Source organism: Pararhizobium sp. LjRoot238, from assembly GCF_964252955.1.
GTDB lineage: Bacteria > Pseudomonadota > Alphaproteobacteria > Rhizobiales > Rhizobiaceae > Pararhizobium.
Map to the genome: position 1 here is coordinate 1,170,926 of NZ_CAXUPP020000001.1, position 49,075 is coordinate 1,220,000.

Genomic DNA, 49,075 nt, shown 5'->3' on the forward strand with positions numbered 1-49,075 from the left:
ATATCCTTCAGGTGCACGACGCCCATCAGACGGCTGTCGCGGACAACGGCGAGCGGCGTGCCGCCGGACTTGGCGATCTCGTCGGCGATGGCCTGGATTTCGCGCACGGTTTCCGGACGCGCCGAGGCGCCGAGCCCGCCGACGTAACTCAGCACGGCGTCCACCGCACCCTTGCGGATCGACGAGCCCTCAATATCGACGCCGCTCATGCGGCTCTGCGCCGTAAAGGGTACGAAGTGGGCGTGCAACTGCGCCATGTCGCGCGCACGGATGCCGTATTTCTCCTTGGCGAGGACGACGATGGAGCGGCCTTCGGGGGTTTCGTCGGCCAGCGATGCCAGCTGCGCGGCATCGGCCAGTTCCCGCTCCGATACGCCTGCGACCGGGCGCAGCTCGGTTGCCTGGCGGTTGCCGAGCGTGATCGTGCCGGTCTTGTCGAGAAGCAGCGTATCAATGTCGCCGGCTGCTTCGACCGCGCGGCCCGACATGGCGAGCACGTTGAAGCGCACCAGGCGGTCCATGCCGGCAATGCCGATGGCCGAGAGAAGCGCGCCGATCGTCGTCGGGATCAGCGTCACGAACAGGGCAACGAGAACGATGACCGGGATGGCGCCGCCGGCATAGGTGGCAAAGCTCGGAATCGTCGCAACGGCAAGCACGAAGATCAGCGTCATGCCGGCGAGAAGGATGTTCAGCGCGATCTCGTTCGGGGTCTTCTGGCGCTCTGCCCCTTCGACCAACGCGATCATCCGGTCGATGAAGGTCGAGCCGGCGGCGGCGCTGATGCGCACCCGGATCCAGTCCGACAGGACCTGCGTGCCGCCGGTGACGGCCGAGCGGTCGCCGCCGGATTCGCGGATGACAGGAGCCGATTCGCCGGTGATCGCAGCTTCGTTGACGGAGGCGACGCCTTCGATAACTTCGCCATCCGACGGGATGATGTCGCCGGCCTCAACGAGAACGATATCGCCAACCTTGAGGCTGGTGCCGGAAACCATCTTGTAGCTCTTGAGATCGCTGCCCGTCAGCAGCTTCGCCTGTGTTTCGGTGCGCGTCTTGCGCAGCGAATCCGCCTGCGCCTTGCCGCGTCCTTCAGCGACGGCTTCGGCGAAATTGGCGAAAAGCACCGTGAACCAGAGCCAGATATTCAGCTGCAGTGAGAAGCCGAGGCCTTCGCCACCGGTGACGAGATCGCGCAGGAACAGGATGGTCGTCAGCGTCGAGACGACGGCGACGACGAACATCACCGGGTTTTTCGCGAGCGTGCGCGGGTTGAGCTTGGCAAAGGCCGAGCCAATCGCGGGAATGAGGATGCGAGAGTCCATGAGGCTCGCAGATTTGGACTGGCTCATGAGAGAACTCCAGTTTCTTTTGTTTGTGACATCACGGCGACGGCGGTCAACCGCGGAACAATTCGGTGAAGGCAAGGGCGAGACCGGTCGCCACCAAGAGGACCAGCATCATCGCTAGGACAATATCGGTAGCCGGCGTTCCGGGAGCCCCTCGCGGCGGGTCGCCGTCGCGAGGGTGAAGGAGCTTTCCGAACGTCATCAAGGGGCGATCCATGATCATCGGCCTAGAATGTCTGCCCGGCGATCATTGCCAGGTGCTCGACGATCGGGCCGAGCGCAAGCGCCGGGAAGAAGGTGAGACCACCGACAATCAGGATGACGCCGCAGAGCAGGCCGACGAACAGCGAACCGTCGGTCGGGAAGGTGCCGGCCGAGGCAGGAACCGTCTTCTTCGTCACCAGAGAGCCTGCGATGGCAAGCGCCGGGATGATCACCAGGAAGCGGCCCATCAGCATGGCGATACCGATCGTGATGTTGTACCAGGGCGTGTTACCGGTGAGCCCGCCGAAGGCCGAGCCGTTGTTGGCGGCCGCCGACGTATAGGCATAAAGGATCTCCGAGAAGCCGTGCGGGCCGGGGTTGCCGATCGAAGCGACGCCCGTTGGCAGGAGGACGGCGATCGCGGTAAAGATCAACATGGCCGTCGGCAGGATGAGGATGGCGAGAACGGCCATCTTGACCTCCTTGGCCTCGATCTTCTTGCCGAGATATTCCGGCGTCCGTCCGACCATCAGGCCGGCGACGAAGACAGCAAGAACGACGAACAGCAGGATGCCGTAGAAGCCCGCGCCGACACCGCCGACGATGACTTCGCCAAGCTCCATATTGATCAGCGGAATAAGGCCGCCGAGCGCTGTAAAGCTGCCATGCATGGCATTGACCGCACCGCAGGAGGCGGCTGTCGTGATAACCGCAAACAGCGACGAGAGCGCGATGCCGAAGCGCACTTCCTTGCCTTCCATATTGCCGCCTTCGAGGCCCATGGCATGGACCAACGGATTGCCCGCCGCTTCAGCCCAATAGGTCACAACGACGCCGACGACGAAGAGCACGCCCATCGTCGCGAAGATCGCCCATCCCTGGCGCTGGTTTCCGACCATGCGGCCGAAAACGTTGGTGAGGCCCCCGCCGATAGCAAAGATCGTCACCATCTGGATGAGGTTGGAGATCGCATCCGGATTTTCGAAGGGATGCGCCGAGTTGGCATTGAAGAAGCCGCCGCCGTTCGTGCCAAGCATCTTGATGGCAAGCTGCGAGGCGACCGGACCAAGTGCGATCGTCTGCGGCGCACCCTCGATCGTCGTTGCCGTCACATAGGCACCCAACGTCTGCGGCACGCCGAGATAGACGTAGACAAGGGTCAGAACGATGCAGGCGGGGAGCAGGATGTAGAGCGTCGTTCTGGTCATATCGACCCAAAAATTACCGATCGACTTGCCCGACGCCCGCGCAAAACCGCGAATGAGCGCGACGGCGATGGCAATACCAGTCGCGGCCGAGGCAAAATTCTGCACGGTCAAACCGGCCATCTGCACGAGATAGGACATCGTGCCTTCGCCGCCGTAGTTCTGCCAGTTGGTGTTGGTCATGAAGCTGGCGGCAGTGTTGAACGAAAGCTCGGGGCCGACCGCCGTCATGCCGGCGGGATTGAACGGCAGGGAACCTTGAAAGCGCTGCAGCAGATAGAGAATGAAGAAACCGGCGAGATTGAACAGCAGGAGCGCGAAGGCATAGCTCGTCCAATGCTGCTCTTCCTTTTCGCTGGTTCCGGAGAGCCGGTAAAGGGCGCGTTCGATCGGGACGAAGAGCGGCGACAAAAGCGTGCGCTCGCCGTTGAAAACGCGCGTCATATAGGCGCCGAGCGGCTTGACGAGCAAAATGACGATCCCGCAGAAGATGAGGATCTGGATCCATCCGTTGAGTGTCATAAGAATAACTTTCAAAACCCGGGCGTTTAAAATCGCTCAGGGCGAATGAGGGCGTAGGTCAGATAGGCGAGGAGAAACACGGTCACGCCGGCTCCGAGCACATAATCGACAAGCATTTCTCTGATCCTTCGAATTAAAGACGGTCGCAGGCGTTGGTGTAGGTAAACGACAGCGCGAAAAACAAAACGCCGATCCCGATCAAGACAATATCCATCATCGATCCAGGCTCCTTTTGTTGAGGTTCAACTATCCCTCTTCTTCAAAGGGGGAGGTGACGCGAAAGAGGCCCCGTCCGATCTTGCTCAGCACAAGATCCGGGGCCCGAAGTCCACGCTCACCATGCTGCCGAACCGCATAAGGGTTCGAGACGGGCCGCCAAGGAGAGAAATAAAAATTTCATAGGGATTTTGCGAGTTTGATCAGGCGGCAGAACCGGACGGTGGAGACCATGGTCCAGGCGGCGATTTTCACCTGGTGGCAGAACGACGCCCTGCTCTTTGATTGTCGTTTGAATAGAGCGCGGCTCTTGAACGTCTTGCAAAAGCTGCAACCGATCTTTCCGCATGTATCGTCAAGGACACTCGCCAGCGTTGTATTGTGTTTCTCTATTCCGACACTCCTCCTGCAAAGCAACGCGAACGCGCCCGTCCGGCTTGACTTTTGGGGCGGTCAAATCCAGTGATCATCTGTGCATTGTTTGGGGAAACTGCATGAAATACGCATCCGCGGGGGTTGCCTTGGGGGCGCTCTGTCTCGCCCTGCCGGCGCAGGCGGACCCTTTGCCTCGCCCGCTTCCCGCCGCCGGATCGGTGATCGCCCGCAAATCCGGCGAGGAAGTGCGTTTCGTCGATGTCTCCAACTGGCGTTATGTCGACCTGCAGCAGGATCTGCTGACCGGCGACGTGCTGCGCACCAACGCCACTGGCCAACTCGCCGTCCTGTTTTCCGACCGGACTCAGGTCCGCCTCGGTCGCAATACGTCGCTTCTCGTCAAGCAGATGGGTGGCAGCGGCGACACCGGGCTCGAACTGCAGTCCGGCACGATCTGGGCCCGTGCCGAGCGCGGCGGCCAGGGTGTAGTCATCGATACGCCGGCCGCAGCAGCCGCTATTCGCGGCACCGACTGGACGATGACTGTCGGCGCCGACGGCAAGACCTCGCTGATCGTGCTGGAAGGGCTGGTGGAGCTCAGCAACGCCTATGGCAGCGTCCAGGTGGCGCAAGGGGAAGGCGCCGTTGCCGCGATCGGCAAGGCACCCTCGAAGATCATCATCGTCAAGCCGAAGGACAGGGAACAGATGCTGTTCAACCTGTCACTGCGGAGTGCCTTCCAGTGGATGCCGGCAACGCCGCTGATCGTACCGCAGATGCGCTCCGAGCGAAGCCGTATCGAAATGGAGGAAGCCAGCACACGCTCGGCGGCGGATTGGCTGAGCCTGTCGGAAATCTATCTCGCGCTCGATGGAAAGCAGAAGGCAAAGGCTGCGCTCGATGAGGCGCGCCTTCGAGGTCTGCGCGGCGCCCAGGTCGCGCGTGCGGATCTGCTCGAGGCGCTGATCGCCGGCTCCGAGAACCGTTATAAGGATGCGGCTACGCTGTTTGAAAAGGCCAGGCCAGGGCTTGATGCCAAGCGCCGCGCCATCGCTGCCTATGGCGGTTATTTTGCCCGGTCTCTTGCGGACCCCAACCACGTCGAAGAACCGCCGACCGTGGCCAACAGCAGTTATGCGGTCATGGCGAAGGCCTGGAGCGCCGGCTTTCGCAAGGACATTCCAGCAGCGCTTGCAACCATTAAGGAGGGTGAGCGTGCCGCGCGAAATGACCCGACGCTGCCGGGCGCCCGAGCGCTGGTCGGTCTCCTGCTTGCCGATGAAGAGGAGATTGTCAGCGGTTTTGAACAAGCATTGGCAATCGACCCCGAAGATCCGACGGGGCTGGAAGCACGGGCGAACTACAAGCTCCATATTTTGAACGACAGACAAGGTGCGCTCGATGATTTGAACCGTGCGTTGAAAACGGCGCCCGGCTCCAGCGCCATCTGGGACGCTATCGGCTTTGTTCAAAGTGACCTCGATGCCAACAGGGAAGCTGAAGCCGCCTACAAAAAAGCGATCGAGCTCGACCCACTCGACCCGGTCAGTCACGCCAATCTCGCCTCTCTCTATCTCATCGAAATGCGCATGGCCGAGGCTAAGCGCGAGATAGACGAAGCATTGGAGATCGACCCGTCCTTCGATATCGCGCTGGTGGCACGCGGCCGCTACTATCTACAATCCGGCGAGATGGACAAGGCGGTGGAGGACCTGCTGGCGGGCTCGACCGCCAATCCGGGCTATTCCCAGGCGCAACTGCTGCTGGCCGCTGCCTACTACGAAAAGGGCGATCGGGTGCCCGCCGCGCAGGCGCTGGACAATGCCGAGCGGCTCGATCCCAACGATCCGGTCATCCCAGTCGTCCGCACGGCGATCGCCATCGATGAATATGATTCCGATGCTGCAATCCGTTACGCGCAGGAGATCATGCGCCGCACGCGCGCGCAGGGTGGCGATTTCGCACCGCTTGGCGCCAATCAGGAGGCTGGCTCGACGCTCAACGACGCCTTCCGCCTGCAGGGGCTCGATGCATGGGGGCAGTATTACGGTGACGCAGTGTTCGATGCCTTTACCGGATCGAGCTATGTCGACCAGGCGGTCCGCGGCAGCGTCAATCCGTTCGTGAATACATACAGTTACGACAATACGTCCATCGTCAATAGCTCGAACGAGGCGTCGTTTTCGGCGTTCTTTCAGGGGCTGTTGCTCGAACCGCATATGCTGGCCAGCCGCGAGCGGACCGCAAATCTTGCCCAGATGCCGTTTTTCGAGGCCGTGCTCGGCGGCGGCGTCACTGTCGATAGCGAAAACACCGGATGGAACGCGGAGGCCGAGATACGGGCGTTGACGCTTTCACCTTACCCAATCAGTTTCTACGGCAATCTCCAGTGGAGCGAGCCGAAGGATTCGCTCGATGTCGGCAGCGGGCTGACGCTTGAAAGAGAAATCGATATTATCGGGGGCAACGGGTATTTTTCGCAATCTCCCACTCCTGACGATCGCATAGTCGCCTATCTTAACTACGCTTCCTCTGATGAGCTTCAAAACATCGCCGGACTGCCGCCCTTGTTCGCACGCAGCGATGGCTTCGACGTTTCACAGCTGACCACAGGTCTCGGATGGAGCCACACGTTTGGCTATCGCAATGTCGCGAATGCCGCCCTGTTCTACACCGATCAGAAAACCACATCCCGCAACGATGCAACGTATGTGGATATCCTTGTCACGCCCTTGGGCGACGTATCTGTTCCACGCAGGACCATTCTCGTCGATGATCGCAGTCAAAAAAGCTACATGGCCACACTCAGCCATACGTATGGCGATGGCGATCTAACGTGGCGGTACGGCGTTGAAGGCGGCTTGGTGAAAGCACCCTCAGAGACAACGGTTTACGACTACTTTCCATATTTTCCCGGCGTCCCGGCGACTTCAATATCTGCACCCGCATCGGAGACTTCAACGCTGGTTCGCGCCTATATCGATGCGCTTTATGAGATAACGCCTGACCTCAAGGCCGAAGGCGCGCTTTTCGGCCGGTACGTCAACGGGGATAGCGAAAACATCGCGCGGCTGGAACCACGTCTTGGCCTCGCCTGGGCTCCCGCCGATGGGCACTGGCTGCGCGCTGCCTTCCTAAGGCAGGGTGATGATTTTGAGACCGCGACACTCTCGCCAATCGGTATCGTTGGTCTTCAAACGAACCAAACTGACGTGGCATCGACGGGGTATATGGATACCTTCGCCTTGCGATGGGACGCGGAATGGTCAGATCGTGTATTCACCGCGATCGACTATCAGCATCAGGAATTGAAAGATCTATCGGTCACGTTGCCTCTCTCCAACTCGGCGCTGATCGTAGCGGATGGCCGCATTGACCGCGTTGCCATGACCGCAAACATCGCACTCGGCCACGGTTTCGGGCTCTCGGCGACAGCAGCCTATACCGATTCTGAAAATCGCGACCCGACCGCAGGACCGGTCGGGGGTCCGATACCTTTCATTCCGGACAAGACGGGACAGGTCGCCCTGACCTGGGTCAATACTGCCAACATCAAGGCGACACTGGCCGCGAACTATGTCGGCGAGCGCGTCGTACCCGGAGTTGGCCTGCCGGTGGACAACTACTGGACCCTGGATGCCGCGTTGATATGGGAGCCTTTTGACAAGCATGTGGAAGTGGAGCTTGCCGCCTTCAATCTTCTCGATGAGGATTTCAACCTAGCACCTGGCATTCCCGGCTGGGGACCGACCTTCAAGGGAACGGTGAAAGTGCGTTTCTGATGGCGGTACTCAAAGCGCTTAGCCGGCATACAGGCGCCCCTTCGACCGAAACAGCCGCCGGGCGCGTTCGGCGGCGGCGCAACCGGCTCGGCCTGCTCGCAGCCCTCACCGTCGCCGTTCTCTCCTTCGCCTCGCTAACCTCCCCCTTCTCGCTCGTCGAACTGCGCAGCTTCGACTATCTCTCCACCTTCGCGCCACCGCCGCTGCCGAAGGACGGGCCGGTGGTCGTGGCGATCGACGAGCCGTCCATGGCAGAGATCGGCAGCCAGTGGCCCTGGCCGCGCGCGCTGCACGCGCGGCTGATCGAAGCGCTGCGCGGAGCCGGTGCGAAAGCCATCGGCGTCGATATCATCTTTGCCGAACCTTCAGCCGCGCCGGAAAACGATGCCGCCCTTGCGGCGGCGGCCGGCCCCGACGTCGTGCTCGCGGGCGACGAGACGCTGATTAAGACGCCGCAGGCCGATCAATTCGTGCGGACGGAACCGCTGGCTCAGTTTGTCGAACGCGGCGCAAAGACCGGGATCGCATCGGTGCAATTGAGCGGCGACGGCACGTTGCGGCAGGTTCCGGCCTATGCGGACGGCTTTGCAGCGCAACTTGCACAGACCGCCGGACGGCAGGAAAAGGCGCGGTCTGGACCAGCACTGCTCCAGATGTTTGGGCCGGCACGAACCTATCCGACTGTATCCTATTATCAGGCGCTCGACCCCGGCCAGTTCCTGCCGGACGGTTTCTTTCGCGACCGCGTCGTCATCGTCGGCCTCAGCCTGCAGAATGCACCAACCCTCCAGGCCGGTGGCGCGGACGCGTTTGCGACATCGTTTACGGTGCATACCGGCCAACTGATCGCCGGGGCCGAGATCCAGGCGACGATCTTCGACAACATCACCGAAGGTCTGTTCATCGAAAGGGCCGGGCGTCCGATCGTGATTGCCGCAATTGCCTTTGGTGCATTGCTGGCGGCCATCATGGTCTTTCGTTCGACCGGTTGGCTGACGGCGGCCCTCAGCGTCTTGGTCCTGCTCCTTTTTGCGGCTGCGAGCTACGCGCTGCTGAGGCTAGGTCACGTCTTCGTGTCCCCGTTCGGCCCGGTATTGTCCTATATCTGCGTCGTCGCAGGTCAGACCGGGCTCGATTATGCCGCAGAGCGGCGCAGTCGCCGTGACATCACACGCGCCTTTTCGCGTTACCTTTCCCCGGCACTGGTCGAGCGCCTTGCCAACGATCCGTCACAGCTGAAACTCGGCGGCGAGCGGCGGACGCTGACCATTCTTTTCTGCGATGTGCGCGGCTTCACCACGATTTCCGAAACGTTGAAAGATGATCCCGAGCAGCTCACGGCCCTGATCAACAGGCTGCTCACGCCGCTTTCGGAAATCGTCCTCGAAAGCGGCGGCACGATCGACAAATATATCGGCGACTGCCTGATGGCCTTCTGGAACGCGCCGCTCGACGATCCGGACCATGCCAGCCATGCGGTGGGAGCTGCGATGCACATGCTGGAGGCGATCGAGACGCTCAATGCCGAGCTGCGCCAGGAAGCGGAAGGCGATAGCAGCAAGCCGCATGTGCTGAGGATCGGCATCGGCATCAACACAGGAGACTGCGTCGTCGGCAATATGGGCTCGTCGCGGCGCTTCGACTATTCGGTGCTCGGCGATTCCGTCAATCTCGCCTCGCGGCTCGAAGGCGAATCGAAGAATTACGGCGTGCCGCTGCTGATCGGCGAGCAGACGGCACGGCTGAGCGCAGCCGATTTCACCAGCGCCGAACTCGACAGCATCACCGTAAAGGGGAGAACCGCGCTGTCGCCGATCTTCACGATCCTGCAGCCCGCGCCCGCGCCGCAGGCTCTGGCGAACCACAAGCAGCTGCTTGCCGCCAAGTACGCCGGAACGCTGCATGCGCAGGATCCGGCCCTCGATCAACTCGAACGGGCGATTCCGCAGCTTGGCGGCTACTACCGTCTGCTGCGATCGCGTCTCACCTGACAGGGCAGGTCGCCCGCTTGACGTATCCCGACGAGGTCGGGTCTCGCCCGCCCGTCGCCTTAACGCACATACAAAGGGTAGGCTATGGAACGACACCTTGTTGGTCCTGCCTCCTGTGTCCTCCGTCTACGCGACGGCCTGCGCGCCAGTTATCTCGACGAGCGATCCGCACATGAACGCGGCCTCGTCAGATGCAAGGAACGCGACGAGCGCGGCGACTTCTTCAGGCTTGCCGATGCGGCCGAACGGCACCAGCTTGTCGAGGTCTGCGATGGTCCGTCCGGATCTCTTGACGCCGGCCTCGAGCATCGGAGTATGGATTTCTCCGGGACAAACTGCATTCACCCGGATCTTCTGTGGCGCGTAGTCACGTGCAAGGTTCTGCGTGAATGCCGCGACGGCCGCCTTGGTGGTGTTGTAGGCTATATGATTGGGTGCCGGATAAAGCCCCCATTGGGATGCGGTGTTGACGATTGCACCGCCGCCTGCCTCGACCATGTGAGGAATCGCAGCCCGGCAGAGATGGAACATGGAGTCGAGATTGACGGCGAAGCTTGTGTGCCAATCCTCCTCGGTCAATGAAAGGAGGTTTCCGCGGCGGTTTATTCCAGCGTTGTTGACAAGCACGTCGAGGCGGAACTTCAGGCCGAGCACCTCGCGGACGAGTCGAGCGCATTCGGGGCCTTGCGCGATGTCAGCAACAATGGCCACCGCAGCACCACCGTTATCCTGAATATTACCCGCCACTTCGGCCGCGGCCTCTCTGTTCATGTCGGAAACGACGACGAACGCGCCCTCGTGCGCCAACCGTCTGCTGATGGCGGAACCGATGCCGCCGCCTCCACCGGTGACGATCGCAACCCTGCCTTCAAACCTTTTCATCTTCTTCTCCTGAAAACTGTTCAACGAATGTAGCTGCCGCCATTCACATCGAGCGTCGCTCCGTTGAGCGAACGCTGCGAGGGACGCAGGGCGAAGGCCACAAGCTCCGCCACCTCCGATGGCTGGGCCATCTCCCCGATCGGAATATCCACGACCGCCGACTGTTTGCCGTGCTTGGCGATGAATTCCTCGGCCATATCGGTCTGGACCCAGCCGGGTGCGATCGCGACCGCGATGACGCCGTCCGGCCCGAAGCTCCGTGCGATGGATTTCGTCAGGTTGACGAGCGCCGCCTTGGTCGCGCCATAGGGCATTGCTTCGGCCGCATAACCGCGCTGTCCTGCCCTGCTCGCCATGTTGACGATACGGCCACCACCGTGCGCCTTGAAATGCCTGACCGCCTCGCGGCAGAGGTCCGCCGCTGCGAAGACATTGACCTGGAATTCCTTCTGCCAGGCCTCTCTCCACGCTCCCGGCTCCGAATCTATGGAAATCTCTGTCCGGATGCCTGCGTTGTTGACGAGACCATGGATCCGTCCCAAGGCAGAGATCGATTTTTTCCACAGATCGAACGCTCCATCAGGATTGGAGAGATCCGCCTGGACGATGACACCCGCGCCGCGGATGCGATCAAGCAGTTTCTCGGCCGCGGTTCTGTCGCGGCCATACTGGATGATCGGGCGTGCGCCCTCCGCCGCAAGCTGCTCCACGATCGCCGCACCTATGCCGCCCGACGCCCCCGTGACGAGAACGTTCTGGCCTGAAAGAGATTTTTTGGACGTAGGCATCAGTTCCTCCTTACCCCAGCATGTCGACCTGCGGGCCCCAACTGTCCGACAAGGCGAAACCGTGCGCAAAGGGATCGTCGCCGGAAATCCTGAGCTGCTCCGTTCCGTAGACCCAGCCGCGGCCGGTGATCCTTGGCAGGACCGCCCTTCGTCCTCCCACCTCCGTCTCCCCGATGGCCTCCGCCAGAAATTCGCCGCCGATGATCGAGCGCGACGTTCGCCGGTCCCCCACAGAGACTTCGCCACGCGCAAGGAGTGTGGCGAGGTTCGCCGAGCTTCCCGTGCCGCAGGGAGAGCGGTCGACCCGGCCGGGCTGCAAAGTCGTGCATGTCCGGACCGCGCCGTCCGGCTCCGTTGCCCTGAACATCACGTACGCGATCTCGTCGATGCCCGAAAGCGTCGGATGCTTCACCTCGACCTGTTCGGCAAGCAACGACCTCAGTTCGATCCCTGCCTCGGCAAGGTCGCGTGCATACTTCGGCACGATGTCGAGCTGGATTTGCCCGACGTCGACGATCGCGTAGTAGACGCCGCCGAATGCCACATCGACCTTGATGCGGCCCCAGCGCGGCGTGTCGATGATCTTGTCCAGGACCTCTGCAAAGCTCGGGACATTGTCGAGGCTTACCGAAACGCACCGGCCGTCGCAACATGCTGCGCGTGCAACCACGAGTCCGGCCGGGGTGTCGAGCCTTACGACCGTTTCCGGCTCCTGCATCGGAACTCTTCCGCTTTCCAGCAGCGCGGTGACAACGCAGATGCAGTTGCTGCCCGACATCGGATGCGCGCGATCGGCCTGCAGCACGATGAACCCGGCCTCGGCGTCGGGCCGGGTCGGCGCGACGAGAAGATTGACCGACATCGCGACGCTGGCGCGAGGTTCGAAAGTGACGAAGCGGCGGAGGCTGTCATCGACGGTGTTGATGTGGTTCATCTTGTCGAGCATGGTCGCGCCGGGAATTTCCGGGGCACCGCCGACAATCACCTTGCCGATCTCGCCCTGGCAATGAACCTGAATGAGATCGATCGAGCGCTCCCAGTTCATTGGGCGGCCTCCAAAGGCTTGATGTACCAGCCCCACGGATCCTCGCTGACGAACCTGGTGATCTGCTTCGTCTCGAGATAATTCTCGAGGCCCCAGCGGCCGAGCTCGCGGCCGATTCCGGACTCCTTGTAGCCGCCCCAAGGGGCTTCGGTGAACGTCGGCTGCGAGCAGTTGATCCAGACGATCCCGGCGCGGAAGGCTGCGGCTACGCGCTCGGCTCTGACGGCGTCCTTCGACATGACCGCGGCGGCGAGGCCGAAGCGGCTGTCGTTCGCGAGCTCGATTGCCTCCCCTTCGTCGGCGAAGGGCCGGACGCAGACCACCGGGCCAAAGATCTCCTCGCGCCAGGCGGCGCTGTCGAGGGGCACGCCGGTCAGCACGGTTGGCTCGAGATAGTAGCCTTTCCCGAAACCGTCAGGACGGCGTCCACCGCAGGCGACCGTTGCGCCGGCCGCCTTGGCTGCCTCGATAGCTCCGAGGACCTGCTCGTATTGGCGCTTCGAGACCAGCGGGCCAAGAAGGATCCCGTCCTCCAGACCGTTGCCGATGGTGATCTTCCGCGTCTCTTCGACAAGCCGCAGCAGGAGTTTCTCGTAGATGCCCTCCTGCACGAGAACGCGCGATGTGGCCGAGCAGACCTGCCCCTGGTTCCAGAAGATGCCGAACATGATCCATTCGACAGCCTCGTCTATATCCGCGTCGTCGAAGACGACGAAGGGCGACTTGCCGCCGAGTTCAAGGCTGACGCGTTTGATGTCCCGGGCCGCAGCCACCATGATCTTCGAGCCGACCGGGCCGGATCCGGTGAAGGCCAGCTTGTCGACGCCTTTGTGGTCGATGATCGCCTGTCCCGCCACCGAGCCGGAACCTGTGACGATGTTCAGCACGCCGGCCGGCAACTTTGCCTCGTCTGCGACGGCGGCGAGTTCAAGGGCGGTCAGCGACGTCAACTCGGCCGGTTTCAGGACCACGGTACAGCCGGCGGCAAGCGCAGGGGCGACCTTCCAGGCCGCCATCAGCAACGGATAGTTCCAGGGGATGATAGCCCCGGCGACGCCGATCGGCTCCCTGACGGCCTTCGAGATGAACCGAGCATCCGGGAGTGTGATGGGCTCTTCAGGACTGTTGTCGAGCTGCTCTGCAAGCCCTGCATAGAAGTCGAAGCAGCCGGCGGCGTCGGCTATATCCCAGTCCGCCTCCGGAAGGGGTTTGCCGTTGTCGATGACTTCCAGACGGGCGATTTCCTGGCTCCGCGCACGGATTCCGTTGGCGATCGCTCGAAGATAGGCGGCGCGCTGCGAGCCGGAGAGTTTCGGCCAGCCGTCCTTGTCGAAGGCCCGGCGCGCAGCCGCCACGGCTGCCTCGACATCTTCTGCGGTCGCCGCTGGTGCCTTGTGGATGACTTCCTCGGTGGCTGGATTGACGACGTCGAACGTCCCGCCCATCACCGGTGGGACCCACCTGCCGTCAATGTAGAGTTCGCTGCGCATTTTGGCTCCTGTTCCTATTCTTCATCGATCCGCGTCGTTGTCAGAAGCGGTTCACACGGTACGGTTTGAGGTCGATGGGCGGCTCGACGCCCATGACAAGATCGCCGATCAGGCGCGCAGTCGTTGCTGCGTAGGTCAGTCCGAGATGGCCGTGGCCGGTTGCGTAGAAAATACCCCGATGCTTCGCCGACGGCCCGATGACGGGAACGGTGTCCGGTAATGCCGGACGATGTCCCATCCATTCGGAGGCGTCATCGACGCGCAGGTCGGGAAGCGCCTCCTTCGCACGCTTCACCAGCACCTTCGCCCGCCGATAGTCCGCAGGCGCATCGAGGCCGGCCATCTCTACGGTCCCACCGACGCGAATGCCTCCCGCGGTCGGCGTCACCATGAAGGCTCGCGCGGGCCAGATGATGGAGTGTCGCATCGACACACCCGGCGACATGATCTGGGTGTGGTAGCCGCGCTCGGTTTCGAGCGGAATCGGTTCGCCGAGAAGGCCCGAGAGCCTCCCGGTATAGGCACCGGCACAAAGCACGGTCCCGGCGGCGGGGATACGGCGGCCGTCCTTCAGTCGAACGGCGGTGACGCTGCCATCGCCCTCCTCAAAGCCGACGACCTCGCCCGTCTCGATCCGTCCCCCGAGCGCCTGGAATTTCTCGGCCAACGCCACGACCAGCCGGTAGGGATCCGCAACCGAGCGGTTGTCGGGAAAGAGAACGGCACGACTGATCTTGGTCGCCAGCGCCGGTTCCAGATCGCGAATTGCATTGCCGACGAGGACTTCATACCGAAATCCGAACCGCTCGAGAACCTCGATATGCGCGCGGTCCGCCTTGAATTCGGCTTCACCGGCGTAGAGGCTGAGGCAGCCCTCGGGGCTCAGCATGTGGGTGAGGCTGGTATTCTCGAGAAGCACGTCGAGGTCTTCATAAACACGGCGGCAGAGAACCGCACCCGCCGCCTCCAGCTCTCTCACCCGAGCCGGGCGGCTTGCTTCGAGGAACCGAAGAAACCACGGGGCGAGCTTCGGCAGATAGGAAGGCCTGATCCGAACCGGCCCCTCCGGATCGATCAGCCATTTCGGCATTTGCGACCAGATCGACGGGCGGGACGCCGGCATGAATTCGGTGACCGCGATGCTCGCCATGTTGCCATAGGACGCGCCCATTCCTGGCGCGTCCTTGTCGATCAGGACGACGTTGCGTCCACGACGCTGCAGTTCAAACGCGATGGTGACGCCAATTATGCCGGCGCCGACGACGGCTATATAAGACATGAAATGCCCTCAAAGCGATTGATCAGCACGGGATAGCCGAACCCACGTGGGGCTTACCAATTCAGGATCGGTTCCATGGCCGCCTTGAATTCGGCCTTTTCCTCGTCCGTCAAAGGCCCGAGCGGCGCACGGCATTCGCCAACGGGCGTGCCCTGAAGCTCGCAGCCATATTTGATCTTCTGCACGAACTTACCGCTCTCAAGGATGTTCATCGCCCGGTAGAGAACAGCCATCTGCTCGCGCGCCTTGTCGAGATCGCCAGACCGGAACGTGCGGTCGAGATCGCAGCATGCCTTGGCCATGCAGTTCGCAGGGCCGCAGATCCAGCAGTCAGCGCCCCAGAACATGAAGTCGAGTGCGATGTCATCCGAGCCCGAAACGAGGTCGATGCGACCCTTGTAGCGCGAATGAATGTCGACGGCGCGCTGCAGAACGCCTGAGCTTTCCTTGATGCCGATAACACGCGGATCATCAGCCAGCGCATCCATCAGCTCAAAGGAGATCTCGACCCCGTCTTTGGGGGGATAGTTGTAGAGGACGAGACTGACATCCACGGCATCGAGAACGGCGCGGTAGTGCCTGAGCAGCTCATCCTGGGTGGGACGGGTATAGAATGGCGTCGCCAGCAACACGATATCATAGCCGATTTCCTTGGCGCGCGCCGTGTTCTCGATCACTTCGCGGGTCGCCGGCGCGTTGGTGCCGGCAACGAGGACTTCATCGTCATTGGCGAAGTCCTTGACGAATTTGAGGACATCCTCCCGCTCGCTATTCGACATGGAGAAATACTCGCCGGTCGAACCGCAAGGCACCCAGCCGGTCACTCCCGCCTCTCGCAGGCTCAGCATGTGCTTTTCAAGCGCCTTGAAGTCGATCTTGCCGTCTGCGTCGAACGGGGTGACAAGGGCAGGCATGACGCCTTTGAGTTTCATGGGATATCTCCTTTTCAAGAATTCGATGGTGTCAGATCGCGAGCTTCGCGAGGATACGGCGCTCGATCAGCGACACCGCGCGCGTGAGCGGAAACGCGATGATGAAGTAGATGAGCGCCACGATGGTGAGGACCTCGACAGGCCGCGCCGTGTTGTTCGAGACGTTCTGGCCGACGAACATCAGGTCGGACATGCCGACGGCGGAAACGAGCGCACTTTCCTTGAAGAGGCTGACGCAGTTCGACAGGAGCGTCGGAATGGCGCGCAGCACGGCCTGCGGAAGGACGACATTCGTGATTTGGATACGGCGCGGCAGACCGAGCGCGACACAGGCGTCAAGCTGTTCCGGACCGATCGATTTCAACGACGCCCTGAACGTCTCGCTGGTGATCGCCCCCATGTAGAGGCTCAAGGTGATCACACCCGAGGTCAGGTTGGACAACTCGACGCCCAGGATCAGCGGCAGGCAAAAGAATATCCAGAAGAGCTGGATCAGGACGGGCGTGCCGCGGAAGAATTCGACGTAGACGCTGGAGATGCCACGCAGAACCGCGCTGCGCGAGGTCCGGGCGAGTCCAACGAGAAAGCCTAAAGTGCAACCGAGGACAATGCAGATCAGCGTCAGCCTGATGGTCATCCCGAGACCGAGAAGCAGAGCATCCTGAAAGCGAGGTATGATCGAGAAATCGAGCGCCATGGTTCTTCTCCTCAGTTCGTCAGAGCTTGGCGTCGGCGTTCAAGATAACCGACGATCTGGGTGACGGGGAAAGAAACGGCGAAGTAGATGAGAGCGACGACCGTGAAAGTTTCGATTGGCCGATAGGTCTCTGTGGCAAGCGTCTTGCCCTGGTACATCAGGTCCTGCACAGCCACGATGGCGACCAACGCGCTCTGCTGGAAGATGACAATGCCGTTCGTGAGCAATACCGGGATCGAGGCCCTGAAGGCCGTCGGCAACACGATATAGAGGACACGCTGGAGCGGGTTGAGACCCAGCGCGATCCCAGCGTCGAGCTGCTCCCGCGGCACCGCCTGAATGGCTGCGCGGTAGGCCTCCGCGTTGAACGCCATGAGATTGAAGCCGAGCGCCAGAATGCCCATCGTCATTGATCCAAGAAAGACGTTGAACAGCATCGGCACGCAATAGAAGAACCAGACGATCTGCACGACGGCGGGGGTGCACCGGAAAAATTCGACGAACAGCATCGCCGGCAAGCGGATCAGCGCGATACGGCTCATGATCAGCAAAGCCAGCAGGAAGCCGCAGACAATGCCGATGATGTTAGCCGCAATCGTGAGCTCCAGGGTCACGATCAGCCCTTCCCATAGCGGGGCGAGGGTTATGGACTGGAAGTCGAACGAATAGTTCACCTGCGCCTCCTACTGCCGGATGTGGAAGACGCGGTCGATGAAGTCCTTGGTCCGCTCTTCTTTCGGAGAGCCCAGAACCTGCTCGGGTGGACCGTCTTCGACCACGACACCGCCGGCACAGAAAATGACGCGCGAGGCAATATTCTTCGCGAACCACATGTCGTGCGTGACAATCATCATCGGCATGTTCTGCGCCGCGAGCTGCAGGATGACCTGCTCCACTTCAGCGACGAGTTCGGGATCGAGAGCCGAGGTCACTTCATCGAAGAGCATCAGCTTCGGATCAAGCATCAACGCACGGGCGATCGCCACGCGCTGTTTCTGGCCGCCGGAAAGCTGGGCCGGGAAGGCATTCGCCTTCGCGCCGAGACCGAAACGCTCCAGCAGGGTCTGCGCCCGCCGGGTCGCGTCGGCCTTCTTCTCACCCCTGACCTTGCAAGGCGCGAGAATCAGGTTCTGGATAACGTTGAGATGCGGAAAGAGCGTGTAGTGCTGAAAGACCATACCGATCGAACGGCGCACCTCGGCGTCGATAATGGTCTTCTTGTCCAAACCTTCCGAGGAGATGTAGGGCTTTCCGCCGAACGTGATCGACCCACTGTCGATCTTCTCGAGGCCCATCATCACGCGCAGCAGCGTGCTCTTGCCGCCACCGCTCGGACCGATGACGACGACACGTTCGCCTGGTTTCATTTCGATGTCGAGACCCTTGAGCACCTGAATGTGCGGGCCGTAGCTCTTGTGGAGGCTCTGCATTTTGACGAGGGGAAGGCTGAGGGACATGGTCATGGCCGATCTCGGAGTCAAATGGAGGAAGTGGCCGGACAGTCAGATGCCCGGCCGGGCCCGGCGAAGATCAATTCGCGCCTTTAAGCACTTGGTCGACGGCCTTGCGGATGAACGCGTCAACCTCGCCGGTGGCAACTTTCTCCTCAAGGAAGATGTTGACGACCTCGACATCGGCTGCCGACAGCTGATGCGGCAGGCCAAATGCGACGCCCTGCTTTGCAAGCGCCGGCGTCGGGTTCATCGCGACAGCCCAATCAGGGTTGGACTGCGTGAAAAGCTGGTTGGTGTCGGACGCATCGACGAGAATATCGGCGCGCTTGGAAACCACTGCCAGACGGGTTTCGTCGTTGCCGGGAAGCCGCAGAATGGTCGCGGTCTTCACCGCGGCCGAGATTGCCTTGTCCTGGGCGGTACCTGACATGACGGCAAGCGTCACGCCTTCCTTGTCGATGTCCGCAACGGAGGCGGCACCCGCCGGGATCTTCGGGTTGTCCTTGTTATAGGCGAGCGAGATCTGGTACTCCATTGCCGGGATAGAGAACTGCACCGCCATGGCGCGGGCCGGCGTCCGGTTCAGCGCCAGCGAGACGTCCCACTTGCCTGCCTGAAGACCGGCGACGATGTTGTCCCAGGTGGTATCGACGAATTCCGGATTCACCTTGAGAGCGTCCGCGAACCCGCGGCAAAGATCCGCAAAGAAGCCCGAGTATTCGCCGGTGGCCGGATCTCGCATGACGTAAGGCGGAGCGACGGCTGCGCCGCAGCGCAGGACGCCTGCTTTCTGGACGCCTTGCCAGTAGCCGTCGGCGGTCTGCGCGATAGCAGCGGTGGTTGAAAGACCTGTCATCAAGGCAAGCGCAGGCAGCGCCCGCAAGGCGGACGAGAACATCTTCGAAAACATCGGCATTCCCTTTTTTGCTGTGCGCAAAGCGCGCGGTTCCACTCGTCGGCTTCAGGCCAATCTTCGTGTTATATTGTCGGCTACGTGTCGACTGATCAATTTATGTCGTCTCCATGTCGACAAAGTCAAGTGGAAAAATTACATTGTCGACACGGGGTTTTTCTGGCCCTATGTCTGCGGAAACAGCGAAAGGGACCTAAGTGTCTGACGAAGCGGAAGTGAAACGCGCCAGGGGGACTGGCTGGAAGAACGTCTACGAGACGCTGCGGAACGAGATCCTTGCCCTCACCCTGCAACCTGGCCAACTCCTCGACGAGACGACTCTCGCCGAACGCTTTGACATGTCGCGCTCTCCCGTGCGCGAGGCATTGATCCGGCTCGCGGGCGAAGATCTCGTCGTCACACTTTCGAACAGGAGCACGATCGTCGCGCCCATCGAGGTCGCGACCTTCCCCAAATATGTCGAGGCTCTCGATATCGCTCAACGGATGAACACACGCCTTGCGGCAACTCTCCGCACGGATGCCGACCTGAAGATCATCGCCCGCCGGCAAAAGGAGTTCGAGGCCACTGTGCGGACCGGCAACCACCTCCAGATGTCGGAGGCAAACAAGCAGTTCCACATGGCGATCGCGCATGCGGGAAAGAATCCTTATCTCGCATCCTTCTACGAGCGGCTTCTCAACGAGGGCCAGCGCATGCTCCATTTGCACTTTGAATATCTGGAGCGGACGCATGAGGGCTACCTTTTGACCGACGAACATCAATTGATGCTCAATGCCATCAAAGCCAAAAACGTCGACCTCGCGGACGAACTGGCCCACGCGCATACACGCCAGTTCCAGGACAACTTCATCAACTTCATGCGGGAGAACTATACGACCGACGTGACGTTGGGCCCGCTGCGCGCCGCGCAGTGACCGGAGAATATTGATGAAGCTCGGCTTTGTTGGAGCAGGCGCGATCACCGAAGCGATGGTGACGGGCTTACTCACCGCCCCGCCCCTTGCCGGCGAGGTCGTCGTCTCACCCCGAAACGCCGAAGTCGCGGGAAGGCTGGCAGAGAGGTTTGCGGCAGTCCGGATCGCGAGAGACAACCAGGCGGTCGTCGACGCCAGTGACGTGCTCGTCCTCGCCATCCGGCCGCAGGTTGCTCAAGAGGTCGTCAGGGCACTCCGGTTTCGCCAGGGGCAGACAGTCATAAGCGTAATTGCGGCGACCGACCGCGGCAGGCTGCTGGACTGGATCGATCAGGACGTCCGGTTGACACAGGCTATCCCCCTTCCCTTCGTCGCCGATAGAAATGGCGTCACCGCGATCTATCCGCCCGACCCGCAAGCCGCCGCGATCTTCTCCGGCCTCGGGACGGCGGTCGAATGCGCGACCAGGGAGGAATACGACCTTCTCGCGGTGGCCAGCGCCCTCATGGGTACCTACTTCGGCATACTTGACCGCACGACCGGCTGGCTAGCCGAAAAGGGAATACCCGCTGACAAGGCACGCGCCTATCTGACACCCCTCTTCGCAAGCCTCGCCGAGACCGCCGTTAGGTCTCACGCGTCGCTCGAAGACATCAGGAGGGAGTTCTCCACGAAGGGTGGATTGAACGAGCAGGTTTTTGATGACTTCGACCGCAACGGGGGAAGCAAGGCGCTGGCTGATGCGCTCGCACGCGTCCTTCTGAGGATCCAGAGCTAGCCGATCGCTCCCGCTCGACGATTAGCGGCGAAGAAAAGGCCGTCAGGCGGGACGAAGGCGTCGGCGGCACGTTGACAGCTTCGTTGGTCTCGCAGCACGCGGCCAATCGACGCCACCTAGCTCTCTTAGGACTGCACAGGAACAAACATGCCCAACTTTATGTCCTTGAGGACGACATTCGTGTGGATTCGCTTGATTTGTGGATTCTGCGACATGATCTGTGCGGTGATTTCATCATATTGGCCAACGTCCTGTGCCGTGATGATCGCAACAAGGTCCACGGAACCGGTGACGTAATAGACCTGCTGGATGTGGTCCTGCTTGTCGACCCAAATGCGGAATTTCGAAAGCGCATCGTAGTTTTCGCGCTCGATCTCCATTCCCGCTATGAACGTCATCGGATTTCCGGCAACCTTTCGATCAACAACAGCGATTTCCGCCGAAATGATCCTCTCCTCTCGCATCCGCTTCAGACGGCGTTGAACGGCGGACGCCGAAAGGCCGATCATCTCCCCGATCGCTTCCGCCTTGATCTGACAATCGCGTTGCACGATCTCAAGGATGCTTCGGTCGAATTGATCCAGTGGTTCCGTCATCTGCTCCTCGCCCTCGGCTTCAACGTGCTACAGCGTCCCCGGCGCGCCTGAAAGACCCGCGGCGTTGTAGAGATTTGCCGCAGCCTACACTAGATCAGTGCGGCCATTCGTCAAAAATCGCTTTGCGCCCGCGTCATCTCCGCGTCGTTCGCTAATCTCTCATAGGCAACGGGCATTTCGCCATCGAGTATGCAGAATGACCAATTCTTTGGCCATTTAGCACGCTTCAACGCACCCCTCTTGTCGTCCACCATTTACCGGATCGCTCAAGAGAGGAAATGGCATGACACAGTACAATATCGCGCTTATCGGTTTCGGCGGCGTCAACCGTGCATTGGCTCAACTGGTCGCTGACAGCAATGATCGCTGGGACGCCGAACTTGGACTGCGGCTGAATATCGTTGCGGTGACCGATCTCCATCTCGGTTCCGTCATTTCTCCGAACGGCATCGACGCGCGCATGCTCGTCGAAACCAAATTCGCCAAGGGCGGGTTTGGGCAACTGTCCGGCGGCAGCGCCGAAGCCGACAATGAAACGGTGATCAAGCATGCGCCCGCGGACATTATCGTCGAGGCGACCTTCACAAACCCCGTCGACGGCGAACCGGCCATATCCCATTGCCGGTGGGCGCTCGAGAGCGGCAAGCACGTCGTCACCACCAACAAGGGGCCCGTCGCCCTGGCATCCACGGAGCTGAAGGCTCTCGCTGCGTGGAATGGGGTCATGTTCGAATATGAAGGGGCCGTCATGAGCGGCACGCCGGTCATTCGCATGGCACAAAAGACGCTTGCGGGAGCCGGTCTCCATGGCTTCGAGGGCATCTTGAACGGCACCTCGAACTTCGTGCTTGGCCGCATGGAAGGTGGGCTCGGCTTCACCGATGCTGTCAAGGAAGCGCAGAGCCTTGGTTATGCGGAAGCGGACCCGACCGCCGATGTCGAAGGTCACGATGTCCGGCTGAAGGTCGTCATTCTCGCCAACGAACTGCTCGGCGGCAAGCTGACACCGCAGGATGTCGCCTGCCGGGGCATTTCGGGTCTGACTGCAGCAAATATCGAAACTGCTGCACAGGAAGGCTACCGCTGGAAGCTGATCGGTTCAGCATCCCTTGCCGAAGACGGCCGTATCGAAGCCCGCGTTGCGCCTCAGCGCCTGCCGCTCGATCATCCGCTCGCCGGCGTCGGCGGCGCGACCAACGCCGTCTCGCTCAAGACCGATCTTCTCGGCGCCGTCACGGTGACTGGACCCGGCGCCGGCAGGATCGAGACCGCCTACGCGCTCCTTTCCGACATCATTGCCATCCACCAGGCCGGTTCCGGCGCGGGCAAGAAGGAAGCCGCATGATGACCGCTGCAAAATTCCATATTGCCGACATGAGCGAGCAGATCACCGTTCGCAATCCCTATGACGGAACGGCGGTCGGCAGCGTCGAACGCACGGGTGCCGGCCAGATTGGTGTGCTCATGGAGCGTGCAAAGGCCGGCGCTGCATTGTCACGCGCCCTGCCGAGACATCGGCGTGCAACGATCCTCGAAAAGGCGGCACAGGCGATCGAGAACCGGCGGGAGGAATTCGCCCGGCTGATCGTCCGGGAAGCCGGCAAAACGATCGTTCAGGCCCGCAAAGAAGCGTCGCGCTGTGTCAATACGCTGAAACTCTCTGCCGAGGAAGCAAAGCGGAATGCCGGCGAGGTCATTCCGTTCGACGCCTATGCCGGTTCCGAGGCGAGGCACGGCTGGTTCACGCGCGAGCCGCTCGGCATCATCGCGGCGATTACCCCCTATAACGATCCGCTCAATCTCGTTGCCCACAAACTCGGTCCGGCGATTGCCGGCGGTAACGCCGTCCTGTTGAAACCATCCGAATTGACCCCCCTTTCGGCGATCCGCCTGGTCGACACGCTGGTCGAAGCCGGATTGCCGGAGGAGGTCGTGACGGTCGCCATCGGCGGCGCCGATCTCGGCAGAGCGATCATCTCTGCGCGAGATGTCCGCATGGTGTCGTTCACCGGCGGCTTTGCGACCGGAGAGGCAATCGCAAAGACGGCGGGTTTGAAAAAACTTGCCATGGATCTCGGCGGCAACGCACCGGTCGTCGTCATGTCGGATTGCGATTTCGCGCAGGCTGTCGAGGCCTGCGTCTCGGGCGCTTACTGGGCGGCCGGCCAGAACTGCATCGGCACGCAGCGTATCCTCGTCCAGGCGCCGCTCTACGGACGGTTCCGTGAGGCCTTCGTGGCGGGCACACGAAAGCTGCTTACCGGCAATCCGGACCAGGAGCATACCGATGTCGGTCCGATGATTTCGCAGCGGGCAGCCGAACGGGCAGAAATGATGGTCAATGACGCCATCGCTGCCGGCGCGACGCTTCTGTGCGGGCACCGCCGGGAAGGAACCGTCTATCAGCCCACCGTGCTCGAAGGCGTGCCGCAGACCTGCAAACTGTGGATGGAGGAAGTCTTCGCGCCGGTCGTCATGCTGCAGCCCTTCGACCAGCTCAGTGACGCAATCGCAATGGCCAATGATGCGGAATACAGCCTGCATGCCGGCATCTTCACCAACAATATCGGCGACGCATTGCATGCTGCGGCAGACATAGAAGCGGGCGGCGTGATGATCAACGACTCCTCCGATTACCGTTTCGACGCCATGCCGTTCGGTGGTTTCAAATATGGCAGCATGGGCCGAGAGGGTGTGCGTTTTGCCTACGAGGACATGACCCAGCCGAAGGTCGTCTGCATTACCCGGACCTAGTTCGCCGACTTTCCGCACCGTGAAGGTGGTTGCGCACAAACTCCGCACAATATACGGCCATTGCGCGGAAATACCGCGCACCAGGACGATACTATCCGACCAAACACCCACAAAAAATGCAATGGGGAACCAGAGGAATGACGGAAAAGGCTCCTCCCGCCTTGCTCGTGGACGATGTTCACAAGAGTTACGGGATCCATGACGTCCTGAAAGGCATATCGCTATCGGCACAGAAGGGCGATGTCATCTCGCTCATCGGATCTTCGGGCTCCGGAAAGAGCACCTTCCTTCGGTGCATCAACTTTCTCGAAATCCCGGATCGCGGCCGCTTCGTCATCAACGGCGAGGACGTCTTGCTGAAGCCCGGCCATGGCGGGCGCGCCTATCCAGCCAGTTGGCGGCAGATCGAACGGATCCGGACCGGTCTTGCCATGGTGTTTCAGAGTTTCAATCTCTGGCCCCACATGACCGTGCTCGAAAATGTCATCGAGGCCCCGGTTTACGTCCTGAAAATGAACCGCAAGGAAGCGATCGAGCGGGCCGAAGGGCTGCTTGCGAAAGTCGGGCTTTACGAGAAGCGCCACGCCTATCCGGCTTTCATGTCGGGCGGCCAGCAGCAACGCGCGTCGATCGCGCGTGCCCTGTGTGTGGACCCCGCAGTGATGCTGTTCGACGAGCCCACCTCGGCGCTCGATCCGGAGCTTGTCGGCGAAGTGCTGAAGGTCATCCGCGATCTGGCGGAAGAGGGGCGGACGATGCTGCTCGTCACCCACGAGATGAAGTTCGCCCGAGACGTCTCCAATCACGTGATGTTCCTGCATCAGGGTCGCGTCGAAGAGGAAGGACCGCCGGCCCAGGTCTTCGGTGCGCCGATCAGTGCCCGCTGCCGCGAATTCACGGGCGCGCTCAACAGTTGATCCATCCGTATCCATTCTGACCAAACGCAAAAAGGGGAATTGCATGAAATTCTTGTCTATCCTGCTGACGGGTGCCGCGCTTGCGGTTTCGAGCGCAACAGCGAACGCCGAAGTCCGCTTCGGCATCATGAACGAGGCCTATCCACCCTTCTTTACCAAGGACGCCTCCGGCAAGTGGATCGGCTGGGAAGTCGAGCTGATGGATGCCGTCTGCGCCGAGATGAAGGAGACCTGCTCCATCGTCGACATGTCCTGGGACGGTCTTATTCCCGGTCTCGAGGCGAAAAAATTCGATGTCATCTGGTCGTCGATGTCGATTACCGATGAACGCAAGAAGACCATCGACTTCACCAACAAATACTACAACACGCCAAGCAAGCTGATCGGCGCCAAGGATGGCGAGACTGGTGCCTCGCCCGACGATGTCGCCGGCAAGACCATCGGCATTCAGGTTTCGACCATCCAATCCGACTACTACAAGAAATATTTCGCCGACAAGGCATCGGAAAACACCTACACGACGCTGGATGAAGCATTTCAGGACCTTTCCGCCGGCCGGATCGACTATGTCTTCGGCGATTCCATTCCATTGTCGGAATTCCTGAAATCCGATTTCGGCAAGGACTGCTGCGAGGACAGGGGCAATGTGAAGGACGATCCGGCAATTCTGGGGTCGGGCATTGGCGGCGGGCTGCGCAAGGACGATCAAGCCCTGCGTGAAAAGCTCAATGCGGCCATCGCCGCTGTCAGGGCGAATGGCAAATACGCTGAAATCTCCAAGAAATACTTCGACTTCGATCCGTATGGCGAATGATTGACGGACACGGCGCATGCACTTTCGTCATGCGCCGCTTCGTTTCCCGACCGGCTGGCTGGAGCGGCGATCCGCGCACGCGCCTGATTTATGCGACAGCGCGAGGCTGGTGTCGGCACCCTGGGCAGAGCGCCGGGCTTGCGCTCCCGAACGGCACCTCAAGGTAGATTGTCCAATGTCATCCACCCAATCCATGCTGGACCTGCTTTCGCCCTCCCCGCCGGGATGGGGCGGTGTCCTTCTCAGCGGAGCACTTTCGACGGTCTTGATATCGCTGGGCGCCTATCTTGTCGGCGTGCTGATCGGTCTCGGCGGGGCAATCGGCAAGTTGAAGGGCAACCGACCGGTTCTCTTCGTTCTCGATATCTATACGACAGCGGTCCGCGCCATTCCCGAACTGATCCTGATCATCGGACTCTATTATGCCGGCACGGACGGCCTGAACCGCATTCTGCTGGCGCTTGGCCTCCCAACCATAGAGATAAACGGCTTCGTCGCGGCCGTTGCGGTGCTCGGTATCGTCCAGGGTGCCTATATGACGGAGGTTCTGCGCGGCGCGATCCTCGCTATTCCGGTCGGGCAGATCGAGGCGGCCAGCGCATTTGGAATGCGGCCACTTCTGCGGTTTCGCCGCATCGTGCTGCCGGCTTTAATGCCGAATGCGCTTCCCGGCCTTGCCAATCTCTGGATGTCCGTCACCAAGGACAGCGCGCTGATCGCGGTCGTCGGCTATCAGGAACTGGCGCTCGCAACGCGGCTCGCAGCCGGCAACACTAAGCACTACTTTCTGTTCTTCCTCGCCGCCGCCGCCCTCTATCTTGTCATTACGCTGCTCTCCAACGTCGTTTTCGGCCTGCTGGAGAGCCGCTTCCGGCGCGGGCAACCGAAAACCGCATGAGGACAGCCCGATGAACTTCTCGTGGATTTTCTCCTACTGGCCGCTCCTTGCAGCGGGCGCAGTCCAGACCGTACTCCTTCTCGTCATTTCCGTCGGCTTCGGCTTCATTCTGGCGATCGGCCTCGCGTTGGCGCAGATCAGCGGCCCGCGCTGGCTCAAATGGCTTGCCAGGGGTTATTGCACCTGCCTGCGCGGAACGCCGCTTTTGATCCAGTTGTGGCTGCTCTATTACGGCGTCGGGTCACTCCTGCCCCTCGTTCCGGGCCTGCGCAGCAGCTTCCTCTGGCCAATCGTGCGCGAAGGCTTCTTCTTCGCGGCGCTGAGTTTCACACTCAATTATGCCGCCTACGAAGCAGAGGTCCTGCGCGGCGCGCTTCTCGCCGTCCCCAAGGGCGAACTCGAAGCGGGCCGATCCTTCGGCATGTCCTCCTGGACGCTGCTCAGGCGGATCTGGTTGCCGCGCGCCATCCGCATCGCATTACCGACGATTGCCGGCGAGGTCGTGCTGCAACTCAAGGCGACGCCACTCGCCTTCACCGTGACCGTGATGGACCTCTATGCCGTGGCGTACAAGGTCAGGCAGGACACGCTGCTGGTCTACGAGCCACTGATGGTCGTCACGGTCTTCTATGTCTTCCTGACCCTTCTCATCACCCGCGCCTTCAAGATGGTCGAGGCACAAGTTCCGGTGCGCCGGTAGATTAGCCTCTCCGCGCCGGCGCGCGACAGGCCCATCCTACGCCGCTTATCGGCATATTCAGGCCGATTGAGCGGTCACAAACATGCGGACCGGGCTAGAGTCCGTACCTCACTGCATTTTTCAAGAAAGGTCTTCCATGTCCTCGAGCGTATCGTCCCCCTTCGCGGCAACGGATGGCCGAAGCGTCGCGATGCCTCAGCAGCGCCCCGAAGGCAACCGGCTTCTGCGTCGCGAAACAGTGGCGCTCGATGGCGGTCTGGTCATCGATCCCGCGACGAAGGCCATCGCCCCCAACATCTCGATGTCGGTCAACAACATGCTGGTGCCCGGTGACGGCGCCTTTTCGGCCGATGGCGTTTCGGACCTGACGGCCCTGCCCTTTCTCTACGCGCGCTGGACCAATCCGACCGTTCGACAGCTTGAGCAGCGCATGGCGGCACTCGAAGACGCCGACGATGCGCTGGCAACAGCAACCGGTGTCGCCGCGATTGCCGCCACCTTTCTGACCCTGCTCAAGAAGGGCGATCACCTGATCGTCAGCGATGTCTGCTACGCCGGCGCCAACGAACTCGCGCGGCGAATATTGCCGGACTACGGCATCGAGGTCACTGCCGTGAACATGTCGCGCGTCGAAGAGATCGCCACAGCCTTCCGGCCCAATACGCGGCTTGTCCATTGTGAAAGCCCGTGTAACCCGATCCTGCGCCTGACGGATCTCACCGAGGTGGCGACACTGGCGCATCGACACGGCGCCCTGGTTTCGGTCGATTCCACCCTTGCCACACCGGTCGCGACCCGGCCGCTGGCGCTCGGCGCCGATCTGGTCATTCATTCGCTGACCAAGTTCATCAACGGCCACGGCGATGCGCTCGGCGGCGTGGTTTGCGGCCGCAAGGAGCTGGTCGAGAAAATTCGCTCGCGCGCCGGCGTCTATCTTGGTGCATCGCTTTCGGCACAGAACGCCTGGCTGGTCATGCGCGGTATCGACACGCTGTTTCCACGACTGCGAACGATGTCCGATTCCGCAATGCGGATCGCCCGCTTCCTCAGCGATCACCCCATCGTCACCTCGGTCACCTATCCCGGACTGAAAACGCACCCGCAGCATGATCTGGCGAAACGCCAGATGGATGTCTTCGGCGGGATGCTGACGTTCCAGACCGAGGATCCGCAGGCGATGGCGACCCAACTCGCCAGCAAGCTTCGGGTCGCGCACTACGCCTTTTCGCTCGGCCACCAGCGCAGCATCGTCGTTCTTCTCGATACGGCCGAAATGATGAACTCCACCTATCGCCTTCAAGGGGCGCAACTCGCCGACTACCGGGCCTTCGCCGGAGACGGCGTGTTCCGGCTTTCCGTCGGTCTCGAAGCGGTCGACGACCTTATCGAGGATCTGGATCAGGCGCTGAGCGCATGATGCTTCCTGGAGCGCGGGTAATGCCAGTCGAGAGAACCGAAACCGACACGCTGGGCGGCGCGGCGATGGACTTCCCTCATGCGGTGGAAGCCGACGGCTCGTTGAGTGCCGCGCAACCGGATCAGATTTTCGGCATCGCGCAGCGGTCTCCGGCCGCGCCGCAAGGCGACTAAAGAGCACCCATCATGGCCGTATTCACCGATCTTTCCGACAACGACCGCAACGAGATTGCCGCCGCTTACGGCATGAGCCCGCTGACCTCGGTGATCGGCATTGCCGACGGCGACACCGAGACCACCTACCTGTTTCGCGCGCCGCGCGGCGAGTTTATCGTCACGCTGTTCGAAAACGGCGCCGAGGCTTTCGACCTAGAGCGCGCGTTCCGTACGATGGATGCGCTGTCGGCAGCCGGCATTCCCTGCCCGAAAACCTTGCGCACGCGGGAGGGCCAGGCAACGATGCAGGCCTCCGGAAAACTGGTTGCCGTCGTCAGTTTTGTCGAGGGCTCGCCGTCCGCCTGTGCAAACCCGGCGAAATGCGCCGATCTCGGGCGGCGCATCGCGCAGATCCATCGCACCCTGATGCGCCCTTGCGGCCGCGCCAAGGGAAGCCTGCCCAAAGGACCGATCCATGGGGCCTTCTCTCCCGACAACGTGTTCTTCCTCGGCGACGCGGTCAGCGGCATCATCAATTTCAGGCTTCGTCACGATGATGTCCTGGCCGCCGAACTGGCCGAGGTGCTGGTTTCCTGGACCATGCTTCAGGACGGAGCACTCGATGTGGCGCGCGCCGAGGCAATTCTTGCGGGCTACAGCGGCGTTCTCGCGCTGGAGGACAGCGAACGGCAAGCCTTGCCTGCCTTCGTCCTCGCCGCCGCCGCAAGGCGTCTTGCCGAGTCGGAAGACAATACCGACGTTCCGGGCCGTGCGCTGAATGCGTTTCTGTCAGCCCAGCGCCTGTCATTTTCCGAACCCATCGTGGCCGGTGTCGCGTGAAACGGATTCTTGACCGCGCCGACGAACGCATTCTCGCGGAACTGACCAGGAACGCACGCATTGCGCACGCGGAATTGGCCGCGAAGGTCAATCTTTCCCGCAACGCGATCCGCCAACGCATCGATCGCCTCGAGCGCGACGGGCTCATTCAAGGATACACGATCGTCGTCGGCGACGGCCGTCCTGCGGCATCGACGATCGCTGCCATGATGTTCGTCTACCGGCACGACCGGATGCGCGGCGGCGACGTCATCCACGCGTTGCGGTGCATTCGCGAGGTCGTGTCCTGCGACGTGATGAGCGGCGAATTCGATCTGGTCGTGCGCGTAGAGGCGACCGAAGCCGACCGCATCCGGCAGGTCTGGCAAGAGATTTCCGCATTACCCGGTGTACGGGACACGCTGACGGCATTTGCGCTGTCATCGATGATCCAACGCTGACCGAAATATCCTGACGCAAGATTGGAGTTGTCACCTGATGAGCAAAATACGTATCCTTGACGGCGGCATGAGCCGGGAACTGATCCGCCTTGGGGCCGAGTTGCGGCAACCGGAATGGTCCGCTCTCGCGCTGATGGAAACTCCGAACATCGTCCGGCAGGTCCATGCGGACTTCATCGATGCCGGCGCGGATGTCATCACCACCAACAGCTACGCGCTGGTGCCGTTCCACATCGGCGAAGAGCGCTTTCGCTCACAGGGAGCCGCGTTGGTAGCGTTGGCGGGAAAACTCGCACGCGAGGCCGCCGACGCACGAGCCGACCGCGGGGTTCTGGTTGCCGGTTCGCTGCCGCCGATTTTCGGCTCCTACGAGCCGGAGCGCTTCGACCCGTCCCGCGTGCAAGACTATCTGAACATCCTCGTCGAGGGATTGGCGCCTCATGTCGATGTCTGGTTGGGCGAAACGCTGAGCCTGATCGCGGAGGGGGATGCAGTGCGCGCCGCTGTTGCCGCGACCGGCAAGCCTTTCTGGATTTCTTTCACGCTGGATGACAGCAAGCAGGCTGTTTCCGTTGATGAACCAAGGCTGCGATCCGGCGAAACCGTTGCGGCAGCTGCCATCTGGGCGGCCGGTTCAGGCGCGCAGGCGCTTCTCTTCAACTGCAGCCGGCCCGAAGTCATGGCGAAAGCGGTTGAAACCGTATCCTCCGTGTTTCGCCGGGAGGGTACGAATATCGAAATCGGCGTCTATGCCAACGCGTTCGAAGCCGAAGAGAGCGAGGGAGCAGCAAACGAAACCCTGCATGGCACGCGCGATGACCTGACTGGCGACAGCTACGCGCGATTCGCCTGCGACTGGGTCGAGGCCGGCGCCACGATGGTCGGCGGCTGCTGCGGCATTGGCGCAAAGCATATTCACAGGCTTGCGCATACCCTGAAGAGGTAGAAGTCCGCTTTCCTGTAGCTGGCAAGGAAAGCGCGGACATGCACTAACTGCGTACTATTGCAGTGCGTCTTTCTGCACCAAGACACCTTTGGTCTGACGAGACACCCTTGATTTCGCTATATGCAGGGATCTAGCACCGGATTGCAGCGCATCCATGCGGACCGAGCAAAAGGCTGCCCGTGACCTCTTTGCCTGTCAGCAAGTCGGTTCCGGCCGGCACGGACGAAACCTCGACCGGCTCTTCGTCCGTGTTCAGCACGAAGAGCAGCCTACGGTCCTCCGCCTCGCGCATGGTGACTTCCACATTGGGCGGCAGGTCCAAGATCAGCGGCTCGATCCCGGCGCGGGCGAAGAGTTGATCGGCCAATCCTTCCGCCAGCGAATCGGTGAGATAGGTGCCCAGGTACACGGCATGCCCCTCGCCGGCCTTCCGGCTTGTGATCGCAGCCCGCCCGCTCGTGAAGCGGTTGCTCCATCTGCCGAGGACCTCGACATCCACGTCGGGTTCCAGGAGTTCGTAGAGATGGGCGGCCTCGTGTTCCCGGTTGCCCAGCGTAAAACGATAGCGACGGCTCGACGAACTCGCCGACAAGCGGGTGGCCGGCACGTGCAGTCCGAATTCCGTCGGGGGCAGCGCGAACAACCCATCGGCGCTGGGTTCCGCAACGCGACCGAATTCCTCTACGCGGACGCCGCAGAGCCTGGACAGGCCCTGCCCAGGCGCCTGAACGCGGGGAATATGATTGTTGACATCCCGCGTACCGGTCATGGCGCCGACCACCAGCGTGCCGCCGTTCCTGACGAAGGCCTCGACCTTCTCGTCCCAATCGGGCTTCCACATCACCCAATGGGGAATGTAGAGCAGCTTGATCCGCGAGAGATCGTCTTCGGGGTGGATGAACCCGCAGGAGATGCCCTTGGCGTAGCAAAAGCGATGCAGCCGCATCGCGTCCTCGATCGGGCTCGGCATGCCAATCGGATAGGTCCTGTAGGCTTCCTGATTGTCGAAATCGGCGCCCGCGATCGCCACATCCATCCGCACCGAGGTGCCGAGCAGATCCGTCTTGATCCGGGCGATGTCGCCGGCGAACTGCATGGCTTCCTGGTAGCGCCTGCGCGGCACGTCGTCGTGATCGATGATGCCCATCCAGTAGATTTCCGCACCGAAATGCGCCGGGCGCCAGCGGAAGAACAAAAGGCCGTCCGCGCCCCGGGCCACCGAGGTGAGCGCCATGCGGCGCATCTCGCCCGGTTCCGGCGTCATGGTGGAAAAGCCGGGTTGGCTGCCGAAGCCGGAGGCCTGTTCCGGCACGATGAAATTGCCACTGTATGCCCGGCAGATGTCGAGATGCAGGGCCTGCGTGGCCGGATGGCCGCCGGCGCGCTGCATTTCGTCATAGAGCATCGGATAGATGTCGAACCCCATGAAGTCCAGATCCCGGCCGAACTGGCCGCGGAAATCGATGTCGTCGAGCCTGCCCAGATTGTGGAAGATGAACCAGTCCGGATTGACGCGGCGCAGAATCTCCACTTGGTCGTGCTGGAAGGCGGCCGTCGCCTCCGCGAGGAACCGGTGATAGTCCTGCACATGGCCGGGGCTCGGGAAGGTCGGGTTCGCACGGCGCGGCACCGTGATCTGGTCGAAGTGGCCATAGGCGGTCGCCCAGAAATTGCCGCCCCAGGCGAAATTGAGCGCGTCGATCGTCTCATACCTATTGGCAAGATACCGGCGGAACTCCCGCTCCGTCGCTTCCGAATAGGAGGTCGAAATCGTGGTGTTCAGTTCGTTGTCGGTCTGCCAGCCGATGACGTTCGGATTGTCACGATAATGCTCCGCGAGCGCCTCGGTGATGCGCCGGCTGTGCATGCGATAGACCGGGCTGCTGGTATCGGCATGCTGGCGCGAGCCGTGACGGGCGGCCCGGCCGTTCTCGTCGACGCGCAGGACCTCGGGATAGGTGGCCGTCAACCAGCGGGGCGGCGTGGCGGTCGGCGTGCAGAAGATGGTATTGATACCCTCGGCCCCCAGGCCCTCGATCGCCCTGTCGAACAGCGAAAAGTCGAACACGCCCTCGCGTGGCTCGAAAAGGTGCCAGGCGAATTCGCCCAGGCGGACCACGTTGAAGCCCGCTGCCGCCATGCGCTGCGCGTCGCGCGCCCAGTCGCTCTCATCCACATGCTCCGGATAGTGCGGCACGCCGAGGAGGAAATCATCGAGATTCAGGGCACGCCAAACGGAAAGCGGTGCTGGAGGAGTGCGCCTCATGGCTACTATATCCTTTTTCAGATTCTTGCGACGGGCTTGAGAGCCGTCAGGGTTCGCCCGTCTGGATGGAAGAGGTAGGCATCGCGGGCGTCGAAGCCGATGGAGACCGGCGCGCCGGCCTGGAAGGGCTTGATGTCGCCGATCTGGATGGTAAAAGCGCCGGTGCCGCTGTCCGAGTCGGTGGCGGTCAGTGCGCCCGCATCGGCATACACGATGGTCTCGCGGCCGAGATATTCGGTCAGGCGCACCTGCGCGGGGAACGTCGCCGCGGCGGCCGCATCGTCGAGATGCAGCTTCTCCGGCCGGATGCCGACCGTCACGGCGTCGCCGATTGCAAGCGGTTCGGTCAAGTCGTCGAAAGCAACAGTCAGCCCGCCGGCGCAGGCGATCCTGGCGCCTCGACCGTCGGCCTCCACCACTTTTCCGGTCACGAAGTTCATGCGTGGCGCACCTAGGAAGCCGGCGACGAAGAGGTTGGCCGGGTTGTTGTAGAGCGCGAGCGGCGCGCCCACCTGCTCGATGCGGCCACGATTGAGCACAACGATGCGGCTCGCCATGGTCATTGCCTCGACCTGATCGTGCGTCACGTAGATCATGGTCGATCCCAGTTGCGCGTGCAGGGTCGAGAGTTCAACGCGCATCTGCGTGCGCAGCGCCGCGTCGAGGTTCGAAAGCGGTTCGTCGAACAGGAACACCTCGGGTGCGCGTGTGATGGCCCGCCCGATGGCGACCCGCTGGCGCTGGCCGCCCGAGAGCTGCTTCGGGCGCTTGTCGAGCTGCTCTTCCAGCCTCAGGATCGCGGCAGCGCGTGCCACGGCAGCATCGATCTCCGCCTTCGGGCGCTTGGCCATTCTCAGACCGAAGCCCATGTTCTCGGCAACCGTCATATGCGGATAGAGGGCATAGGATTGGAACACCATCGCGATCCCGCGGTCGCCCGGCTCTTCTTTGGTCACATCGCGCCCCTTGATGAGCAACCGTCCGGAGGAAACGGTCTCAAGGCCGGCGATCGTCTTCAACAGCGTGGACTTGCCGCAGCCGGACGGGCCGACCATCACTGCGAACTCCCCTTCGTCGATGGTGAGATTGATGTCGCGAAGTGCGTGGAAGCCGCCGTAGTGCTTTTCAATGTTCTGTATTTCAACGCTCGCCATAGAGAGCCATCCTTCGTCTTTTGTGCTTCAGCCCTTCACCGCGCCCACAGTCAGGCCGGCGATGAAATGGCGTTGCATGAGGAAAAACATTACGACCGGCGGGATCGCGATCATGACGGTTGCGGCGGCCACGAGATTCCAGGCCGAGACCCACTCTCCGCGCAGATTGTTGAGTCCTGCGGTGACAGGCTTCACCGCGTCACTCTGCGTCAGCACGATCGCCCAGAAATAATCGTTCCAGACGAAGGTGAAGGTGAGGATCGCCAGCGCCGCCAGAGCCGGGCGCACCAGGGGCACGACCACGTAGCGCAGCGTCTGATAGGGCGAGGCACCCTCCGAGCGGGCAGCCTGGAAGAGCTCGTCGGGAAGTGCCGCAATGAAGTTGCGCATGAAGAGCGTGGCAAATCCCGTCTGGAAGGCGATGTGGAAGACGATCAGCGCGTAAAAAGTGTCATAGAGGTCGAGCGACACCATCAGGTCGCGCACGGGGATCATCATGATCTGCGCCGGGAGGAAGTTGCCCCCGACGAAGAGCGCGAACATGAGATTCGCGCCGGGGAAGCGATGGCGGGAGAGCACGTAGCCAGTCAGCGTCGAGAGCACGAGGACGCCCAGGACCGATGGCAGGGTGATGATCAGGCTGTTCAGGAAGTACTTCGCCATGGCCGTCTGGGTGAAGACGGCCATGTAGTTCTCGACGAGATTGAAGCTCTTGGGCCAACCCCAGTAGTTGCCGGCCATGACCTCCTCGAAGGAACGGAGCGACGTCATCATCACCGTCATGAGCGGCAGGAGCCACAGGACGAGGACCAGGGCGACGAGCGACACATAGGCCGCGCGGCGTAGCGGAGCATGTTCGGGTATCGGACGCGGATACATCAGGCGGTCCCTTCTTCCGTCTCGAGAAGCGTGCGCAGATACCAGACGATGAAGGCCGCCATGATCGCGAAGAGCACCGTTGCTATCGCTGCTCCGTAACCGAAGCGATAGGAGAAAATGGACTGTTCATACATCTGGTAGGCGAGGACGGTTGAGGATCCGAAAGGTCCGCCGGACGTCATGACTGCAACCATGTCGAAGGAGCGAAGCGCGCCGATCACCGTCACGGCAAGGGCAATGAAGCTCACTTCGCGCAGTTGAGGCAGGATGACGTTCCACAGCATCGCCCAGCCCCGCGCGCCATCGACACGTCCGGCTCCGATCAACTCTTCGTTGAGATTGTTAAGACCGGCGAGAAACAGGACCAGGCAGAAGGCGACCTGCGGCCAGAGGGCGGCAACCACCACGGCGACGGTCACAAAATTCTCGTCCGACAGCAGCGCTGGCGCCGTTGCCCCGAAAGAGTCGAAGATCAGCGACAGCAAACCGAACGTCGGGTCATAGACCCAGGTGAAAACCACGCCCACGGTGACCGAAGCCAGCACCAGGGGAACGAAGAAAAGCGATTTCATCACGCGCATGCCCGCAATGGGCTGGTTCAGCAGAAGCGCAAGAGCGAGGCCGAGCGGCGGCGCCAGCATGAACATGGCGATCCAGATCAGATTGTTCTTGAGCGAGACGTAGAATTGCGGATCGTCTATGAGCTGCCTGTAGTTGGAAAGCCCCACCCATTGCATTTGTCCGACGCCGTCCCAGTCGTGAAACGACACCCAGACGGTCTGGATCGAAGCCAGGATGATCACGACGCCGAAGAGTATGGCACCGGGCAAAATGAATAGAGTTGGGGCCATCCAATGCCGATGGCGTCGCCAGAAACTGGACATCTGTCTGTTCTCTCAAAGGCCCGATTGTTCGATCGAAAAGTCCCCGCTCAATCGGGCGAGGAAGGTTCCGGGCAAGGGCGCATCCTTGATGTCTGCCCCTGCCCGACGTGCGGTCCGCATCGGGAGGGTTGACGCGACCGTTACCAATGCTTCAAGCTTTGAAGATGCGCTTGCGCGTGGCTTCGAGGTGCTCGAGAATCTGGTCGCGCCGCTCGGGTTTGGCCATGAATTCCTGGAAGCCCTTCAAGCCTTCCTGCGCCATGTCCGGATCGGTATCGCGGTCGTAATATTGTGCCGAACCTGCGACGGTTTTGAGCGACTCGACCGCGGCGTTAATCAGCGGATCCTTGCTCGGCGGGCAGTCGCTGCGCGGCGGCACGGCGCTCTCCGTCTCCAGGAAGGCAGAAAGGTTCTCAGGCTGATAGAAATAGGCCAGGAATTCGCGCGCGCCTTCCTTGTTCTTGGCGTTCTTCGGAACGTGGATCGAGTTCAGCGCGAAGTCTTCATAGCGCGCCATGCCCTTCGTGATTTCCGGGAACGGAGAGAAGGCGATCTGATCCTGCTGATGTTCGGGGAAGCCGTATTTGATGAAACCGGCCAGATCCATCATCGCGGCCTTCTTCTGCGCGAGCGCCGCGGCGGCCTGCTCCCAGCCAGAAGACGTATGATTCGGACTAAACAGATCGGCCTTGACCAGTTCTTCCCACTTGTCGAACACGGGCGTCAGCGCGGCATCCGTATAGGACATCTTCCCGTCCATGAGCGCTATATGCTTGTCGAGGCCGTTTATGCGCAGATTCATGTGATCGAACCAGCCGGCGGCGGGCCACATCTCTTTGGTGCCCATACTCACCAGGATCATGCCCGCCGATTTGGCCTTCTCCCCAAGGGAGAGAAGATCCTCGATCGTCGATGGCGCGGTCCAGCCCTTCTCTGCAAAAACGTCCTTGCGATAGAACAGACCCCAGAGCAGGCCGCCAAGCGGCAGCCCGTATTGCTTTCCGTCTACAGTTACAGCACCGGCCGCGGGGCCGAGGACGCTCTTATAGTTCTCGCGCTCGAAGAGGTCGGAAATGTCGTCGAACAGATCGCGCTTGACGAAGGCTTTCATGCGATTGCCGGAGAACCAGAAGCAAAGGTCTGGCGCACCGACGACGAGATAGCTGCGGATCGCGGTCTTGTGAGCCTCGTGATCCATGTTGTTGATAGTGACCTTGACCCCGCTCGCCTTCTCAAACTCGCTGGCCAAGCGCTGCAGCACATCGCGTTGAGCGGCGTTGCCGATGTTGGAAATAATTGTCACTTCCTTGCCCAGCGCCACGGCCGGGCAACCCAGCGCCACGCCGGCCAGCATCGTGCCGCCAGCGATCATGAACTGGCGGCGTGATGCGGCGATGCCGGACACCAGCGACGATATGTCTTTCAAAGCCATTTTCTCTCCTCCCAAGACACAGCTTCCCTATGTTCGAGCGAAAGCCGCTCGAACTTCCTCAGCTGCGAAAACGTTTGTTATCAATCTGACGAAACGCCTAAATAATTTCGTCTCGCCAGACTCTCCTCAATTGCCAACGATCTTAACTTAGCCTAGTTTTGAGAATACAACAATAATTAATTTACTAATTAAACTAATGAGGATAATGTGAGAGGAAACTCCAGTACGTCACGCGCCTTGAATCGGCGGTTGCTCTTGAAACTGTTGCGTGACCGTGGGCCAATTTCGCGCGCAGAAATGGCCTTGATCACTGGCCTCAGTCCGGCTGCCGTGACCTTCGTTGTTGCCGAACTCATGGACGAAGCCCTGGTCGTCGAGCGCGAGGCCATTGCGGGAGCCACCGGACGCCGTCCAGTGCCAGTTGATATTAACTATGACGCGCACTTGGCCGTAGGTTTCAAACTCAACCGGCACAGCATAGACTGCGTATTGACCGACCTTGCGACAACACCACTAGCTCTGATGGAAGCGGAGGTGGCAGATACCAGCCCCGAGGCCGTAATCGAAGTGATCGCCGCGACGATTCCGAGACTTCTCGCGCAATCCGGTCGCTCGCAGAGTGCGGTCATGGGGCTTGGCGTATCGATCCCTGGCGAAATAGACGCTTCGAACGGGATTTGTCTGCAGAGCCCGCGATTCGGATGGCAGAACCTGGCATTCGCATCGCTTGTGGCCGAGCGCGTCGATGTTCCTGTATGGATCGACGACGATGTCAACGCCTTTGCCGTGGCGCAGAAGCTATTCGGTGCAGGTCGCCAACATCGTAACTTCGCGGCACTAGCGATTGGCGCCGGTATTGGGTGCTCGCTCGTGATCAACGGCGAGATTTATCATGGCAGCCGCGGGGCAGCTGGCAAGATGGGACACAGCATCTCAGTGCCGGATGGGTATCTCTGCGAATGCGGGCGACACGGATGCCTTATGGCGCACGCCGCAGAACCATTCATGCTGGACGAATGGCAGCGCCGGATCGGCAAGCCGGTAACGCGGGCCGAGTTTGTTGGCGCCGTCGCCGCGGGCCGGGAGCCGGCAATCTCGATATTGAAAGATGCCGGGTCCAGGATCGGACGGCACCTTGCGGAGGTGGTCAATCTGTTCGACCCGGAGATAATCGTTGTTGGCGGCGAGGCCGTGGAGTTCGGTGAGGCTCTTCTTGCGCCGATACGGAAGACCATGGAGGAGTTTGTGTTTTTTGCGAGACCTGAACTCCTGCCGGACTGGGTGCCCAGTTCCTGGGCAAGAGGCGCTGCCGCCCTTGCAACCCAGAGCATATTCGATTTCGAACGCTCCCCAAGTAGCTGAGCAAGCTGATCTGCCGTTTTCGATCGCGGCGCAGGAAGCTTCGACCGGACGCTTACGCACAACGAGTATCTGGAGAAGCGGAGAAGCTGGAAGCCGGCGAACTCGGCCACTTGTGTTTCGGCGTGGAATATTGACCCCTCTAGCGGGGTGATCGGCGTCCAATTTTGACCCCCTTCATGTTTCGTCTGACCATCCGTTTTTTGACGACGGATGGAGGGGGAGTTGAAGCGAGTGGATACGATTGCGCGTGTTCGTCGAGCCTTCCATGTGCAGGGCTGGTCGGTGAAGAAGATCGTCCGGGAACTGCATGTGTCGCGCAACACGGTCCGCAAGATATTGCGGTCCAATGAGACCGACTTCTCCTATGAGCGAGAACGGCAACCATTACCGAAGACCGGCATCTGGAAGGCTGAGATCGAACGCTTTCTGGCGGCCAACGAGGGCAAGCCATCTCGGGAGCAACTGACTCTGATCCGGATTTACGAGGAGCTTCGGGGTCTTGGTTACGACGGCAGCTACGATGCGATCCGGCGCTATGCAAAAGGCTGGTCGAAGAGCCGGGGAGCTGTCACGGCCGAGGCCTATATTCCGCTCTATTACGCGCCAGGCGAGGCCTACCAGTTCGACTGGAGTCACGAGATCATTCTGATCAACGGGGTGACGACGACTGTGAAGGTCGCGCATGTCCGGCTCTGCCACAGCCGGATGATGTTTGCACGAGCCTATATGCGTGAGAGCCAGGAGATGGTGTTCGATGCGCACGACAAGGCCTTCGACTTTTTCCGAGGCACCTGCACGCGCGGCATCTACGACAACATGAAGACGGCGGTCGAGACTGTGTTCGTCGGAAAGGAGCGGCAATATAACCGTCGTTTCCTGCAGATGTGCAGCCACTATCTCGTCCAGCCTGTTGCCTGCACGCCTGCATCCGGATGGGAGAAGGGACAGGTCGAGAACCAGGTCGGCCTGGTTCGAGAGCGCTTCTTCACACCGCGCCTCCGGGTCAAAAGCCTGGATGAGCTGAATGTTTGGCTGCTCGACAAATGCATCGCTTACGCCAAGGCACACCGCCATCCCGAGCAGACAGAGCAAATGATCTGGCAGGTGTTCGAGGAGGAACGCGGCAGCCTCGTGCATTACGTCGGGCCGTTCGACGGCTTCCACAGCGTCCCGGCCTCGGTGTCGAAGACCTGCACGGTCCGTTTCGATAACAACAAATACTCCGTCCTCTCAACGGCGGTCGGCCGCCCTGTCGAGGTTCATGCCTATGCCGACCGGATCGTCATCCGGCAGGACGGGGTGAATGTCGGAGAGCATCAGCGTTGCTTTGGCCGGGGCGAGACCGCCTACAATCCTTGGCATTATGTGCCTGTTCTGGCTCGTAAACCCGGTGCTCTTCGTAACGGTGCACCGTTCAGGGACTGGGCGTTGCCAGCGGCGATGGAGAAGGTCCGCAAGCGATTGAAGGGCGTCCATGATGGCGATCGGCAAATGGTCACCATCCTTGCATGCGTTCCGACCGATGGTCTGGTGGCTGTCGATGCTGCCTGCCAAGAGGCGCTGGATCACGGCGTCTGCTCGGCTTCGGTGATCATCAACATTCTGGCCCGCAGTCGTGATCCGGCTCCAGCGGCAACTCTTCAAACCCCGGATGCGCTTCGATTGACCCATGAGCCGGTCGCCGACTGCGCCCGCTATGACAGGCTCAGGAGGGCAAGCTGATGGAACGCACACAGGTTCTCGAACTGATGAGCACGCTGAAGCTCTATGGAATGCGCAGCGCTTATGACGAGGTCATGGGCAATGGCATCAAACGGCAACACGAACCGCCGCGCATCGTCGGTGACCTCCTGCAGTCGGAGATCGCCGAGAAGCAGGCACGCTCCATTCGCTACCAGCTCAGCATCGCCAAGCTGCCGCTTGCCAAGGACATTGATGACTTCGACTTCACCGATACACCTGTGAATGAATCCCTGGTGCGGGAGCTGGCTACCGGCACCTTCGTCGCTGATCAGCGCAATGTCGTTCTCGTCGGCGGCACTGGAACAGGTAAGAGCCACCTGGCCATTGCGATTGCCCGTGCTCTCATCCGCAACGGAACACGCGGCCGCTTCTTCAATGTCGTCGATCTGGTCAACCGCCTGGAAACGGAAACGCGCAGCGGAAAGCAGGGACGAACGGCGGACTATCTCAATCGCCTTGACTTCATCATCCTCGATGAACTCGGCTATCTGCCCTTCGCCCAGGCCGGAGGCCAACTCCTGTTCCACCTGATCAGCAGGCTCTACGAGCGCACCTCGATCATCGTCACGACGAACCTCGCCTTCGGTGAATGGCCGTCAGTGTTCGGCGAAGCGAAGATGTCATGATGCCGTTTTCCTTGATCGTCTATTGCGTTGAAGTTGCATGCGAAGGTTGGAGATTTGCTCGTCGGACAAGGTGATCTGCCACGGTTGTCCCTTGACCAATTGTTTGCCGCTGATGAGGCCTCTGGCCAGGTACTTGAAGACCGTTTGCGAGGTAATTCCGAGGCGTTCCGCTGCTCCTTGCACAGAATAGGAGCAATCCGGCCACTGGCGCGGATTGAAGCCGGTTCCGTTGATTTTGACAGTTTGGATCGCCCATCGCTTTCTTAACTCATGAATGTTGCCGCTAGTGAACGTATGTCCGTGGGCGCTGATAAAGCCTTCTGCGTTCAGCATGTCAGCGATTTCCTTGTCCATCTTTCCATCGGCGTTGAGGGCCGTGACGCGAAGGCGCAGTTTCTCCTCGTCGGCGTAATCGGCATAGCCACGTACGCGCCGCTGCAACTGATGTTCTGTTATCGCTTCGCTTTGCCAGATGATTTTGAACCAGACCTGCCCCTGCAGGCGCTTCTGATCAATGATCACCTGCCTGATGACGAGACGCAGGATTGTTTTGCGCTCCGGTCCGGTCGTTGTCGGTGCATGCCAGAGACGGGGCAAGTCCTGTCCCATCAACTGGAGCGCCTGCAGATCTTGCTCATTGAGAACCAGCGGTTCGTTGTCTCGCCACCGTTCGTATTCGCGCTCGACATCCTCAAGCGCTCGCAACTTGTCCTCCCAGACCCGCTCCAGCGAACGAGCCACCAGACGGTTCTCTGGTTCGACCGCGTCGTATTGACGTCGGGCTCGTTCAGCCTCATAGCGAGCACGCTCTCGCCGAAGCGACCACTGGCGCTCAAGCTGATGTGTCTCGGCTTGCAAATGGTCAAGGGCGGCGACCGCAATCGCGATGCTGTCGGGAGACAGGGCATCAAGCAAAACCTGCTCCACTGTTGCATCGACCGGCAGGGCACGGACCTCCTGGCAAAGTGGGCCGGCATCTTGATCGCGATCGGCGCGGCATGTGTAAACGGGATAAGACGCATCGGGTCCGGTATAACGGATGCTCATCCGTCGCCCGCATCGACCGCACACGGCGATCCCTTGCAAAAGCGCGGCTCCCTTACGCGGCGCTCCCGTATGGCCGGCGTCGTAGTGGTTGACATTGTCGGCCAGTCGGTTCTGGTTTTCCATGAATTCCTCCCAGCCTATGTAACCGGGATGAGCCGCTTGCAGGCAAACTTCCCAGTCTTCAATGGAAACCTTGCGTGACTTACAACAGTGAACGCCTTGACGAATTCGCCCGCTTTCCAGACGCCGCCGGCCATAAACATAAGCGCCGGCATAGGCAGGATTATGAAGAATTCCGAGCACGCGAGGGCTGTTAGCTTCACGCCAGACAACGCCGTGGGGTTCCGGTCCCCGCAAAGGCCGCATTGGTAGAGGTAATTCTTTCGCCCTGAGATAGCGCATGACGGCGCGGGCGGTCCCCAATTCGCGGAATTTGGCAAAGACGAGAGCAAGCCTAGCCTGAACCTCCTCGTCAGGATTAAGGGTGATCGTCCCACTGATATCACGTGCAAGGCCGGCCGGCAGGGGGATCTTCAGTTCCCCACGCGCCGCCTTCTGGCGTTCGCCACGATGGAGGCGTTGCCTGATCTGATGCAATTCCGCCTCACTCATGATCCCCGACAGGCCGAGGAGCAGCCGGTCATGATAGGCGCAAGGATCGTAGAGGCGTTCGCCGTCAGCGATGATCACGCCAAACATCGCGCAAAGGTCAAGTAACTGATGCCAGTCCCGATTGTTACGAGCCAGACGAGACGCATCAAAACTGACGACCATGCCAGCCTGGCCTAGGCCGATCTCGGCAATCAGCTTCTGGAAGCCAAACCGTTCAGCGCTGCCGGATCCTGATTTACCGAGATCATCGTCAATGACGCATATCCGTTCGTGGGGCCAGCCGAGAGCAACAGCTCGGTCCACAAGCCGATACTGAAGTTGGGTGCTCTCCTGATGATGGCGAACCTGCCCGGCAGAAGATTGTCGAATATAGATATAGGCCGTCTTGCTGCGGTGTGCAGTCGAAAGGCGGCCATCGTCGCTATCGACTCTGCTCAGCATGATGGTTCGTCTCCGCCAGTCTGTTCGCCGGCCGCTTCCGCCATAAAAGCTCGGCAATCACCTTGGCGATCTGCGCCTTTCTTTCCTCCGAAAGGCTTTGCCAGGGCCGCGGCAAATTCTTCATGCTGGACTGCTGCAGGGGTACTCGGGACGCTACACAAGACATTCTCGACTGCTGTCGTGTCATCGCGAATCACCTCGGGCGTAGAAAGGGCCAAGGTGCGGCGCAAATGGCGCATCAATGTGAGCAAGGTGGCAACGTCGATACGAGGGATCGATATTGAGCGCTCGCGGGCCTCCACCAGAGGCACAGAAAGATCGGTTTGATTGCGGCGGATTGATCGATGGCGCCCGTTTCGCAGCTTAACAACGATGAAGTCGCGACCGCGGGTCGTCTCAAGCGAAACCAGCTCAAAACGCTGCCCGTAAAGACCGTGACGAGGGTTTGTAATCGTGACATGAGATATATGCCCATCAAGAAGTGGGGCATTCTGCGATGATCGGTGATGCCAAGATGACGACGGCGCTCCTCGACCGCCTGACCCATCATTGCGAGATCGTCGAGACCGGAAACGAATCCTGGCGCTTCAAGAACCGCTCTCAAAGCTAAAGCCGAAGAGCACCATCACCCGCACTTGGCCTACCCTATGCAACCCCGGCCAGCGCCGGGCAGGCCAAGCGCTAATCGACTACAGGGGGTGAAGATTGGACGCCGATAGGGGGTCAACATTCCGAGCCGATTGACAGCCACTCGACCCGGAGACCAAACAAAAAGAACTCCACCAGAGCTATCTGGAGGAGTTGGCGTCGAACCGGCTTGGGTGGCGGAGTTTGCAATTATCGTTGGTTGCGGGGGCAGGATTTGAACCTGCGGCCTTCAGGTTATGAGCCTGACGAGCTACCGGGCTGCTCCACCCCGCGTTATCCGATTTTTGCTTTAGCAAAATATCTCCGCCTTCGGCTTTAGCCGAATGGCGGTATGCGCTTGGGCTGTGTTGGCAGCCCTTTTGTCTGTTATCCGGCGTGTATATTAGCGAAGCAAAAAGGCCGCTTGAGGGCGGCCCGGTTGTTTGGCTGAGCCGGAAGGCGTGTCGAGAAGATGGTTTTTGTTGATCATGCAGCTTATCCGAAGGCTTTGGCCTTCTGGCGCATGATTTGGTTTGTTTTCTTGCCTTTAATAGACCTGGCAGCGACCTACTCTCCCGCGTCTTAAGACGGAGTACCATCGGCGCTGGGGCGTTTCACGGCCGTGTTCGGAATGGGAACGGGTGCAGCCACCCCGCAATAACCACCAGGTCAACTAAGGGCAAGATTTACACCTGCAGTGCAGGTGTAAATCTTGGTTTTTGCTTGGCGCAGATGCCCTATCCTTCTCGCTTCCGCTCGAAGGGGACCTGCGCCGGCCATACTGCACCCTCCGTAAGGAGGCTCCATCTGGCAAACCAAGTTTCACACCGCAGATGCGGGTAAAACCAAAAATGAGAAGCTGGTTGAAGTCTGAGACTTCATTTGTTTTGAACACGTCTTTTCTAAGCTGCTTTTGGCACATCCGGAGCAGAGCTCCGCAAGGCCAAGGGCCGTCGCGTCTCGTGACGCGGCCCGTCCGGAGCGCAGTGATTGAAGATCACGACCGTCAGGACAAAACAGCTTGGGATCATTGAAGCGCCTAAGGCGCTTCGATGAGCAGTAGCAATGAGAACAATCAAGCCAATCGAACGATTAGTACCGGTAAGCTTCACACATTGCTGCGCTTCCACACCCGGCCTATCAACGTGGTAGTCTTCCACGGTTCTCAAGGGAATACTCGTTTTCAGGTTGGTTTCCCGCTTAGATGCCTTCAGCGGTTATCCATTCCATATATAGCTACCCTGCTATGCGGCTGGCGCCACAACAGGTCCACCAGAGATATGTCCATCCCGGTCCTCTCGTACTAGGGACAGATCCTGTCAATATTCCTACACCCACGGCAGATAGGGACCGAACTGTCTCACGACGTTCTGAACCCAGCTCACGTACCGCTTTAATTGGCGAACAGCCAAACCCTTGGGACCTGCTCCAGCCCCAGGATGCGATGAGCCGACATCGAGGTGCCAAACAACCCCGTCGATATGGACTCTTGGGGGTCATCAGCCTGTTATCCCCGGCGTACCTTTTATCCGTTGAGCGATGGCCCTTCCACACGGGACCACCGGATCACTATGACCGACTTTCGTCTCTGCTCGACTTGTCAGTCTCGCAGTCAGGCGGGCTTATGCCATTGCACTCGACGACCGATTTCCGACCGGTCTGAGCCCACCATCGCGCGCCTCCGTTACTCTTTCGGAGGCGACCGCCCCAGTCAAACTACCCACCATACACTGTCCCGGATCCGGATAACGGACCGCGGTTAGACATCCATGACGATAAGGGTGGTATTTCAAGGATGGCTCCACGAGAACTGGCGTCCCCGCTTCAAAGCCTACCACCTATCCTACACATGCCGACACGAATGCCAGTGTAAAGCTATAGTAAAGGTGCACGGGGTCTTTCCGTCTGACCGCAGGAACCCCGCATCTTCACGGGGAATTCAATTTCACTGAGTCTATGCTGGAGACAGCGGGGAAGTCGTTACGCCATTCGTGCAGGTCGGAACTTACCCGACAAGGAATTTCGCTACCTTAGGACCGTTATAGTTACGGCCGCCGTTTACTGGGGCTTCGATTCAAAGCTTGCACCTCTCCTCTTAACCTTCCAGCACCGGGCAGGCGTCAGACCCTATACGTCGTTTTGCAACTTCGCAGAGCCCTGTGTTTTTGATAAACAGTCGCTACCCCCTGGTCTGTGCCACCCCAACACACTTGCGTGCAGTGGGGTCACGCTTCTTCCGAAGTTACGCGTGCAATTTGCCGAGTTCCTTCAGCATAGTTCTCTCAAGCGCCTTGGTATACTCTACCTGACCACCTGTGTCGGTTTCGGGTACGGTCTATACGGTGGAGCTATTTCCTGGAACCGCTCCGCTGCCCAACCAATCCAATAAGGTTGAACAACTTGTGCAATCCGTCACTACCACCAGGCCCACGAATATTAACGTGGTTCCCATCGACTACGCATTTCTGCCTCATCTTAGGGGCCGGCTAACCCTGCTCAGATTAACTTTAAGCAGGAACCCTTGGTCTTTCGGCGAGGGAGTCTCTCACTCCCTTTATCGTTACTCATGTCAACATTCGCACTTCCGATACCTCCAAAAGCCCTCACGGGTCTTTCTTCACAGGCTTACGGAACGCTCCGCTACCACACGTATCACTACGTATCCTCAGCTTCGGTGCATGGCTTTAGCCCCGTTACATTTTCGGCGCAAAGACCCTTATTTAGACCAGTGAGCTGTTACGCTTTCTTTAAATGATGGCTGCTTCTAAGCCAACATCCTGGTTGTTTTGGGATCCTCACATCCTTTCCCACTTAGCCATGACTTGGGGACCTTAGCTGGAGGTCAGGGTTGTTGCCCTCTTCACGACGGACGTTAGCACCCGCCGTGTGTCTGCCGACTAGTACTCCTCGGTATTCGGAGTTTGGTTAGGATCAGTAAGACGGTGAGTCCCCATAGCCCATCCAGTGCTCTACCCCCGAGGGTATTCGGTCGACGCACTACCTAAATAGTTTTCGCGGAGAACCAGCTATTTCCGAGTTTGATTGGCCTTTCACCCCTAGCCACAAGTCATCCCAATCTATTGCAACAGATGCGGGTTCGGTCCTCCAGTTGGTGTTACCCAACCTTCAACCTGCTCATGGCTAGATCACTCGGTTTCGGGTCTAATGCGACGAACTGAACGCCCTGTTCAGACTCGCTTTCGCTGCGCCTTCACCTATCGGCTTAAGCTTGCTCGTCACACTAAGTCGTTGACCCATTATACAAAAGGTACGCCGTCACCAATTATGGCTCCGACTGTTTGTAGGCAACCGGTTTCAGGTTCTATTTCACTCCCCTTGTCGGGGTGCTTTTCACCTTTCCCTCACGGTACTTGTTCGCTATCGGTCATGCACGAGTACTTAGGCTTGGAGGGTGGTCCCCCCAATTTCAAACAGGATTTCACGTGTCCCGCCTTACTCAAGGACAATGAGTGTTCTACATGTACGGGGCTATCACCCGCTACGGCCGGACTTTCCATTCCGTTCCACTTTATTCCTCATTGCCACTGGCCTGGTCCGCGTTCGCTCGCCACTACTTGCGGAGTCTCGGTTGATGTCCTTTCCTGCAGGTACTTAGATGTTTCAGTTCCCTGCGTTCGCTTCTTACCCCTATGTATTCGAAGGTAAGATACCTTATCACAATGCTTGGAAACCATTTTGGTTTTGACGCCAAACGATTGGCGACGCGCTCTGCGCTTGCGAAGCTCAAAGAGCTTCGATCCCTTTCCCAAGAGACTATCGAGGTAAAAGAATTCGGAGCATCAGCTCCGCAAGGCCAGAGGCCGTCGGCGATCGTTCGCCGTAACGTCGGACCAAAGGTCCGACAACCAAAATGATTTCCCAAGCATTTAAGGTGGGTTTCCCCATTCGGAAATCCATGGATCAAAGCTCATTCGCAGCTCCCCACGGCTTATCGCAGCGTATCACGTCCTTCATCGCCTGTGCATGCCAAGGCATCCACCAATTGCCCTTATTTCACTTGATCGTTCTCATTGCCAATGCTCATCCTTAGTTGGATTTGGAATTCCTATCCTTCTCGCTTGCGCTCGAAGGGGTTCCAAATCTGGCCATACGGCCAGCTCCAAAACTGCGGTTACCTTTTACAACCACAGTCAATCCAGATGCCATCGACGTGTTCGATACAATCCTCATCTGAAGGCACGCCGGTGCACTTCGAGGTCGTATCTTAAGACCAGCTTCTCGAGATCTGTCCGGGGATGCGCGGTCAGGCAACATCCATCAACATGCCGTCAGAGATGACCGGAAACACCAAAATCCCCAAGACCCGAAAGTCTCGAAGTTCCAATGGTTCAAATCACCAACAACAAACATGCCTTGAGTAACAAACTTCCTCCCTACCTCCAGTCCCTCCACCATATCCGATCGGCTAGATCATCCATGGTTTCGATGAGACTGGGCTCGGACATCAAAAGCAATCTTTCGATCACCCTCAACACCTGGAAGCTTCCAGACATATCTTCTCTTCACAATGTAATCAGAACAGGCATCAGGCTCGAACGAGCCGATGCAAACTTTATTTTCTCTCTTAGGATATGATGTTCGTTCCACCATGAATGGTGGAGCTGAGCGGGATCGAACCGCTGACCCCCTGCTTGCAAAGCAGGTGCTCTCCCAGCTGAGCTACAGCCCCAATTTGTTGAGCGTTC

General features: G+C 60.2%; 38 protein-coding genes, 2 tRNA genes, 2 rRNA genes and 3 pseudogenes (1 of these 45 only partly in view). 19 read left to right on the top strand and 26 right to left on the bottom strand.

Annotated elements, in window-relative coordinates; translation table 11 throughout:
* The 4 genes in view from kdpB to kdpF are tightly spaced (at most 46 nt apart) and all read right to left on the bottom strand, a layout consistent with a single transcriptional unit that may run on beyond the window.
* On the bottom strand, positions 1-1,352 hold the 5' portion of the coding sequence (gene kdpB, locus ACSQ3F_RS05905; RefSeq protein ID WP_436099369.1) for a potassium-transporting ATPase subunit KdpB. The gene continues 706 nt to the left of window position 1, outside the view; 1,352 of the gene's 2,058 nt are visible here — the first part of the coding sequence; it begins with the start codon at positions 1,350-1,352; the stop codon falls past the left edge of the window.
* A gap of 46 nt (positions 1,353-1,398) precedes the next feature.
* Positions 1,399-1,551 carry a hypothetical protein gene (locus ACSQ3F_RS05910; RefSeq protein WP_436099370.1) on the bottom strand — a complete coding sequence of 51 codons (153 nt, stop codon included), beginning with the start codon at positions 1,549-1,551 and terminating at the stop codon, positions 1,399-1,401.
* Between the two features lie 25 nt (positions 1,552-1,576).
* Positions 1,577-3,280, bottom strand: coding sequence for a potassium-transporting ATPase subunit KdpA (gene kdpA, locus ACSQ3F_RS05915; protein ID WP_436099371.1), 1,704 nt, complete (start codon positions 3,278-3,280; stop codon positions 1,577-1,579).
* Positions 3,281-3,306: 26 nt separating this feature from the next.
* Positions 3,307-3,396, bottom strand: coding sequence for a K(+)-transporting ATPase subunit F (gene kdpF, locus ACSQ3F_RS05920; RefSeq protein ID WP_037103661.1), 90 nt, complete (start codon positions 3,394-3,396; stop codon positions 3,307-3,309).
* 594 nt (positions 3,397-3,990) lie between these two features.
* Here kdpF and ACSQ3F_RS05925 point away from each other — a divergent pair.
* The gene (locus ACSQ3F_RS05925) at positions 3,991-7,653 is read left to right on the top strand and encodes a FecR domain-containing protein (RefSeq protein ID WP_436099372.1); all 3,663 of its coding nucleotides are present in this window, start codon (positions 3,991-3,993) and stop codon (positions 7,651-7,653) included.
* Positions 7,653-9,644: a CHASE2 domain-containing protein gene (locus ACSQ3F_RS05930; protein ID WP_436099373.1), complete on the top strand. Its 1,992-nt coding sequence runs from the start codon at positions 7,653-7,655 to the stop codon at positions 9,642-9,644. The genes ACSQ3F_RS05925 and ACSQ3F_RS05930 overlap by 1 nt, the downstream gene beginning before the upstream one ends.
* A gap of 126 nt (positions 9,645-9,770) precedes the next feature.
* Here the strand turns inward: ACSQ3F_RS05930 and ACSQ3F_RS05935 are convergent, their stop codons facing one another.
* The 10 genes from ACSQ3F_RS05935 to ACSQ3F_RS05980 all read right to left on the bottom strand — a co-directional run bounded on the left by ACSQ3F_RS05935 (position 9,771) and on the right by ACSQ3F_RS05980 (position 19,121).
* A complete protein-coding gene (locus ACSQ3F_RS05935) occupies positions 9,771-10,526 on the bottom strand; it encodes an SDR family NAD(P)-dependent oxidoreductase (protein WP_436099374.1) in 756 nt (251 codons plus the stop codon).
* A 20-nt stretch (positions 10,527-10,546) separates the two neighbouring features.
* A complete protein-coding gene (locus ACSQ3F_RS05940) occupies positions 10,547-11,314 on the bottom strand; it encodes an SDR family NAD(P)-dependent oxidoreductase (RefSeq protein ID WP_436099375.1) in 768 nt (255 codons plus the stop codon).
* A 10-nt stretch (positions 11,315-11,324) separates the two neighbouring features.
* Positions 11,325-12,359, bottom strand: coding sequence for a proline racemase family protein (locus tag ACSQ3F_RS05945; RefSeq protein WP_436099376.1), 1,035 nt, complete (start codon positions 12,357-12,359; stop codon positions 11,325-11,327).
* Positions 12,356-13,849 (bottom strand): aldehyde dehydrogenase family protein, encoded by a 1,494-nt coding sequence (locus tag ACSQ3F_RS05950; protein WP_436099377.1) that lies wholly within the window; start codon positions 13,847-13,849, stop codon positions 12,356-12,358. The genes ACSQ3F_RS05945 and ACSQ3F_RS05950 overlap by 4 nt, the downstream gene beginning before the upstream one ends.
* A gap of 40 nt (positions 13,850-13,889) precedes the next feature.
* Positions 13,890-15,128 (bottom strand): NAD(P)/FAD-dependent oxidoreductase, encoded by a 1,239-nt coding sequence (locus ACSQ3F_RS05955; RefSeq protein WP_436099378.1) that lies wholly within the window; start codon positions 15,126-15,128, stop codon positions 13,890-13,892.
* A 53-nt stretch (positions 15,129-15,181) separates the two neighbouring features.
* The gene (gene dapA, locus ACSQ3F_RS05960; RefSeq protein ID WP_436099379.1) at positions 15,182-16,060 is read right to left on the bottom strand and encodes a 4-hydroxy-tetrahydrodipicolinate synthase; all 879 of its coding nucleotides are present in this window, start codon (positions 16,058-16,060) and stop codon (positions 15,182-15,184) included.
* Between the two features lie 31 nt (positions 16,061-16,091).
* Positions 16,092-16,757, bottom strand: a complete 666-nt coding sequence (locus ACSQ3F_RS05965) for an amino acid ABC transporter permease (RefSeq protein ID WP_436099380.1) — start codon at positions 16,755-16,757, stop codon at positions 16,092-16,094.
* Between the two features lie 11 nt (positions 16,758-16,768).
* Positions 16,769-17,431 carry an amino acid ABC transporter permease gene (locus ACSQ3F_RS05970; RefSeq protein WP_436099381.1) on the bottom strand — a complete coding sequence of 221 codons (663 nt, stop codon included), beginning with the start codon at positions 17,429-17,431 and terminating at the stop codon, positions 16,769-16,771.
* Positions 17,432-17,440: 9 nt separating this feature from the next.
* A complete protein-coding gene (locus tag ACSQ3F_RS05975; RefSeq protein ID WP_436099382.1) occupies positions 17,441-18,220 on the bottom strand; it encodes an amino acid ABC transporter ATP-binding protein in 780 nt (259 codons plus the stop codon).
* Between the two features lie 67 nt (positions 18,221-18,287).
* Positions 18,288-19,121 (bottom strand): substrate-binding periplasmic protein, encoded by an 834-nt coding sequence (locus ACSQ3F_RS05980; protein WP_436099383.1) that lies wholly within the window; start codon positions 19,119-19,121, stop codon positions 18,288-18,290.
* A gap of 200 nt (positions 19,122-19,321) precedes the next feature.
* Between ACSQ3F_RS05980 and ACSQ3F_RS05985 the strand changes: the two genes are divergently transcribed.
* Together ACSQ3F_RS05985 and ACSQ3F_RS05990 are read left to right on the top strand one after the other, a co-directional pair.
* Positions 19,322-20,041: a GntR family transcriptional regulator gene (locus ACSQ3F_RS05985; RefSeq protein ID WP_436099384.1), complete on the top strand. Its 720-nt coding sequence runs from the start codon at positions 19,322-19,324 to the stop codon at positions 20,039-20,041.
* A gap of 13 nt (positions 20,042-20,054) precedes the next feature.
* Positions 20,055-20,819, top strand: a complete 765-nt coding sequence (locus tag ACSQ3F_RS05990; protein WP_436099385.1) for a pyrroline-5-carboxylate reductase — start codon at positions 20,055-20,057, stop codon at positions 20,817-20,819.
* A 125-nt stretch (positions 20,820-20,944) separates the two neighbouring features.
* Here ACSQ3F_RS05990 and ACSQ3F_RS05995 read toward each other — a convergent pair whose 3' ends face one another.
* A complete protein-coding gene (locus ACSQ3F_RS05995) occupies positions 20,945-21,415 on the bottom strand; it encodes an Lrp/AsnC family transcriptional regulator (RefSeq protein WP_436099386.1) in 471 nt (156 codons plus the stop codon).
* A gap of 283 nt (positions 21,416-21,698) precedes the next feature.
* On the opposite strand from ACSQ3F_RS05995, the gene ACSQ3F_RS06000 reads away from it, so the two are divergent.
* The 11 genes from ACSQ3F_RS06000 to ACSQ3F_RS06050 all read left to right on the top strand — a co-directional run bounded on the left by ACSQ3F_RS06000 (position 21,699) and on the right by ACSQ3F_RS06050 (position 31,296).
* Positions 21,699-22,760: a homoserine dehydrogenase gene (locus tag ACSQ3F_RS06000; protein ID WP_436099387.1), complete on the top strand. Its 1,062-nt coding sequence runs from the start codon at positions 21,699-21,701 to the stop codon at positions 22,758-22,760.
* A complete protein-coding gene (locus ACSQ3F_RS06005; RefSeq protein ID WP_436102052.1) occupies positions 22,760-24,169 on the top strand; it encodes an aldehyde dehydrogenase family protein in 1,410 nt (469 codons plus the stop codon). The genes ACSQ3F_RS06000 and ACSQ3F_RS06005 overlap by 1 nt, the downstream gene beginning before the upstream one ends.
* A gap of 137 nt (positions 24,170-24,306) precedes the next feature.
* Positions 24,307-25,086 (top strand): ABC transporter ATP-binding protein, encoded by a 780-nt coding sequence (locus tag ACSQ3F_RS06010; RefSeq protein ID WP_436099388.1) that lies wholly within the window; start codon positions 24,307-24,309, stop codon positions 25,084-25,086.
* 43 nt (positions 25,087-25,129) lie between these two features.
* A complete protein-coding gene (locus tag ACSQ3F_RS06015; protein WP_436099389.1) occupies positions 25,130-25,900 on the top strand; it encodes a transporter substrate-binding domain-containing protein in 771 nt (256 codons plus the stop codon).
* Positions 25,901-26,075: 175 nt separating this feature from the next.
* Positions 26,076-26,798 (top strand): ABC transporter permease, encoded by a 723-nt coding sequence (locus ACSQ3F_RS06020; protein ID WP_436099390.1) that lies wholly within the window; start codon positions 26,076-26,078, stop codon positions 26,796-26,798.
* A gap of 10 nt (positions 26,799-26,808) precedes the next feature.
* On the top strand, positions 26,809-27,498 hold the full coding sequence (locus ACSQ3F_RS06025; protein WP_436099391.1) for an ABC transporter permease: 690 nt from the start codon (positions 26,809-26,811) through the stop codon (positions 27,496-27,498).
* A gap of 190 nt (positions 27,499-27,688) precedes the next feature.
* A complete protein-coding gene (locus ACSQ3F_RS06030; RefSeq protein ID WP_436099392.1) occupies positions 27,689-28,915 on the top strand; it encodes a trans-sulfuration enzyme family protein in 1,227 nt (408 codons plus the stop codon).
* A gap of 20 nt (positions 28,916-28,935) precedes the next feature.
* Positions 28,936-29,088 carry a hypothetical protein gene (locus ACSQ3F_RS06035; protein ID WP_436099393.1) on the top strand — a complete coding sequence of 51 codons (153 nt, stop codon included), beginning with the start codon at positions 28,936-28,938 and terminating at the stop codon, positions 29,086-29,088.
* Between the two features lie 12 nt (positions 29,089-29,100).
* Complete coding sequence (locus ACSQ3F_RS06040; protein WP_436099394.1) at positions 29,101-29,910, top strand: phosphotransferase; 810 nt, start codon at positions 29,101-29,103, stop codon at positions 29,908-29,910.
* A complete protein-coding gene (locus ACSQ3F_RS06045; protein WP_436099395.1) occupies positions 29,907-30,350 on the top strand; it encodes an Lrp/AsnC family transcriptional regulator in 444 nt (147 codons plus the stop codon). The genes ACSQ3F_RS06040 and ACSQ3F_RS06045 overlap by 4 nt, the downstream gene beginning before the upstream one ends.
* A gap of 37 nt (positions 30,351-30,387) precedes the next feature.
* On the top strand, positions 30,388-31,296 hold the full coding sequence (locus ACSQ3F_RS06050) for a homocysteine S-methyltransferase family protein (RefSeq protein ID WP_436099396.1): 909 nt from the start codon (positions 30,388-30,390) through the stop codon (positions 31,294-31,296).
* 130 nt (positions 31,297-31,426) lie between these two features.
* Here ACSQ3F_RS06050 and ACSQ3F_RS06055 read toward each other — a convergent pair whose 3' ends face one another.
* From ACSQ3F_RS06055 to ACSQ3F_RS06075, 5 genes are all read right to left on the bottom strand, one after another.
* Positions 31,427-33,562 carry a beta-galactosidase gene (locus ACSQ3F_RS06055; protein WP_436099397.1) on the bottom strand — a complete coding sequence of 712 codons (2,136 nt, stop codon included), beginning with the start codon at positions 33,560-33,562 and terminating at the stop codon, positions 31,427-31,429.
* A 17-nt stretch (positions 33,563-33,579) separates the two neighbouring features.
* Complete coding sequence (locus ACSQ3F_RS06060) at positions 33,580-34,716, bottom strand: ABC transporter ATP-binding protein (protein WP_436099398.1); 1,137 nt, start codon at positions 34,714-34,716, stop codon at positions 33,580-33,582.
* 27 nt (positions 34,717-34,743) lie between these two features.
* A complete protein-coding gene (locus tag ACSQ3F_RS06065; RefSeq protein WP_436099399.1) occupies positions 34,744-35,595 on the bottom strand; it encodes a carbohydrate ABC transporter permease in 852 nt (283 codons plus the stop codon).
* Positions 35,595-36,479: a carbohydrate ABC transporter permease gene (locus ACSQ3F_RS06070; RefSeq protein WP_436099400.1), complete on the bottom strand. Its 885-nt coding sequence runs from the start codon at positions 36,477-36,479 to the stop codon at positions 35,595-35,597. Before ACSQ3F_RS06070 ends, ACSQ3F_RS06065 begins: the two co-directional genes overlap by 1 nt.
* A 151-nt stretch (positions 36,480-36,630) precedes the next feature.
* Positions 36,631-37,911: an ABC transporter substrate-binding protein gene (locus ACSQ3F_RS06075; protein WP_436099401.1), complete on the bottom strand. Its 1,281-nt coding sequence runs from the start codon at positions 37,909-37,911 to the stop codon at positions 36,631-36,633.
* A 207-nt stretch (positions 37,912-38,118) separates the two neighbouring features.
* On the opposite strand from ACSQ3F_RS06075, the gene ACSQ3F_RS06080 reads away from it, so the two are divergent.
* The 3 genes and pseudogenes from ACSQ3F_RS06080 to istB form a co-directional block, all read left to right on the top strand.
* Complete coding sequence (locus ACSQ3F_RS06080) at positions 38,119-39,273, top strand: ROK family protein (protein ID WP_436099402.1); 1,155 nt, start codon at positions 38,119-38,121, stop codon at positions 39,271-39,273.
* A gap of 222 nt (positions 39,274-39,495) precedes the next feature.
* Positions 39,496-41,062, top strand: a pseudogene (gene istA / locus ACSQ3F_RS06085) (IS21 family transposase).
* Positions 40,995-41,639, top strand: a pseudogene (istB, locus tag ACSQ3F_RS06090) (IS21-like element helper ATPase IstB); the annotation flags it as partial. The pseudogenes istA and istB, both read left to right, overlap by 68 nt.
* Here the strand turns inward: istB and ACSQ3F_RS06095 are convergent.
* The gene (locus ACSQ3F_RS06095) at positions 41,637-43,742 is read right to left on the bottom strand and encodes a recombinase family protein (RefSeq protein ID WP_436099403.1); all 2,106 of its coding nucleotides are present in this window, start codon (positions 43,740-43,742) and stop codon (positions 41,637-41,639) included. The pseudogene istB and the gene ACSQ3F_RS06095 overlap by 3 nt on opposite strands.
* Complete coding sequence (locus ACSQ3F_RS06100; RefSeq protein WP_436102053.1) at positions 43,736-44,209, bottom strand: DUF5372 family protein; 474 nt, start codon at positions 44,207-44,209, stop codon at positions 43,736-43,738. Before ACSQ3F_RS06100 ends, ACSQ3F_RS06095 begins: the two co-directional genes overlap by 7 nt.
* Positions 44,210-44,232: 23 nt before the next feature.
* Between ACSQ3F_RS06100 and ACSQ3F_RS06105 the strand changes: the two are divergent.
* Positions 44,233-44,352, top strand: a pseudogene (locus tag ACSQ3F_RS06105) (ATP-binding protein); the annotation flags it as partial.
* A gap of 234 nt (positions 44,353-44,586) precedes the next feature.
* On the opposite strand, the gene ACSQ3F_RS06110 reads toward ACSQ3F_RS06105, so the two are convergent.
* From ACSQ3F_RS06110 to ACSQ3F_RS06125, 4 genes are all read right to left on the bottom strand, one after another.
* Positions 44,587-44,663: transfer RNA gene (locus ACSQ3F_RS06110), tRNA-Met, on the bottom strand.
* A gap of 260 nt (positions 44,664-44,923) precedes the next feature.
* Positions 44,924-45,038: ribosomal RNA gene (gene rrf, locus ACSQ3F_RS06115) — 5S ribosomal RNA — on the bottom strand.
* Positions 45,039-45,440: 402 nt separating this feature from the next.
* Positions 45,441-48,393: ribosomal RNA gene (locus tag ACSQ3F_RS06120) — 23S ribosomal RNA — on the bottom strand.
* Positions 48,394-48,983: 590 nt separating this feature from the next.
* Positions 48,984-49,059 (bottom strand) — tRNA-Ala (locus tag ACSQ3F_RS06125).
* Positions 49,060-49,075 lie beyond the last annotated feature (16 nt).

Bases quoted from the DNA above. Each gene is read 5' to 3' on its own strand.
- ACSQ3F_RS05910 (WP_436099370.1), bottom strand. From the start codon at position 1,551: ATGACGTTCGGAAAGCTCCTTCACCCTCGCGACGGCGACCCGCCGCGA.
- kdpA (WP_436099371.1), bottom strand. From the start codon at position 3,280: ATGACACTCAACGGATGGATCCAGATCCTCATCTTCTGCGGGATCGTC.
- kdpF (WP_037103661.1), bottom strand. From the start codon at position 3,396: ATGCTTGTCGATTATGTGCTCGGAGCCGGCGTGACCGTGTTTCTCCTC.
- ACSQ3F_RS05925 (WP_436099372.1), top strand. From the start codon at position 3,991: ATGAAATACGCATCCGCGGGGGTTGCCTTGGGGGCGCTCTGTCTCGCC.
- ACSQ3F_RS05930 (WP_436099373.1), top strand. From the start codon at position 7,653: ATGGCGGTACTCAAAGCGCTTAGCCGGCATACAGGCGCCCCTTCGACC.
- ACSQ3F_RS05935 (WP_436099374.1), bottom strand. From the start codon at position 10,526: ATGAAAAGGTTTGAAGGCAGGGTTGCGATCGTCACCGGTGGAGGCGGC.
- ACSQ3F_RS05940 (WP_436099375.1), bottom strand. From the start codon at position 11,314: ATGCCTACGTCCAAAAAATCTCTTTCAGGCCAGAACGTTCTCGTCACG.
- ACSQ3F_RS05945 (WP_436099376.1), bottom strand. From the start codon at position 12,359: ATGAACTGGGAGCGCTCGATCGATCTCATTCAGGTTCATTGCCAGGGC.
- ACSQ3F_RS05950 (WP_436099377.1), bottom strand. From the start codon at position 13,849: ATGCGCAGCGAACTCTACATTGACGGCAGGTGGGTCCCACCGGTGATG.
- ACSQ3F_RS05955 (WP_436099378.1), bottom strand. From the start codon at position 15,128: ATGTCTTATATAGCCGTCGTCGGCGCCGGCATAATTGGCGTCACCATC.
- dapA (WP_436099379.1), bottom strand. From the start codon at position 16,060: ATGAAACTCAAAGGCGTCATGCCTGCCCTTGTCACCCCGTTCGACGCA.
- ACSQ3F_RS05965 (WP_436099380.1), bottom strand. From the start codon at position 16,757: ATGGCGCTCGATTTCTCGATCATACCTCGCTTTCAGGATGCTCTGCTT.
- ACSQ3F_RS05975 (WP_436099382.1), bottom strand. From the start codon at position 18,220: ATGACCATGTCCCTCAGCCTTCCCCTCGTCAAAATGCAGAGCCTCCAC.
- ACSQ3F_RS05980 (WP_436099383.1), bottom strand. From the start codon at position 19,121: ATGTTTTCGAAGATGTTCTCGTCCGCCTTGCGGGCGCTGCCTGCGCTT.
- ACSQ3F_RS05990 (WP_436099385.1), top strand. From the start codon at position 20,055: ATGAAGCTCGGCTTTGTTGGAGCAGGCGCGATCACCGAAGCGATGGTG.
- ACSQ3F_RS05995 (WP_436099386.1), bottom strand. From the start codon at position 21,415: ATGACGGAACCACTGGATCAATTCGACCGAAGCATCCTTGAGATCGTG.
- ACSQ3F_RS06000 (WP_436099387.1), top strand. From the start codon at position 21,699: ATGACACAGTACAATATCGCGCTTATCGGTTTCGGCGGCGTCAACCGT.
- ACSQ3F_RS06005 (WP_436102052.1), top strand. From the start codon at position 22,760: ATGACCGCTGCAAAATTCCATATTGCCGACATGAGCGAGCAGATCACC.
- ACSQ3F_RS06010 (WP_436099388.1), top strand. From the start codon at position 24,307: ATGACGGAAAAGGCTCCTCCCGCCTTGCTCGTGGACGATGTTCACAAG.
- ACSQ3F_RS06015 (WP_436099389.1), top strand. From the start codon at position 25,130: ATGAAATTCTTGTCTATCCTGCTGACGGGTGCCGCGCTTGCGGTTTCG.
- ACSQ3F_RS06020 (WP_436099390.1), top strand. From the start codon at position 26,076: ATGTCATCCACCCAATCCATGCTGGACCTGCTTTCGCCCTCCCCGCCG.
- ACSQ3F_RS06025 (WP_436099391.1), top strand. From the start codon at position 26,809: ATGAACTTCTCGTGGATTTTCTCCTACTGGCCGCTCCTTGCAGCGGGC.
- ACSQ3F_RS06030 (WP_436099392.1), top strand. From the start codon at position 27,689: ATGCCTCAGCAGCGCCCCGAAGGCAACCGGCTTCTGCGTCGCGAAACA.
- ACSQ3F_RS06035 (WP_436099393.1), top strand. From the start codon at position 28,936: ATGCCAGTCGAGAGAACCGAAACCGACACGCTGGGCGGCGCGGCGATG.
- ACSQ3F_RS06040 (WP_436099394.1), top strand. From the start codon at position 29,101: ATGGCCGTATTCACCGATCTTTCCGACAACGACCGCAACGAGATTGCC.
- ACSQ3F_RS06050 (WP_436099396.1), top strand. From the start codon at position 30,388: ATGAGCAAAATACGTATCCTTGACGGCGGCATGAGCCGGGAACTGATC.
- ACSQ3F_RS06055 (WP_436099397.1), bottom strand. From the start codon at position 33,562: ATGAGGCGCACTCCTCCAGCACCGCTTTCCGTTTGGCGTGCCCTGAAT.
- ACSQ3F_RS06060 (WP_436099398.1), bottom strand. From the start codon at position 34,716: ATGGCGAGCGTTGAAATACAGAACATTGAAAAGCACTACGGCGGCTTC.
- ACSQ3F_RS06065 (WP_436099399.1), bottom strand. From the start codon at position 35,595: ATGTATCCGCGTCCGATACCCGAACATGCTCCGCTACGCCGCGCGGCC.
- ACSQ3F_RS06070 (WP_436099400.1), bottom strand. From the start codon at position 36,479: ATGTCCAGTTTCTGGCGACGCCATCGGCATTGGATGGCCCCAACTCTA.
- ACSQ3F_RS06075 (WP_436099401.1), bottom strand. From the start codon at position 37,911: ATGGCTTTGAAAGACATATCGTCGCTGGTGTCCGGCATCGCCGCATCA.
- ACSQ3F_RS06095 (WP_436099403.1), bottom strand. From the start codon at position 43,742: ATGCTGAGCAGAGTCGATAGCGACGATGGCCGCCTTTCGACTGCACAC.